General features: G+C 27.2%; 54 protein-coding genes (2 of these 54 cut by a window edge). 39 read left to right on the top strand and 15 right to left on the bottom strand.

The annotated features are described in order from the left end of the window. Window positions 1-332 carry the 5' end (the start) of a Crp/Fnr family transcriptional regulator gene (locus IR151_RS12380; RefSeq protein ID WP_227434946.1) on the bottom strand. It extends 385 nt beyond the left edge of the window, so the window shows 332 of its 717 coding nt (coding positions 1-332); its start codon is at window positions 330-332; its stop codon lies off the left edge, out of view. Window positions 333-495: 163 nt separating this feature from the next. On the opposite strand from IR151_RS12380, the gene IR151_RS12375 reads away from it, so the two are divergent. From IR151_RS12375 to IR151_RS12355, 5 genes are all read left to right on the top strand, one after another. Then, a complete protein-coding gene (locus tag IR151_RS12375; RefSeq protein WP_227434824.1) occupies window positions 496-1,224 on the top strand; it encodes a 4Fe-4S binding protein in 729 nt (242 codons plus the stop codon). A gap of 63 nt (window positions 1,225-1,287) precedes the next feature. Beyond that, entirely contained in the window at window positions 1,288-2,880 is a 1,593-nt protein-coding gene (gene hcp / locus IR151_RS12370; RefSeq protein WP_227434823.1) for a hydroxylamine reductase, read from the top strand. A gap of 373 nt (window positions 2,881-3,253) precedes the next feature. Beyond that, window positions 3,254-4,165 carry a patatin-like phospholipase family protein gene (locus tag IR151_RS12365; RefSeq protein WP_227434822.1) on the top strand — a complete coding sequence of 304 codons (912 nt, stop codon included), beginning with the start codon at window positions 3,254-3,256 and terminating at the stop codon, window positions 4,163-4,165. Window positions 4,166-4,356: 191 nt separating this feature from the next. Next, window positions 4,357-5,310 carry a peptide-methionine (S)-S-oxide reductase MsrA gene (gene msrA / locus IR151_RS12360; protein WP_227434821.1) on the top strand — a complete coding sequence of 318 codons (954 nt, stop codon included), beginning with the start codon at window positions 4,357-4,359 and terminating at the stop codon, window positions 5,308-5,310. Between the two features lie 160 nt (window positions 5,311-5,470). Further along, window positions 5,471-6,601 (top strand): XRE family transcriptional regulator, encoded by a 1,131-nt coding sequence (locus tag IR151_RS12355; RefSeq protein ID WP_227434820.1) that lies wholly within the window; start codon window positions 5,471-5,473, stop codon window positions 6,599-6,601. Between the two features lie 166 nt (window positions 6,602-6,767). Here the strand turns inward: IR151_RS12355 and IR151_RS12350 are convergent, their stop codons facing one another. Then, a complete protein-coding gene (locus IR151_RS12350) occupies window positions 6,768-7,721 on the bottom strand; it encodes an L-lactate dehydrogenase (RefSeq protein ID WP_227434819.1) in 954 nt (317 codons plus the stop codon). Between the two features lie 109 nt (window positions 7,722-7,830). After that, window positions 7,831-8,799 (bottom strand): L-lactate dehydrogenase, encoded by a 969-nt coding sequence (locus IR151_RS12345; RefSeq protein ID WP_227434818.1) that lies wholly within the window; start codon window positions 8,797-8,799, stop codon window positions 7,831-7,833. A 359-nt stretch (window positions 8,800-9,158) separates the two neighbouring features. On the opposite strand from IR151_RS12345, the gene IR151_RS12340 reads away from it, so the two are divergent. The 6 genes from IR151_RS12340 (at window position 9,159) to IR151_RS12315 (ending at window position 15,010) form a co-directional block, all read left to right on the top strand. Continuing rightward, window positions 9,159-10,358: a DHHA1 domain-containing protein gene (locus IR151_RS12340; RefSeq protein WP_227434817.1), complete on the top strand. Its 1,200-nt coding sequence runs from the start codon at window positions 9,159-9,161 to the stop codon at window positions 10,356-10,358. Window positions 10,359-10,413: 55 nt separating this feature from the next. Further along, window positions 10,414-10,911: a GNAT family N-acetyltransferase gene (locus tag IR151_RS12335; protein ID WP_227434816.1), complete on the top strand. Its 498-nt coding sequence runs from the start codon at window positions 10,414-10,416 to the stop codon at window positions 10,909-10,911. 141 nt (window positions 10,912-11,052) lie between these two features. Next, window positions 11,053-11,367, top strand: a complete 315-nt coding sequence (locus tag IR151_RS12330) for a hypothetical protein (protein WP_227434815.1) — start codon at window positions 11,053-11,055, stop codon at window positions 11,365-11,367. Between the two features lie 163 nt (window positions 11,368-11,530). Then, the gene (locus IR151_RS12325) at window positions 11,531-12,496 is read left to right on the top strand and encodes a VanZ family protein (protein WP_227434814.1); all 966 of its coding nucleotides are present in this window, start codon (window positions 11,531-11,533) and stop codon (window positions 12,494-12,496) included. A gap of 111 nt (window positions 12,497-12,607) precedes the next feature. Beyond that, window positions 12,608-13,396 (top strand): putative ABC transporter permease, encoded by a 789-nt coding sequence (locus IR151_RS12320; protein ID WP_227434813.1) that lies wholly within the window; start codon window positions 12,608-12,610, stop codon window positions 13,394-13,396. 294 nt (window positions 13,397-13,690) lie between these two features. Beyond that, on the top strand, window positions 13,691-15,010 hold the full coding sequence (locus IR151_RS12315; RefSeq protein ID WP_227434812.1) for an aminotransferase class III-fold pyridoxal phosphate-dependent enzyme: 1,320 nt from the start codon (window positions 13,691-13,693) through the stop codon (window positions 15,008-15,010). Between the two features lie 72 nt (window positions 15,011-15,082). Here IR151_RS12315 and IR151_RS12310 read toward each other — a convergent pair whose 3' ends face one another. The 6 genes from IR151_RS12310 to IR151_RS12285 form a co-directional block, all read right to left on the bottom strand. After that, window positions 15,083-15,517, bottom strand: coding sequence for a hypothetical protein (locus IR151_RS12310; protein ID WP_227434811.1), 435 nt, complete (start codon window positions 15,515-15,517; stop codon window positions 15,083-15,085). A gap of 89 nt (window positions 15,518-15,606) precedes the next feature. Continuing rightward, entirely contained in the window at window positions 15,607-16,983 is a 1,377-nt protein-coding gene (gene hydG, locus IR151_RS12305) for a [FeFe] hydrogenase H-cluster radical SAM maturase HydG (protein ID WP_227434810.1), read from the bottom strand. After that, the gene (gene hydE, locus IR151_RS12300) at window positions 16,984-18,069 is read right to left on the bottom strand and encodes a [FeFe] hydrogenase H-cluster radical SAM maturase HydE (protein ID WP_227434809.1); all 1,086 of its coding nucleotides are present in this window, start codon (window positions 18,067-18,069) and stop codon (window positions 16,984-16,986) included. A 35-nt stretch (window positions 18,070-18,104) separates the two neighbouring features. Continuing rightward, the gene (gene hydF / locus IR151_RS12295) at window positions 18,105-19,313 is read right to left on the bottom strand and encodes a [FeFe] hydrogenase H-cluster maturation GTPase HydF (RefSeq protein WP_227434808.1); all 1,209 of its coding nucleotides are present in this window, start codon (window positions 19,311-19,313) and stop codon (window positions 18,105-18,107) included. Between the two features lie 14 nt (window positions 19,314-19,327). Next, complete coding sequence (locus tag IR151_RS12290) at window positions 19,328-19,579, bottom strand: TM1266 family iron-only hydrogenase system putative regulator (RefSeq protein WP_227434807.1); 252 nt, start codon at window positions 19,577-19,579, stop codon at window positions 19,328-19,330. A 379-nt stretch (window positions 19,580-19,958) separates the two neighbouring features. Further along, complete coding sequence (locus IR151_RS12285) at window positions 19,959-20,999, bottom strand: M42 family metallopeptidase (protein ID WP_227434806.1); 1,041 nt, start codon at window positions 20,997-20,999, stop codon at window positions 19,959-19,961. Between the two features lie 483 nt (window positions 21,000-21,482). On the opposite strand from IR151_RS12285, the gene IR151_RS12280 reads away from it, so the two are divergent. From IR151_RS12280 to IR151_RS12230, 11 genes are all read left to right on the top strand, one after another. Next, window positions 21,483-22,643 (top strand): DUF819 domain-containing protein, encoded by a 1,161-nt coding sequence (locus tag IR151_RS12280; protein WP_227434805.1) that lies wholly within the window; start codon window positions 21,483-21,485, stop codon window positions 22,641-22,643. A gap of 342 nt (window positions 22,644-22,985) precedes the next feature. Continuing rightward, the gene (locus tag IR151_RS12275; RefSeq protein WP_227434804.1) at window positions 22,986-23,147 is read left to right on the top strand and encodes a hypothetical protein; all 162 of its coding nucleotides are present in this window, start codon (window positions 22,986-22,988) and stop codon (window positions 23,145-23,147) included. Window positions 23,148-23,337: 190 nt separating this feature from the next. Continuing rightward, window positions 23,338-23,967 carry an endonuclease/exonuclease/phosphatase family protein gene (locus tag IR151_RS12270; protein ID WP_227434803.1) on the top strand — a complete coding sequence of 210 codons (630 nt, stop codon included), beginning with the start codon at window positions 23,338-23,340 and terminating at the stop codon, window positions 23,965-23,967. Window positions 23,968-24,218: 251 nt separating this feature from the next. Continuing rightward, a complete protein-coding gene (locus tag IR151_RS12265; protein ID WP_227434802.1) occupies window positions 24,219-25,478 on the top strand; it encodes a VanW family protein in 1,260 nt (419 codons plus the stop codon). A 183-nt stretch (window positions 25,479-25,661) separates the two neighbouring features. Continuing rightward, the gene (locus tag IR151_RS12260) at window positions 25,662-26,639 is read left to right on the top strand and encodes a protein kinase domain-containing protein (RefSeq protein ID WP_227434801.1); all 978 of its coding nucleotides are present in this window, start codon (window positions 25,662-25,664) and stop codon (window positions 26,637-26,639) included. Between the two features lie 250 nt (window positions 26,640-26,889). Continuing rightward, window positions 26,890-27,957: an RNA ligase RtcB family protein gene (locus IR151_RS12255; RefSeq protein ID WP_227434800.1), complete on the top strand. Its 1,068-nt coding sequence runs from the start codon at window positions 26,890-26,892 to the stop codon at window positions 27,955-27,957. 507 nt (window positions 27,958-28,464) lie between these two features. Next, a complete protein-coding gene (locus IR151_RS12250) occupies window positions 28,465-30,381 on the top strand; it encodes an endonuclease MutS2 (RefSeq protein ID WP_227434799.1) in 1,917 nt (638 codons plus the stop codon). A gap of 151 nt (window positions 30,382-30,532) precedes the next feature. Beyond that, complete coding sequence (locus tag IR151_RS12245; RefSeq protein WP_227434798.1) at window positions 30,533-31,282, top strand: ABC transporter ATP-binding protein; 750 nt, start codon at window positions 30,533-30,535, stop codon at window positions 31,280-31,282. A gap of 25 nt (window positions 31,283-31,307) precedes the next feature. Then, window positions 31,308-33,287 (top strand): ABC transporter permease, encoded by a 1,980-nt coding sequence (locus IR151_RS12240; protein WP_227434797.1) that lies wholly within the window; start codon window positions 31,308-31,310, stop codon window positions 33,285-33,287. Between the two features lie 748 nt (window positions 33,288-34,035). Then, window positions 34,036-34,986, top strand: a complete 951-nt coding sequence (locus tag IR151_RS20480) for an ATP-binding protein (RefSeq protein WP_227434796.1) — start codon at window positions 34,036-34,038, stop codon at window positions 34,984-34,986. A 4-nt stretch (window positions 34,987-34,990) separates the two neighbouring features. Beyond that, the gene (locus IR151_RS12230; protein WP_413927361.1) at window positions 34,991-35,569 is read left to right on the top strand and encodes a LuxR C-terminal-related transcriptional regulator; all 579 of its coding nucleotides are present in this window, start codon (window positions 34,991-34,993) and stop codon (window positions 35,567-35,569) included. 138 nt (window positions 35,570-35,707) lie between these two features. On the opposite strand, the gene IR151_RS12225 is transcribed toward IR151_RS12230, so the two are convergent. Continuing rightward, complete coding sequence (locus tag IR151_RS12225) at window positions 35,708-36,331, bottom strand: manganese efflux pump (RefSeq protein WP_227434795.1); 624 nt, start codon at window positions 36,329-36,331, stop codon at window positions 35,708-35,710. A gap of 183 nt (window positions 36,332-36,514) precedes the next feature. Between IR151_RS12225 and IR151_RS12220 the strand changes: the two genes are divergently transcribed. From IR151_RS12220 to IR151_RS12170, 11 genes are all read left to right on the top strand, one after another. Next, on the top strand, window positions 36,515-37,162 hold the full coding sequence (locus IR151_RS12220) for a helix-turn-helix domain-containing protein (protein WP_227434794.1): 648 nt from the start codon (window positions 36,515-36,517) through the stop codon (window positions 37,160-37,162). Window positions 37,163-37,365: 203 nt separating this feature from the next. Then, a complete protein-coding gene (locus IR151_RS12215; protein ID WP_227434793.1) occupies window positions 37,366-38,424 on the top strand; it encodes a potassium channel family protein in 1,059 nt (352 codons plus the stop codon). A gap of 103 nt (window positions 38,425-38,527) precedes the next feature. After that, on the top strand, window positions 38,528-39,712 hold the full coding sequence (locus IR151_RS12210; protein ID WP_227434792.1) for a D-alanyl-D-alanine carboxypeptidase family protein: 1,185 nt from the start codon (window positions 38,528-38,530) through the stop codon (window positions 39,710-39,712). 206 nt (window positions 39,713-39,918) lie between these two features. Beyond that, window positions 39,919-40,632: a 30S ribosomal protein S2 gene (gene rpsB, locus IR151_RS12205; protein ID WP_003424537.1), complete on the top strand. Its 714-nt coding sequence runs from the start codon at window positions 39,919-39,921 to the stop codon at window positions 40,630-40,632. A gap of 78 nt (window positions 40,633-40,710) precedes the next feature. Then, window positions 40,711-41,622, top strand: a complete 912-nt coding sequence (tsf, locus tag IR151_RS12200) for a translation elongation factor Ts (protein ID WP_021384993.1) — start codon at window positions 40,711-40,713, stop codon at window positions 41,620-41,622. An 83-nt stretch (window positions 41,623-41,705) separates the two neighbouring features. Next, a complete protein-coding gene (gene pyrH / locus IR151_RS12195) occupies window positions 41,706-42,410 on the top strand; it encodes a UMP kinase (RefSeq protein ID WP_003430597.1) in 705 nt (234 codons plus the stop codon). A gap of 25 nt (window positions 42,411-42,435) precedes the next feature. Further along, on the top strand, window positions 42,436-42,993 hold the full coding sequence (frr, locus tag IR151_RS12190) for a ribosome recycling factor (protein ID WP_227434791.1): 558 nt from the start codon (window positions 42,436-42,438) through the stop codon (window positions 42,991-42,993). Window positions 42,994-42,995: 2 nt separating this feature from the next. Beyond that, complete coding sequence (locus tag IR151_RS12185) at window positions 42,996-43,199, top strand: hypothetical protein (RefSeq protein ID WP_227434790.1); 204 nt, start codon at window positions 42,996-42,998, stop codon at window positions 43,197-43,199. Between the two features lie 28 nt (window positions 43,200-43,227). Beyond that, a complete protein-coding gene (locus tag IR151_RS12180) occupies window positions 43,228-43,962 on the top strand; it encodes an isoprenyl transferase (RefSeq protein WP_227434789.1) in 735 nt (244 codons plus the stop codon). 12 nt (window positions 43,963-43,974) lie between these two features. Continuing rightward, window positions 43,975-44,754, top strand: coding sequence for a phosphatidate cytidylyltransferase (locus tag IR151_RS12175; protein ID WP_227434788.1), 780 nt, complete (start codon window positions 43,975-43,977; stop codon window positions 44,752-44,754). Between the two features lie 617 nt (window positions 44,755-45,371). Beyond that, a complete protein-coding gene (locus IR151_RS12170; RefSeq protein ID WP_227434787.1) occupies window positions 45,372-48,416 on the top strand; it encodes a diguanylate cyclase domain-containing protein in 3,045 nt (1,014 codons plus the stop codon). A 690-nt stretch (window positions 48,417-49,106) separates the two neighbouring features. On the opposite strand, the gene IR151_RS12165 is transcribed toward IR151_RS12170, so the two are convergent. Beyond that, a complete protein-coding gene (locus tag IR151_RS12165; protein WP_227434786.1) occupies window positions 49,107-49,538 on the bottom strand; it encodes a hypothetical protein in 432 nt (143 codons plus the stop codon). A 39-nt stretch (window positions 49,539-49,577) separates the two neighbouring features. Then, window positions 49,578-49,727 (bottom strand): hypothetical protein, encoded by a 150-nt coding sequence (locus tag IR151_RS12160; RefSeq protein ID WP_227434785.1) that lies wholly within the window; start codon window positions 49,725-49,727, stop codon window positions 49,578-49,580. Between the two features lie 399 nt (window positions 49,728-50,126). On the opposite strand from IR151_RS12160, the gene IR151_RS12155 reads away from it, so the two are divergent. The 4 genes from IR151_RS12155 (at window position 50,127) to ispG (ending at window position 54,002) form a co-directional block, all read left to right on the top strand. Next, window positions 50,127-50,330 (top strand): helix-turn-helix domain-containing protein, encoded by a 204-nt coding sequence (locus IR151_RS12155; protein WP_227434784.1) that lies wholly within the window; start codon window positions 50,127-50,129, stop codon window positions 50,328-50,330. Window positions 50,331-50,589: 259 nt separating this feature from the next. Next, window positions 50,590-51,744, top strand: a complete 1,155-nt coding sequence (locus tag IR151_RS12150) for a 1-deoxy-D-xylulose-5-phosphate reductoisomerase (RefSeq protein ID WP_227434783.1) — start codon at window positions 50,590-50,592, stop codon at window positions 51,742-51,744. A gap of 12 nt (window positions 51,745-51,756) precedes the next feature. Beyond that, window positions 51,757-52,761 carry an RIP metalloprotease RseP gene (gene rseP / locus IR151_RS12145; protein ID WP_227434782.1) on the top strand — a complete coding sequence of 335 codons (1,005 nt, stop codon included), beginning with the start codon at window positions 51,757-51,759 and terminating at the stop codon, window positions 52,759-52,761. Window positions 52,762-52,946: 185 nt separating this feature from the next. Then, entirely contained in the window at window positions 52,947-54,002 is a 1,056-nt protein-coding gene (gene ispG, locus IR151_RS12140) for a flavodoxin-dependent (E)-4-hydroxy-3-methylbut-2-enyl-diphosphate synthase (protein ID WP_227434781.1), read from the top strand. 476 nt (window positions 54,003-54,478) lie between these two features. On the opposite strand, the gene IR151_RS12135 is transcribed toward ispG, so the two are convergent. Next, the gene (locus IR151_RS12135; protein ID WP_227434780.1) at window positions 54,479-55,603 is read right to left on the bottom strand and encodes a DUF3810 domain-containing protein; all 1,125 of its coding nucleotides are present in this window, start codon (window positions 55,601-55,603) and stop codon (window positions 54,479-54,481) included. 195 nt (window positions 55,604-55,798) lie between these two features. On the opposite strand from IR151_RS12135, the gene IR151_RS12130 reads away from it, so the two are divergent. Then, on the top strand, window positions 55,799-56,023 hold the full coding sequence (locus IR151_RS12130; protein ID WP_227434779.1) for a hypothetical protein: 225 nt from the start codon (window positions 55,799-55,801) through the stop codon (window positions 56,021-56,023). Between the two features lie 52 nt (window positions 56,024-56,075). Continuing rightward, window positions 56,076-56,600, top strand: coding sequence for a GNAT family N-acetyltransferase (locus tag IR151_RS12125; RefSeq protein WP_227434778.1), 525 nt, complete (start codon window positions 56,076-56,078; stop codon window positions 56,598-56,600). A gap of 115 nt (window positions 56,601-56,715) precedes the next feature. Here IR151_RS12125 and IR151_RS12120 read toward each other — a convergent pair whose 3' ends face one another. Further along, the gene (locus IR151_RS12120) at window positions 56,716-56,862 is read right to left on the bottom strand and encodes a hypothetical protein (protein WP_227434777.1); all 147 of its coding nucleotides are present in this window, start codon (window positions 56,860-56,862) and stop codon (window positions 56,716-56,718) included. Between the two features lie 138 nt (window positions 56,863-57,000). Beyond that, window positions 57,001-57,671, bottom strand: partial view of an AEC family transporter gene (locus IR151_RS12115; protein WP_227434776.1) — the 3' portion only. 256 nt of this gene lie beyond the right edge of the window; 671 of the gene's 927 nt are visible here — the last part of the coding sequence; its start codon lies off the right edge, out of view — the gene reads right to left on this strand; it ends in the stop codon at window positions 57,001-57,003.

The following is a 57,671-nucleotide window of genomic DNA, read 5'->3' as shown; positions in this document are numbered from 1 at the left end:
ACTACTGTTACAGTACTTTTATGTAGTCTAGTGCAAGCAAATACCTCTCCAAATAAATCACCAGGTAAAAGTTCAGCCACAATATTTCTATTACCTTCAATATCTTCTTTTATTATGTGTGCACTTCCCTTAAGCATAATTCCAATAGAAGTCACTTCATTTCCTACAGAAAATATTATGTCATCTTTTGGATAAGTCTTATCAGTAACACCCAAACATTCTAACATTGCTTCAAGTTCATCATCTTTAATCCCTTCAAACAGAGAAATCCTTCTTAATAGATTTATATGTTTTTCTAAAAATTTTTTCAAATAATCACTTCCTTGTTGCATATGCAACCGATAATTTCTTTTCATTGTACTATACTAAATTTATAAAAGCAAGGAGATATAAAAATCCTGATACAAAAATCTAAAATAAAAAAGACCTATGTCTTAAAAATAAATATCTAGTAAAGTAGTATTTTAAACAAAAAAATTTTATGAGGTGATATAAATGATTAGAAAAATAATTAAAATTAATGAAGAAAAATGTAATGGTTGTGGATTATGTGTTGAAGCTTGTCATGAAGAAGCTATAGGTATGGTAAATGGAAAAGCAAAACTTTTAAGAGACGATTATTGCGATGGTTTAGGAGATTGTTTACCAACTTGTCCAACGAATGCAATTTCATTTGAAAATAGAGAGGCTGCAGAATATGATGAAGAAGCAGTAAAAGCAAATATGGAAGCAAAGAGAGCACAAAAAGAAAATTTAGCATGTGGATGTCCAGGTTCTCAGTCTAAGTCTATAAAAAGACAAGATTTAGATACTATATCTACAAATAACAATATAGTAATGGAGGCACAAGAGTCTCAGCTTAATCAGTGGCCAGTGCAAATAAAACTAGTACCTGCTAATGCATCATATTTAAAGAATGCAAGTCTTTTAATAGCAGCAGACTGTACAGCATATGCATATGGAAATTTCCATAATAAATTTATGAAAAATAAGGTTACATTAATTGGTTGCCCTAAACTTGATGAAGTTGATTATGCTGAAAAACTTACAGAAATTTTAAGATTAAATGATATTAAAAATATAGTGGTAACACGTATGGAGGTACCTTGTTGTGGTGGTATCGTAAATGCAGTTAAAACAGCCCTACAAAATAGTGGAAAGATGATACCATGGCAAGTAATTACTATATCTGTAGATGGGAAAATAGTAGATGGAGAAATCTAATTAAGTAAATCGTAAACAATTTAATAAATTTTAATAAATAAAATTAAATGGGAGGAATAAAAGATGGAGAATATGTTTTGTTTTCAATGTGAACAGACAGTTGGTGGTAAAGGATGTACTATAAATGGAGCTTGTGGTAAAAAAGGGGGAACAGCTAATTTACAAGATGAACTTACAGGAGTATTAATTGGACTTTCAAGAGCAACTGTTGGAAATAAAAATAGACCAACAAGAGAAACAGATAAAGTTATGATAGAAGGATTGTTTACTACTGTAACAAATGTAAGTTTTGATGATGAAGCTATAAAAAGACAAATTGAAAAAACTGAACTAGCAAAAAGTGAACTTGTACCTAGATGTTCAGATTGCTCAACAACTTGTAGTAGAAATGATAACTATGATATGAAGAATTTATGGAATGATAATGAAGATATACGTTCATTAAAATCATTAATTTTATTTGGATTAAGAGGGATGGCTGCTTATGCTTATCATGCAATGGTACTTGGATATACAGATAAAGAAGTGAATGACTTTTTCTACGAAGGGTTAATAGCAGTTGGAGAAGATTTATCTAGTGATGAACTTTTAGGATTTGTAATGAAAACTGGGGAAATAAACTTAAAATGTATGGAATTACTTGATAGAGCAAATACCGAAACTTATGGAACACCAGAGCCAACTCAAGTACCTATGAAAATTGAAAAAGGTCCATTTATTGTAGTTACAGGGCATGACCTTTATGATTTACACAAATTGCTAGAGCAAACAAAAGATAAGGGAATAAACATATACACTCATGGAGAATTATTACCAGCACATGCATATCCAAAATTAAAAGAATATAAGCACTTAAAAGGAAATTTTGGTACAGCATGGCAAAATCAACAAAAAGAATTTGACAATATACCTGCTTCAATACTATTTACGACAAACTGTTTAATGCCTGTTAAGGATAGTTATAGAGATAGAGTATTCACTACAGAAGTGGTTGCTTATCCTGGTATGGTTCATATTGGAGAAGATAAAGATTTTTCTAGTGTAATAGAAAAAGCACTTGAACTTGGAGGATATAAAGAAGATATGCATATGACTGGAATAAATGGAGGTGATATGCTAACTACTGGTTTTGCAAGAGGAACAGTTTCATCTGTACAAGATACAGTAGTAGAAGCTGTAAAAAATGGTGCCATAAGACACTTTTTATTAGTTGGTGGTTGTGATGGTGCAAAACCTGGAAGAAATTATTATACTGAATTTGTAAAACAAGCTCCTGAAGACACTGTTATATTGACTCTTGCATGTGGAAAATATAGATTTAATGATTTAAATCTTGGAGAAATAGGTGGTTTACCACGTTTAATGGATATGGGACAATGTAATGATACTTACAGTGCAATTCAAGTGGCTATTTCATTGGCAAATGCTTTTGAATGTGATGTAAATGAATTACCTCTTAGCATAGTTCTATCATGGTATGAACAAAAAGCTGTTTGTGTACTTCTTACATTGCTTTACTTAGGTATAAAAAATATCTATATAGGACCTTCTTTACCAGCGTTCTTGTCTGAAAATGTATTGAATATATTGGTTGAGAAATTTGCTTTAACTCCTATATCTACTCCAGAAGAAGATATGAAAAAAATATTAGGATAAAGAGAATACACTTAGCTGATAAGGTATAAATTTTATAATCGAAGTATTATTAAGATTAATTATAATTAACATAAATAAGGGGTGGCTTTGTATAAGGTCAACCCTTATTTATATTTTTATGGTCTATTACTAAAGTATATATTATTTTAATCAATTATTTATAATAAATCATACTTTTAAACTTATAATACTTAAAATATGTGTATAGTACAAACAAATAAAAAGTATAGTTTTAATAGTGCAGGATACTGAATTTAATTATAGAAAGAGGAACTTTGTAATATAGAATTTGCATAATATATATATATTATAGTGTAATTATTTTAACTAAAATTTAAAATATATAAGGCATTTTATATGGGGGTATGTATATATGAAAAATTCGAATTTTAATATATTAACATTCGATGGTGGTGGATTAAAGGGAGCATTAAGTATATCCATACTTGAGAGAATAGTAGAGGAGTATCCAAGTTTGTTAAATAACATAAATATGTTTGGAGGAACATCTACAGGCAGTTTGATTGCATTAGGGCTTGCATATGGTGTAAGCCCTAAAGAGATAAAGACTCTCTATTCAATTGAAAATTCAAAGTATATTTTCAACAAAAGTTATGCAGAAATGCTCAGACCAAAGTATGAAAATAAAAATTTAAAGGAAATTTTACTAAGTATATTTCCAGAAGACTTAGAATTGAAAGATTTAAGTAAATTAGTCATGGTACCAAGCTTTTATATAGGTAATGAAGAACATTCATGGAAGCCTGTATTTTATAATAATATGCCAAATTCTCTTAATAAAACTAGTAAAGTTGTGGATGTAGCAATGGCAAGTAGTGCTGCACCAGTATTCTTTCCAACCTATAATTGTCATGTTGATGGTGGTATAATAGCAACTGACCCAAGTTTAGCATGTATAGTTTATTCAATTGACAGTGGACTTAAGCTAAATTATAAAAATACCAGACTTTTTTCTATAGGGACTGGATATGTATATAATAGTATAAAGACAGATACAACTGAATGGGGAGCTATTGACTGGATAATCAATAAGGAGCCAGACTTACCAATTATATCTGTTACACTAGAAGGGAACTCTCAAATGAGTCAATTATTTTCTCAAAAACTTCTTGGAGATAATTACTATAGGTTAAATCCTAAAATGGAGAGAGAGGTAGCTATGGATGATTGTGATTCACTAGAATATTTAATATCTCTAGGTGAAAACTGTGATATAAAAGATGCATTTGAATGGATAAATAAAAAAGGTTTTTATAAAAATTAGGTATAGTTTTTCATTATATTTATAAGTAAAAAATTTTTATAGTTTATAATTTTGATAAAACATTTTGCAATTTTAAATACCTTAATATCATATAGTATTTTCTAAATAAAGTAAAAAATAATAAAATACAAGATTATTAAGTTACTTCTTAGGGAATAAATAAAATATAATTTTTTTAAGGAGTGATGAAAATGATAAAACTTGCTACTTTTGCAGGTGGGTGTTTTTGGTGTATGGTAAAACCTTTTGATAAATATGATGGGGTTATAAAAGTAGTTTCTGGATACACAGCTGGTCATGTTGAAAATCCTACATATCAAGAAGTATGTTCAGGAACAACTGGCCATGTTGAAGCTATTCAAATAACTTATGATGATAACATAATAAGTTATGATGAACTTTTAAATATATTTTGGAAACAAATTAATCCTACGGATGATGGTGGACAATTTGGTGATAGAGGAACTCAATATAAAACTGCTATATTTTATCATGATGAAGAGCAAAAAAATACAGCTTTGAAGTCAAAAGAAAACTTAGAAAATAGTAAAATATTTGATAGTAAAATAGTTACTGAAATAATTCCAGCAACTAAATTTTACGAAGCAGAAGAAAATCATCAAGATTATTATAAAAAAAGACCATTAAATTATAATATGTATTATAAAGGTTCAGGAAGATATAATTTTGTAAAAAGTTATTGGGATGGAAATAATGTAGATAGGGAAGCGTTAAAAAAGACTTTAACTCCTATTCAATTTGAAGTTACTCAAAATGACATGACAGAAGTACCTTTTGAAAATGAATATTATGATAATAATGAAGAAGGTATCTATGTGGATATAGTAAGTGGAGAGGTTTTATTTTCTTCAAAGGATAAATTTGATGCAGGATGTGGATGGCCTAGCTTTGCAAAGCCAGTTATAGATAAGTCTATAATTGAAAGAAGTGATTTTTCACAAGGCATGTATAGGGTTGAAGTAAGAAGTGCTAAAGGAAATTCTCATCTAGGTCATGTTTTTGATGATGGGCCAAAGGAACTTGGAGGTTTAAGGTATTGTATAAATTCTGCTTCTCTTAAGTTTATACCTAAAAAAGACATGGAAGAATTAGGATATGGAGAATATTTAGAGCTTTTTAAATAATTAAAACTAGTTATATCATATATTCAGATTAGAGATGGAAATATAAATTTATGTTTTCATCTTTTGTTTTTTTGCCAATAATATGATAAATTATTAATTGTAATGTTATAATTTATATTTGTATGACTAAAGAATTTAATTTTTGAAAGAGAGAAAACAAATGAATTTAAAAGACTTTAATGGAAAAAGATTAAAATCAGCTAGAGTTTTTAGAGCTAAAACTCTAGAGCAGTTATCTAAAGAAACTAAAATAAATAAAAAAGATTTACAAGCTTTTGAAGAAAATAAGTATGTTCCAAATATTGAAAATGCATTAAAATTATCAAATATATTAAACTTCCCAAAAGAGTATTTTTATAAAAACGAAAGTATAAATGTTATTGTGGAAGATAGTCATTTTAATCCTCAATCTAAACTTCCTAGAGTGGAGGAAATTTCTTATAGAGAAAAAATAATAATCATTCATAAAATATACTCGTTTATGGAAAGTTATATAAAATTTCCAAAAGAAAACTTACCAAATAGAAAACTAATTAAGGATGTTAATATAAATGATATAGAAAGTCTTGCTAATAAGACTAGAGAACTTTGGAATTTAAACAACAATCCAATAGTAAATATGGTAAGTTTATTAGAGGCTAATGGGATTATAATATCAGGAATGAATGTAGATAGAAAAGGAGCAACCGTATTTACTCAAAAACAGAGAATAGGTAAAGAAACTAAATATCTAATATCTCTTGGGAATGATAAAAAATCAGCATCAATTAGAAACTATGATTTAGCCTATGAGCTTGGATATATAATATCAAGTCAATTGGGAATACCAAATAAGCAATTCTTAGCAGATGAATATGCCTGTGCATTTTTGCTTCCAAGAGAGACTTTTTTAGAAGACTTGGTTTATCCAGAAGACCTAGATTATTATGTAGAACTAAAGCAAAAATGGATTGTACCTATATCTGTTATGATTTTTAGAGCATACAATTTAGGTGAGATAAGCTATAAAAAGTATAATTATCTTATGAGCGAAATGGATAAACGAGGATGGTTAATAGAAGAACCATTAGATAAAATGAAGGGTGTAAGTCCAGTATATTTAAAAAAAGCAGTTGAATTACTGATAGAAAACAAAATAATGAACACAGACAATATAGTATCAAATTTAGGAGATATAGGAATAAGTCTTTATCCAGAAGACCTAGAATTATTGATGGGATTGAAAAATGGACTCCTATCTCAAAATACAAAGAAAAAAAGTAAAGTTATAAAATTTGATGGGAAAAGATAAATTAATATTTTAATATTGAAAGATAAAAGCAGGTATTTATGATTTAAATTTAAGGTTTATTAAGATAATTTTTTATCATAAGAAATTTACCTGCTTTCAATATTAAATTTGAGATACACTTAAAATATGCTATTAACTTAAATATGTATTCTAATATGGTATTAATCTAAATATCCTTAGCAATTTTAATGTATTCTTTTAAAATAGTACATGATTTATTGAATTTTTTTTGTTCATCATCAGTTAAATTAATTTCTACTATAGACTCAACTCCATTTATGCCAATTATGGCAGGAACACCAGCAAACACATCTTTTTGCCCATACTGACCATCTAATAAAGTAGAAACAGGAAGGATTTTTCTTTCATTATGAAAAATTGTCTTTACTATTTCTGTTAAAGCAGTACCAATACCAAATTCAGTAGAACCTTTGCCATAAAGTACATCCCAACCAGCTCTAGCTGTTTTTTCAGTTAATTCATCTAAGTTTAATTTTCCATAAGTGTTAGGATTTTCTTTCATAATATCAAATAATGGTTTACCACCAATTGAAACATGAGACCAAGGAACCATCTGAGAATCTCCATGTTCACCCATAGAATAAGCTTGTATTGATTGTTGAGGAAGATTTGTTTCCTCAGATAAAAGCCTTCTAAGTCTCGAAGAATCGAGTGCAGTGCCTGTACCCAAAACTTTATTTTTAGAAAATCCAGAAACTTTCCAAATATAATCAGAAATTATATCAACTGGATTTGAAATTACAATAAATATACCATCAAATCCAGAATCAACAATAGGTTTTACAATTGTTTTTACAATGTTGACTGTAGACTCAAGAGTATCCAATCTAGTCTGATTTTTTTCAGGTAATGGACCTGCACTTATTACTACAATATCAGAATCTTTACAATCATCAAGTGTTCCACTTTTTATTTTTGTAGCATGTTTAAGATAAGAAACTGCATCTGATAAATCTAAAGCTTGAGCCTTTGCTTTATTTTCATCTATATCAATCATCAGTAGTTCATCACAAACACCTTGAGTTATTAAACTAAATCCACAATGTGAACCGACATGACCAGTTCCTATTATTGATACTTTTCTTGGTTTTATTGACAAATTTAACATCTCCTTACAATTTGTTTTATGTATACATATGAGAATACTCTATAATAATTATAGAGTATCTAAATAAGTTAATTAAAGAATAAATCGTATATATTTAAAACTAAATAGTCTTTGAAAGTGCAATATGGTCTCTTAAAACAGAACAAGATTTACTAAATCCTTCTTGCTCATCATTAGTTAAATTGATTTCAACAATTCCCTCAATCCCACTTTTTCCTATAATACAAGGAACACCTGCAAATACATTTTCTTCATTGTATTGACCTTCTAATAATGTAGAGACTGGTAAAATCTTTTTCTCATTATGTAGTATAGCCTTTACAATTTCTACTAAAGCAGTTCCTATTCCAAACTCTGTGCAATCTTTGCCATTTATTATGCCTATACCTGTTTTCTTGTTTTTTTCAACTATTGATGGTAAGTCTAATTTGCCATAAGTATCTGGATTATCCTTCATCATATCTAAAATTGGTTTGCCACCAATTGAAACATGAGACCAAGGAACTATTTGAGAATCTCCATGTTCACCCATTGAGTAAGCCTGTATTGATTGTTGAGCGATTCCAGTTTCTTCAGATAAGAGTCTTCTAAGTCTTGTTGAGTCTAAAGCTGTTCCAGTTCCAATAACTCTGTTTTTAGGGAAACCAGACTTTTCCCAGATATAATTTGTAACTACATCAACTGGATTAGAAATAACGATAAATATACCATCAAATCCAGAATCAATTATAGGTTTTACTATAGATTTTATCATCCCAATAGTTGGTTTTAGTAAGTCTAACCTAGTTGTGTTTTGTCTGCGTAAAGGACCTTCTGAAGAATCTGCAACACTTATCACTACGATATCAGAATCCTTACAATCATTAAAAGTTCCTTTTTCTATATGTACTTTATGTGGAAGATAGGAAACCGCATCAGCTAAATCTAAAGCTTGAGCCTTTGCTTTAGCTTCATCAATATCAATCATAAAGAGTTCATCACAAACTCCTTGAGTTATCAAACTAAATCCACAGTGTGAACCAACATGACCTGAACCTACAATAGATATTTTTCTTGGTTTTATTGGCATTTTAAATCACTCCCCCTACAAAATAAAACGATATATTTATAATACAATGCTATATGTTATTAAGTATGTTTTTTATAGATTGCAATATTCTATCATTTCAGAAAATTTATTTAATATGATTTTATACTAAAGTTTTTAAAAAAGCAATGTTAATATACTTTATATTATTGAATATTTAAAATAATATATAATTATAAATTTGTTAACATTAATATCTATATGTTAAAATATAGTAGAAGATTACTATTAAAAAATAGGTTAAGCTCTATCTGGTGTAATTACTTTAAACTTAACCTAAAATATGTGTATATTTAAACAATAAGGCAGTTTAGAATAAAGGAAATGGAGATAAAATCATAATGGAAAAGTTATACTATACAAATCAGTATATAAGAGATTTTACAGCAGAAATAATTGAGATAAGAGAAATAGAAAATAAGTTTCATGTTTTGTTGGATAAAACAGCGTTTTTCCCTGGTGGAGGAGGACAATTTGGAGATTTAGGAAAAATAGATAATTATGAAGTAATAAGTGTATATGAAGAAGATAAAAAAGTATATCATATATTAGATAAAAAACCAATAAAGATACATAAGGTAAAGTGTAGTATTGATTGGGATAGAAGAGAAGATGGTATGCATCAACATTTTGGGCAACATGTACTCTCAGGGTGTTTTTTTAAGACTTTTAATGCAAATACAACGGGTTTTCATTTAGGTAATGAGTACAGCACAGTGGATATAGAGGGTAATTTAGATGAAGAAAAAATTAGAGAGATAGAGTTGCTTGCCAATGAAATTATTCATCAGAATATACAAGTAGAAACATTACTTCCAACTAAAAGAGAATTAAAAAAAATTTGGTTAAGACGTGCTTTACCAAACACAAATGAAGAAATAAGGGTAGTAAAAATAGGTGACTTAGATACAAATGCGTGTTGTGGAGTACATCCAACATCAACAGGTGAGCTTAGAATGATAAAAATAAAGAAATGGGAGAAGCATAAGTCTAGTACAAGAATAGAGTTTTTGGCTGGTAAAAGAGCTGTAGATGAAGTATTAAAAAGGGATATATGTTTAACTAAAATCTGTAGATATTTAAGTTGTAGTGAAGAAGATGCTATAAATGGAATTGTAAATTTAAATGAGAAAGTGGAAGATTCTCTAAGTAAAAAGAGAAAACTTGAAGAAATAGTAGCTAAGTATCAAGTTAAAGAAATGGTTGAAAATGCAAATAAGATTGGAAATATTTCAGTTGTTAAAAAAATTTATGATGAAGAAGATTTAAAATATGTAAATAAAATTGCAAATAAAATTACAGAAGATGAAAATAAAATTGCATTATTAGCTGTTAGATTTGAAGAAAAAATAAACTTAATTTTTGCATGTTCTAAAAATTTGAAGGCTGTTAATATGGGAAGTTTATTGAAGGATGCAATAAGTCTTATAGATGGTAAAGGTGGAGGAAGTCAGGTTTTAGCTCAAGGTGGGGGAAAAAATAATGGTAACTTAGAATCTACCTTCGATTATGCATTTATGAAACTAGAAAAAATTTTATAATGTATTATTACAAAGAGATTAATGTAATACGTAAAATAGATATGGGGGAATAAGTATGGAACAAAAGGACTATATAGAATTATATGAAAATGAAGAACTGATAGAGATAAGAGAAGCCCGTTTAGATGATTTGGATATAATAGCGAGATTTAATTATAATTTAGCTAAAGAAACAGAAGGAAAAGAACTTGACATGGATGTTTTAACTAAAGGTGTAAGGGCGCTATTATTAGATGAAAGAAAAGGAAAATACTATGTATATACAGTATTTGATAAGGTTGTTGCACAGATTATGTATACATATGAGTGGAGTGATTGGAGAAATGGAAACTTTCTTTGGATTCAGAGTGTATATGTAGAGAAAGAGTATAGAAGAAAGAACATCTTTAATTATTTATTTAATCATATAAAAAATATGTGTGATAGAGATGAAAATATTGTTGGCATGAGATTATATGTAGAAAAAGAAAACATAAATGCAAAAGCAACATATGAGTCTTTAAATATGTATGAATGTGATTATAATATGTATGAATATGAAGTAATAAACTAGTAATGTAAATATAAGAAGTAATAAACCAATAAGATAAACTTATACTATTATTATATTAAGATTATACGTTTATCTTGGGTATATTGAGAATTGTATGAAATAAAGCAGATATTATAATTAAATTTTTTAGGGGGTATAAGTATGGGCGTTTTAAAAGTCATGTTTTATGTATTTTTGTTTTTAGATTTAGTATCAATATTCTGTTTCTTTTTTAATAAAGGCAAGATAGCATCTAATACAATTGTATTTAATGCAATAGGTGTATATACATTTGTACTTTGTTTCATGCATTTTAGTTCTTATCCAAGTAATAATATTCTTGGTAAATTTATTGCATCTCTCTTTTTTATACTTGGAGTTGCAGGAGTCATGCTTAAAGAAAAAAATTTTTTATATGCTAGATTACTTTTAACTTTGGTTATTGTTTGTTCTACACTTAAATTGTTTGTTATTTAATAAAATGTATCTATAATGAAATTTATGAAGGTCTATATTTTAAAGTATAGATCTTTTTTAATATGTTTTAATTTAACACTTAAGGAAAATTTAAGAAAATTTTAAAGGCATCTTAAATACTTGTTGGTATTATTAAAATATTAAAAGAGAGAAGGTGTTATTATTGAAAAAAGACATGTGTAGAACTTCAGAAAAATTATTATTATCAATTATATACATAATATTTTTTGTATATGTTCTAATAACTATAAGGATAATTTTATTTAAAGATATACCAATTTATGCCATTTTCAAGGGTGGATTTAGGTCTGTCAACTTAATTCCATTCTATACAGTATGGGAATTTATGACAGATAGTAACATTAGTCTTATAAGAGCTATTGCAAATATCATAGGTAATATTGGTATATTTATTCCAATGGGAATTTTTCTTCCTGTAGTATTAAAAAAATTAGATAAAAAAACTATAATTATAATAATTTCTCTTATTAGTTTAGGATTTGAATTAATACAATACATTTTGGCTATTGGAAGCAGTGACATAGATGATGTGATTCTAAATTCATTAGGTGGGATACTTGGTATTATTATTTATACAAAGGTGACCAAATTATTTCCTAATAACATTAAAAAATTCCAAGCCATAATAAGTACAAGCATAGTTTTGGGAGTAATAGGATTAGGTGTCATTGTTACAAATTACCAAAGCTTGTTAACTTTTAAACTCAAGCCAGATAAACAAGTTTCAAGAATATTAGTTGAAGAAAATAAGGAAATAATTAAAGATATAGATAAAAATGAGGGAGATATAATTGGCTCATTTGAAAGCTTTAAAAATGGTGTATTAACTATTAAGGCAGCTTGTAATAATAATATAAAGAGTCCAGATAATTTAATGGATAAGAATGGTAATATAAAAGTTTATCTAAGTAAAAATACAAAACTAATATCCTTTGTAATCACTGAAGGAGAGAATAAAGATATAATTAGATATGAAGAATTTGATGCTAAAAATTTGCCTCTGTTAAAGAAATCTGATACATTTGAGATTTGGATTGATAAGTATAATCGACCAAAAGATGAACATGGAATTACAGCTGCTAGATTATTAATCGGATTAGATGAATAGAATATCCAACAAAAAAGAATAACAACAGTAAAAAACGAAAAAACTATTTCTATAATTATTTTTACATTATGCACAAAAATATATCAACTATTGAAGGAGTAGAGATAAATTATGGAGATAATAAAATATATTTTGTATTTTTTTATATATTCATTTCTAGGATGGGTAGTAGAAAGTGCAGGATGTTCTATAGCAAGCAAAAGGATAATCAATAGAGGTTTTTTAAATGGCCCAATATGTCCTGTTTATGGTTTTGGAGCAGTACTTGTGATATCAATATTAGGCAGGTTTGACAATATAATTATTTTATTTTTGATAGGAATGATTTTGACTACAATACTAGAATATTTTACAGGATTTATTTTAGAAACATTATTCCATGCTAAATGGTGGGATTATTCTGACCAAAAATTTAATGTAAAGGGAAGAGTCTGTTTAAAAAATGCAATATATTTTGGAATAATGTCTGTTGTAATAATAAAATTTATACATCCCTATATAGAATATATTGTGAGTACTATTCCGTATAATATATTAATTTCAATAGTGGTAATTACGACTTTATGGACAATTGTGGATTTAATTGTTACTATCATATCACTTAAAAAATTAGACATGAAGCTCAATTTATTAGATGAAATAATTACAGACCTAAATGGTATAAACATGAAATTAGATAAGTTTGATAGAAGAGAGATACAAGCTTTATTTAAAACAATAAATAGTGAAGAGTTAGAAGCCAGAGAAAAATTAAACAGAATAAACAGTAAATTAGACCGTATAGAATCTAATATTATCTTACAAAAAAGAATTATCAAGGCTTTCCCAGATATAAAACATAAAAAACAACAAGAACAATTACAATATTTTAAAGAAATCATTAATGATAATAAAAGATGATAAGATGATTTAATTAAAAATAAACGGAAAAATAGTATTTATAAGATAATTTGCAAAGAACTCTATTATAATAGAATAGAGTTCTTTATTTTTTGGAGAAATAGAGTTGATTTGCTGAAAATAAAATATATTATCTCTGAATAACAAATATTTTGAAAATTATAAAAACATATATTGACAATTTGTGTCAAAAATACTAACATTAGTATATAAAGAATTTTATATAAAAATATCTTTATAAATTGCAATAATTCTAAAAATATAAATTTACTTAAAGAGGGGAATGATTTGCCAATGAGCGAGATAACTAGTCAAATGATAAGTACAGAAGAAAAAAAATATGTTGCTAAAACTCAAAAAATACCTTATTATCCAGTAGCATTTAAATCAGGTGAAGGTGCAATGCTATATGATTATGAAGGTAATGAGTATGTAGACTTTTTAGCAAGTGCAGGCTCTGCAAATGTAGGTCATGGAAATAAGGAAATCTCACAAGCAGTTAAAGAACAAATGGATGATATCACACAATATACACTTGCATATTTCCATAGTGATCCTCCTGTAAAGTTAGCTGAAAAGCTTGTGGAAATAGCCCCTGGAGATAATGATAAGAAAGTATTATACAGCGCAACAGGCTCTGCTTGTATAGATGCTGCTATAAAATTAGCAAGAGGATATACTGGAAGAACAAAAATAATATCTATGTGTGAATCATATCATGGAAGTACTTATGGAGCTATATCTATATCTGCATTAAGTACAAATATGAGAAGAAAAATGGGTCCATTATTACCAGAAGTTTATCACTTCCATTATCCAGATAAAAATAGAACTGCCAAAGAATGTTTAGATGAAATGGAATATGCTTTTGCACACTACTTACCAGTAGAAGAAGTAGCTGCAATATTTATAGAACCAATTGCAGGAGATGCAGGAATAATAGTGCCTCCAGTAGAATGGATTAAAGGATTAAGTAAAATATGTAAAGAAAATGGAATACTACTTATAAGTGATGAAATACAGCAAGGTATGGGAAGAACAGGTAAATGGTTTGGTATAGAAAATTTTGGTGTTGAAGCAGACCTTATAGTTCTTGGAAAATCTGTTGGTGGAGGATTACCTTTAGGAGCAGTTGTTGGAAGAACAGAAATAATGCAAAGTCTTGATGCACCAGCACATCTATTTACTTTAGCTGGAAATACAACAGTATGTGTAGCTGCTTTAAAATCTATAGAAATAATTGAAAGAGAAAATCTACTTCAAAAGAGTATAGAAATGGGAGATTATATTAAAGCAGGATTTGAAAAACTAAAAGAAAAATACGATATAATTGGAGAAATAAGAGGCTTAGGTTTATCTATAGGAGTTGATATAGTTAAAGGAAAAGGTTCTACTGAAAAACATCCAGATGCTACAGCTAAGATATGCTACAGATGTATACAAACTGGTTTGATAATGATATTCTTAGGACAATCCACTTTAAGAGTACAACCACCTTTAGTAATAACTAAGGAGCAAGTAGATAAAGCAATGAGTATTATAGATTCTGCAATAGATGATTATTTAAATGGTAGAATTGGTGACGAAGTTTATGAAGTAACTCAAGGTTGGTAAAATAGATATTAAATAAAAAAGAGTTATCTCAATTTTAGAAAATAATTTCTGAAATGAGATAACTCTTTTAAGTTACCCACAAGTAAGAAGATTAGTCGATTCATTAAAGGTTATGTTTTGGGTATTACTTTTGTGAGTATTAGAAACAGTATTACGAGAGTAGTTGCTCTTACTCGAACTATCTGTCAATTTTGTTATAATCAAAATTGCTAAAAGAATAAAAATTACTGTGTATAAAGCAATAACATATGGTTTTCTTTTATATTTGTATTTGTTATTAAAAAAAGAATGTCCATAATTATCTTTATTGACCTTATGTTTATTTATATTTGTATTCTTTTTTTTGTTATTCTTCTTTTTATCATCCTTTTTTCTATTTTTAGGGTAAGGAATGACTTTGTGTGTATCATCAAGTTTGACATTTTTATTTTTTTGAATATTGTTTTCTAGGTTAGCTTTTTTTTCTCCAAATTGAATAGTTTTATTGGTATTGTTGTTATCTTTCAATGTTAATCTCCCTCCCTTAAACTTTCCCTTTAGATAATATTACTACTAACCTATAGAATATACAATAATAATATACAACGAATAAAATTTTATAAGTATAAATCTCTTTCCCCACGTTCTAAGGCAGTCATATTGTTAGATACGATGTTTCTTATGTCTTCTCTTTCTATCTTAGATATTTCTTCAGTAATAAGTTTTTTACCCATAGATTTAAGTTCTTCGTCACCATAATCAATTAAAAATTCATTCAATGTAGTAAGTGCATTTGGTGTGCAGACATTGTGAATTTGACGACTCTTAGCCAAACTCATAAATCTATCTCCAGTTCTACCTTTTCGATAACAGGCTGTACAGTAACTAGGGATATATCCATCAGTGATTAATTCCTTAAGGACTTCTACAGGGCTTCTGTGGTCTCCAACCTCAAATTGCTCTGTATTGTCACCATCTTCATATGCTTTATATCCACCAACACCTGTTAGAGAACCTGCACTAACTTGTGATACACCATATTTTAGTAATTCGTTTCTCATTTCAGCAGTTTCCCTAGTAGACATTATAATTCCAGTAAAAGGAACTGCCAATCTAGTTATAGCTACAATTTTTTTGAACATATCATCAGAAACTAAATGAGGGAAATTTTCTAAACTCATACCCTCAGCCTTTTTTAATCTAGGGAAAGATATAGTATGGAATCCTACACCAAATTTTTCTTCTAGGTGTTCATTATGCATCATAAGTCCTAAAACTTCAAATTTAGGGTCAGCGAGACCAAACAAAACTCCTGCACCAACATCATCAACTCCAGCTTCCATGGCTCTATCAAAAGCTGTTAAATGGTAGTAGTAGTCATTTTTTATAGACTGACCATGCATCTTTATAAATGTTGGTTTATGGTAAGTTTCTTGAAATAGTATATAAGTTCCTATTCCCTTTTCTTTTAGTAGTTTATATTCTTCTACACTAGTAGCTGCTATGTTAACGTTTACCCTTCTTATGTTTCCATTTTCATTATATGTTGAATAAATTGCATCTAAGCAGTCTAGTATATAATTTATATCACAATTTTTAGGGTCTTCACCAGCTTCTAAAGCAAGTCTTTTATGACCCATTTTTTCAAGTATTTTAACTTCTTCTCTTATTTCGTCCATAGTAAGTTTTTTTCTTTTAAATTTATTACATGTATTGAAACCACAGTAAACACATTCATTTACACAGTAGTTTGATACATAAAGAGGGGCAAATAAAACCACTCTATTACCATATATTTCATTTTTTATTTGCCCAGCTATACTAAATAATCTATCAAGTTGTTTTTTATCTTCTACTTCAAGAAGTGTAGCTATATCTTTATAACTAAGTTTTTCTCTTCTATCAGCCTTATCAAGTACTTTTTCAATATCATCAGAAGTTGAATTTTTTGCATCCTCTAACAAAGAATTAATAAGTTCATGTTTTATGAACATTTACAAACGCCTCCATTCAATATTATCACCACGAGAGTAGTCAACTTTAAGTCCTAGTGACTTGATATTTTCCTCTAAACTCTGGTGATATTCACAAGCTTCTTGACCAGTAAAGGCTTTGTTATCATAAAGAGAATATTGTTTTCTAAATTCTTGAGGAGAAAGGTTTGGCATAATTACATTACAACCAGCTAAAAGACCTGCATTTCTACCACTAGGGTTTATAGATGCAAGAGCTGTTGTAGCAGGTAATAAGACTTTTGGAAGTAGAAGTCTTGTAATTGAAAGCATAAGTAGTGTTTTTTCTAAATCACCATGTTTATAATCTTTAAAGATTGTATCATGATGTGGGATAAAAGGTCCTATACCAACCATATGAGGATTTAACTCTTTTAGGTATAATAAGTCACGAACAAGGTCCTCATTGCTTTGGAATGGTGACTCAACCATAAATCCAGCACCTACTTGATAACCAATTTCCTTGAGGTTTTTAAGGCATTCTTTTCTAGTTCTAAGTTCAATGTTTGGCGGATGTAATTTTTTGTAATGGCTGTCTGTAGCAGTTTCATGTCTTAAAAGATATCTATCTGCACCACTTAAAAAGTATTTTTTATAGGAGTCATAGCTTTTTTCTCCTAATGATAATGTTATAGCACAATCCTCATATTTATTTTTGATACTTGAAACAATCTCACATATCTTATCATCAGTAAAATATGTGTCTTCACCACCTTGTAAAACAAAAGTTCTGTATCCTATCTTATAACCTATATCACAACATTCAAGTATTTCATCCGTTGAAAGTCGATATCTTGTAATATTTTTATTAGAAGATTGTATACCACAGTAGTAACAATTGTTTTTGCAGTAGTTTGTAAGTTCTATAAGCCCTCTTAAGTAGACCCTATTTCCATAGTGTTTATTTCTCATATCGCTAGCTTGCTTGTAAAGATAGTTTCTCAAATTTTGTTCAAAGTTATATTCTTCATTGTCGATATTCTCTATTAAGTATAGTAGTTCATCAAAGCTTAGTGAATTAATGCTGTAAAGTTTATCTATAAAGTATTTAATCTTATTTTTAGTCATATCTAAGTATGTATTTATTAAATATATTTAAATTTTTAGTAATTGAAAAGTTCAAGGGATCTTTCCAAAATACCTTTTGTATATGCTATTAAAATACCATAGTTTACGATAGGTACATTGAAAGATTTTGCCTTTTCTATTCTAGATAACATTCCAGCTCTATTCATCATACAAGCTCCACAGTGAACTACAAGTGCATATTTAGTTATATCTTCAGTGAAAGATACTCCAGAACTAAATTCAAAAGTAATATTTTTACCAGTTTTCTTTCTAATCATATTAGGGATTTTAACTGTTCCAATATCATCAGTTTGTCTGTGATGAGTGCAACCTTCAGCCATCAAGACCTTGTCACCATCTTTTAAATTTTCTAAAGCATAGGCACCATCAATTAATTCTTTAAGGTCTCCTTTTTGTCTAGCGAACAATATAGAAAAAGATGTAAGAGGAATATCTTTTGGAGTATCTTTATCCACTTGTGGAAATACTTGAGAGTCAGTAATAACAAGCTTAGGTTTTTTACCTAAATTAGATAGAGTTTCTTTTAAGCTATCTTCTTTTGTAACTATAGAAATTGCTCCAATATCCAAAATATCTCTTATAACTTGCTGTTGAGGAAGTATAAGCCTACCTTTTGGAGCTGCCTTATCTATTGGAACAACTAAGACAACTAAATCATTTGGCTCAATTAAATCTGATACCAATTTAAACTCATTACTATCTTTAGGCAAAACCTTTATTATTTCACTTTTTAAATCTTCAATTCCAATTTTATCTGTTGATGAGACAGAAACAACTGGACATTTAACTTTATTTTTAGTTAAGTTTAAAATTTCAGATTGATTTTTAATTGTATCAATCTTGTTAAGTACTAAAATATGAGGTATATTTTTATCATTAAACTTTTCAATTAGTGATAAATCTTCTTTTGACACACCAATTTGGCAATCCACTACTAGTAAAGCTATGTCTGTCTTTTCTAAAATATCTAATGATTTGCTTATTCTAAGCTCACCAAGTTCACCAACATCGTCAAGACCAGCAGTATCTATAAGAACACAAGGTCCTATAGGAAGGATTTCCATTGGTCTAAATACTGGGTCTGTAGTAGTTCCAGCAATATCTGATACTATTGCAGCACTTTGATTTGTTATAGCGTTTATTACGCTAGATTTACCTGCATTTCTTTTACCAAAGAGACCTATATGTACTCTTATTGATTGTGGAGTAGAATTTAGACTCATTTGTACTCACCACCTTAAATTTCTTTTTTTGATATACTAGTTTTTACAGATACATGAGGTATATTTCCCAATTTACCAGTCAAACTATTGATAATATCCATTTCGCCAACAACTGCTATACATACAATTGAGACACCTTCTTCTTCACAAGGAATTCCCATTCTACCTTTAATAATACCTTTAAAAGTTGATACAACTTCATTAAATTTAAGCTGACATTCTTTTGGTTCTTCCAAAATAGCACTTATAACCGCAACCTTTTTCATAAATATCCTCCTAACTCAGAAAATATGTTCTTAAACAAATCCAAAATCAAAAAACTTTTCTTTTTAAAGAAAAGTTTCTACAAAAGAAAAGTTATTAATTACACAATTATAATGTGCTATATTAAACTATTTCCTTACAGATTAGATAACTCTTTTCTGGTAGGGTTAGCTTGTAAAATTTATTTTAACAACAATTAGCTAAAGAAAATTTTTATACAATTTGTATGAATCATATAAAAATTAACTAAAGAAAATTGAAGTTACTTATATAATAGTAGTAAATCGAGATTAAGTCTATAGAAAAACCAATTTTTGTATAAAAATAAAAATAAAAATTGGTTATTTACAAAGAAATGACTTTAATAAAATATATAGTTAATTATTTTTTTAGCATGTAGTTTATAAGAAGTTTTAGAGTATTTTCAATTGCTTCTATATGAGTTCTTTCGTAGTGGTGGCTATTATTTGTTCCAGGGCCAACGCAAGCTATTTGAACATCTTCTCCCCAACGAATAGCCTCTGAAGCGTCTGAACCATAAAAAGTAAATACATCGACAGCATAATCTAAATTATTATCTTCTGCAACATCTACAAGTTTATTTCTTAAACTAAAATCATATAGAGATAAGTTATCTTTTGCAACTATAGTTACACCATGTTCACTAGATGTTTGACTTGGTCCAGTAGGTGCTATATCTATTGCTACAAATTCTCTAGTTTTTTCAGGTAAAGCTTTAGAGACACCATGTCCAATTTCCTCATAATTACTTATATAAAAGTTAGTAGTATGCTTAGGTATTAAGTTGTTTTCCTTAAAGTATCTAGCTATTTCAAGAACCATAGCTACAGCTGCTTTGTTATCTATATATCTAGATTTTATAAAACCAGATTCTGTAGTTTCAAAACGATGGTCTAGACATACAAAATCTCCAACACTTATTCCCAAATCCAAAATATCCTGTTTATTAAATACTTTTTCATCAAGTCTAATAATCATTGTTTCTTCATTTCTTTCAGATGCAGCTTTTGTCTGTCCATATATATGAGTAGAAGCGTATTTAAACACAACACTTCCTCTAATTTTTTTACCTTTTCTAGTTATAACAGTGCAATTTTCACCTTCTATAGCGGCCCAACAACCACCACCGACTTTATGGTATTTAAGAGTACCATCTGGTGATATTTCTTTTACCATAGCACCAAGTGTATCCATGTGTGCAGATATTGTTATTTGATTTGAATCATCTTCACCAGGAAGAGTAGCTATAAGAGCTCCTTTTTTTGTAAGAGTAGTATTAAGACCTAAAGTTTCAAAATCCTTTTTGCTTTCTAAAACTGCATTTTCAGTATATCCAGCTGGACTTGGTATATCAAGATACTTCTTCATCAAATTTATAGTATTAGTTAAATTTAAATTCATATTATTTCCTCCTAAAAAATGTATATTCATACAAATTATAACATAAATACGAATGTTCTGAAAACTGTATTTGAAAGAAAAATTTCTAAATCTATTAAAAAAAATAATATATAAGGTAAAATTAATTTATATTATATAGGTTTAAGTTGAAAATAGTTTTATTGTATAAATAATAAAAATAAATAAAAAACAAATAAACAAATAAAAACAAATAAATAAAATATTTAGTTTAATTCTCTTTACAAATAAAGATTTTAGTAATAAAATAATTTTTGAAAAAGATTTTAAATTCAGACTATTCGGTTTTAAAGTAATTAATCTGTAAACCTTTATTAATATGTGTAAATAGTTGGTTATATATGTATTTAATTAGCTAAATATACATAAAAAAGTTTATTTTAATTATTTGGATTATTCGGAAAAAAATTTATTAGGAATTATAAAAAATTTGGATTACTTAGAAAAAGAGAGGGTGTGTATAATGTGATTGAAAATGGATTCGTATTTTGTAGTTTTTTAGTTGTATTTGTAGGTGGCATTTTTTACATGGTTGATAAATTAAAATGGAAGATATTCGATGTTATTAATCCAATGCTTTTAATTTATTTAGGGGCTGCTATACTTGCATCATTTGGTTTATTTGCACAAAATGAAGAAGTTGGTATCTATCAGAATATAATAACCGTAAATTTTCTACCATTAATGTTAGTATTCTTATTAATTCAATGTGATTTAAGAAAAATATTAAAAATGGGCCCTAAAATGTTATTATCATTTTTCTGTGCTACATTGACATTTATGCTTGGATTTGTTATAGCCTTTATAATTTTTAAAGGTTCAATGGGTGCAGATTCATGGAAAGTTCTTGGTGCAGCATCTGGGTCATGGATAGGTGGTTCATCAAATATGATTGCAGCAGCTAATGCTTTAGGTGTTGCAGAAGAAGGGCTTAGTTATGCAATACTTATGGGTTCTATAGGATATACAGTATGGATGTCTGTTTGTCTAATGTCTGTAAAATTTGGACCTAAATTTAACAAATGGACAAAATGTGATACAAGTTTTATAGATGAGGTTACAGCAAAGCTTGAGAAAGAAAATAAAGATAATACAGCACCTACGTTTGTGGAACTTATGACTTTATTATCTGTTGGATTTGGAGTTGCAGCATTTGCACAGATTGTATCTAAGATACTTCCAACTTCAGGCATACTTAATGAGACTATGTGGGTAGTGCTTGTTGCCTCTACAGTATCAATATTGTTAGGTATGACTAAGATATCAAAACTTAAAGGAAGTACATTAGTAGGAAATGTGTTTATGTACTTGCTTCTTGCAGCAACAGGAAGTAAAGCAAATTTCTTTGGACTATCAGAGGCTCCTGTTTACATAATGTTTGGATTAGTAGTAGTTCTTGTACATGCCATTTCATTTATAGGACTTGCAAAACTATTTAAATTAGACTTATTTACTTGTGAGGTAGGAAGTATAGCTAATATAGGTGGTGTAACTACAGCACCAATGATTGCTGGGGTTCATAATCCAGTATTAATTCCAGTAGGTGTACTTATGGGGCTTTTAGGAAATGTTATAGGAACTTATTGTGCTCTTATAGTTACTCAAATATTACATATGTTAGCTTAATGAAACTATAGTATAAAGCTAAATAATTCATATCAAAAAAGTTATTTCAATTTAAGCATAAGCTTTTATCGAAATAACTTTTTTTATTTGGCAAAATAAGTCGTTTTAAAAAGTTGTTTTGACATATTTAGTGAATAATATTGTAAAAATTACCAATAACGATATATATTTAATTTTTATATTGAATCGAACGTTTGTATGATGTATAATAAATATATAGAACGAATGTTTGTAGAACGAATGTTTTTTGAAATTATTTTAATAATTTATGAATATATATCACAATGCATAAATATATTTAAATATAAAGATAAAAAGAATTTAAAGGAGTGTTGATAACTTATGATAATTCCATCAAGAAAAATACAGGATATAACATTAACAAATTTAAAAAATGGTGAAGTGACTTTAATTGAATTAGATGAAATATATAAAAAGATGGGATTTTTATTTGTTGTAAGTGAAGGCAAATTGAAAAAAATAAAAAAGGAGAATCATCATTAAAAATGCATAAAATAAATACTATAAAATTTTGTAAAACCTAACTTATGTAGAATATAAATACTTAAGTTAGGTTTTTTTGTGATAAAATCTGTGATTACTTGAGTTTTAGAAAGCAGTACAGTGTTTTATAAACTAAAAAATAAATGAGTTTAAATCTCAAGGGCATAATACTGCATAAGAGGTGATATTAATGAAAATAGTAACCTACAATATTCATAAAGGTATGGATTCAAATAATAAATTGACATTATCTAAAATGGGAATATATTTAAAGAACTTAAATTGTGATGTAGTTTGTTTGCAGGAAGTACTATACCCTCAATTTTTAGCTTTAAAGGCTGTTTTAAATATGGATGGTGTATTTGCCACAAATGTAAAAAAGGTAAATATGTTATATGGAATTTGTACATTTACAAAATTAAAAATATTAAACAATAATCATTTTTTTTTAACTAGTAAAAAAGAACAGCGAGGAGCACTTTGTATAACTGTAGATGATTATGGAAGAATTATAAATATTATAAATGTTCACTTAGGTTTAGATAGAGAAGAGAGAGCAAAGCAACTGGATGAAATAATAGACTATAGAAATAGATTAGTAGGAGCTGTTGTTTTATGTGGTGATTTCAATGAAAAAAATATCTCTTTAGATATGTTTAGTGATATGGCTGTTTGTCTAAATAAATCTCAGTTTGCAACCTTTGAAAAGTCAAATTCTAGGATAGATTATATTTTTGTTGATAGAAAAACTGAACTAAAAGGATATATAGTAGAGAAGATTTATTTATCAGACCATTATCCAGTAATAGGATATATTTGATTTTTAATGTAACTTAATCAATATTCGTAAATAAAGAGTAAATTTTTTATTAAGGTATAATTAAAAAAATATAATTAAAAAGTGTCAAAAAGAAATCTAATTATAAGACATAAATTTACAATAAAGTTACATTTGCTTAAATGCCTTGTTTAAAAAAAGCTATTCAAATATAATCTAAAGTAGTTTTGAAAGGGAAACTTTAATAAGCAAAATTAAGATAAATTAAGTTAGTGTTAAAATGAGGTGAATTTATGAGCAGAAGTACAACAAGGGTTTCAAAATTAGGAAAAGAAAAAAAACGAAATTTTATAATAGTGTTAGCAGTTTTAGCTGTAGCGATTGGTGTGTCTACTTATTTTTTTAACAACAAATTTCTATATAATGGGAAAATAGCTAAAAATGTATATATAGAAGATATAAATGTATCCGATATGAGCAAAGAAGAAGCATTAAAAGCTGTAACAGATAAGTATACTCCAGAAGACCTGAATCTTACTTATGATGGAAAAGATTATAAAATATCTCCAAATGATATTGATTTAAAATATAACACAGAAGAAGTTGTAAAAAATGCTTATGAGAGTACAAAAAAAGGTTCTTACTTTCAAAACTTAAAGAAGTATATTGATATAAGAATAAATAAGCTATCCCTGAAAATAGAATCTGGATATGATGAGGCAAAACTTAGTGCTCAAGTATCTTCAGTAGCAGATAGCATCAACGTTAAAATGAAAAATGCTTCAGTTAGTGTTGGAAGTGGTGGATTAAATTACACAGAGTCTGTTATAGGTAGAGAATTTGACTTGGCATCAAATAAAGAATCTATATACAACATGATAAAAAATAAAGAGCATAAGCCTTTAGAACTAAAAGTAAACCTTCAAAAACCAGATATAACGACAGAACAAGTAAAATCTGTGAATTCTGTTATAGGTCAATATTCAACAACATATTCTCAATCTGTATCAGGTAGAGCATATAATGTGGCATTGTCAGCAAGAAAAACTAGTGATGTTTTACTAATGCCAGGTGAAGAATTTTCATATAATAAGCTTACAGGGCCTAGCAATAAAGCTAATGGTTACAAAGATGCACCAGTTATAGTTTATGGAAAATTAGAGCAATCAGCAGGTGGAGGTGTTTGTCAAACATCTTCAACAGTTTATAATGCAGCTCTTCTTTCAGGTATGGAAATAACACAAGTTACAAACCACTCATCTGCATCTACTTATGTACCAAGAGGTAGAGATGCTACGGTAAGTGATGGAGGATTAAATTTAAAATTTAAAAATCCATATAACCATCCTGTATATATTAAAAATTATGCAGGTGGAGGAAGTGTATCATCTATAGTATATGGCAATTCTGGTGATAAACCAAATATATCTATAGAAGTAAAAAACACTGGAAAAGATAAATATTCTACATATAGGGTGTATAAAGACTCAAATGGAAAAGTCATAAAAAGAGAACATATATCAAATAGTTCTTATAAAGAATTGAAAAAATAGATTATTTTTTAGCTTAATATTGAATTGATACAAAAAACAAGAGAGTTGATAACTCTCTTGTTTTTTGTATAAGAGTAGACTTATTAATTGTCGTTTTGATATTAGAATCATTAATATATAGAAAATATTCCTATATATTGGTATAATTATAAATAGATTTAGTTATATAAAATGTATGAGGAGGTGACAGGGTTGAATTTTATAGGCAATAGGTATGAGGTAGTAAATTCTGATGACGTTTTAGAAATTAACAAAATCTATAAAGCTAGGGATGTTTTTTACAGAAAAAATGTGTTAATAAAAGTTATAAAACACAATAACTATATTTGTGAAGATTTTGTATCAAATTTAATTGATGAAAGTACTGCTTTAGATGAAATAAACTCTCCTTATATACTAAAAATAATTGATGTTGGGATTCATTGCACAGAAGAAACAACATTATATTATATTGTAAGTGAAGACTTTGATGGTATTGGCCTAGATGAATTAATTCTAGGTAATTATCTTCATCTAGAAGCAATTATAAATATAATGATACAAGTTTTAAAAGCTTTAGAAATGATACATAGAAATTACTCATATCATGGCAGTTTAAAGTCAAGTAGTATAATGGTGAATACAGAATATAATATTAAAATTTGTGATTTTGGAATTACAAAAGCAAATAATGGGGTTAATACAAGAAGCTATGGAAATAGAAGATATTTATGTCCACATCAACTATGTATAAACTATACTGATAGAGAGAGTGATTTTTTCGCAACAGGTCTTATTTTATTTGAGTCTATATTTAAGAAATTACCTTTTGGAGAAGCAAATTCAGAAGAAAAAATGTTACAATTGATTGATAAAGGGCTAGATTGGAATAGTATAAGAGCAATTAATGGAAACATAGAACTTATAAATGTTATAAAAAGACTGCTTGGTAGAAATAATAAATATACTAGAGCTAATGATATTATTGTTGACCTTAGTAAGGTAATGTATGAAAAAGCATATATAGAGGTTGAAGATAAATTAGAAGAAGAACCAAAAAAAATTGTTCAGGTTAGAAAAGAAGATAAAAGTAAAGTGAGAAGAAAATTACATAAAAAAATTGTTGTTGCTGGCTTAGCTATAGTTATGATTTCAATGATTATTATAGGTTCTATAATATAAAAATTATATATTGTACATTTTAAAATAAATGTCTATAAATAATATACATATAGATTAAAATTTTAGTATTGTTTTAATTATGAGAGGAAGTGGTTATTATGTTAGCAAAAAATAATGAGGTGTTAAACGTTTAAGAGTATTTTAACAAATAGCCACCTGCTTTTGTAGTTTAAAATAAAAAAGCTGTGGCTAAAAGTCACAGCTTTTTGCTACTTTTTAAAGGCAGGAGTATATTAAAAAGGAGCAAAGTATGAGTGAAATAAAAATAATAGCAAGTAACAAGTGTTGGATTGAAGATATAGCAAAGAAACAACTTGAAGATATTTTAAAATTGAATGGAGTTTTAAGAATAGTAGGATTGCCTGATTTACATGCAGGTAAAATACCTGTGGGCCTAGCAGTTGAAACCAAAGATATTATCTATCCACATATAATTGGAAATGATATAGGTTGTGGCATGACTTTATTTAAAACTGGAATCTCCAAAAAGAAATTTAAAAAAGATAGATGGATTAAACGTCTTTATGAAATTAAAGATTTATCTGATATAAAAATAATAAATCCATATGAAGAGGAATGCCCAATATCAAATTTGGGGACTATTGGAAGTGGAAATCATTTTATAGAATTTCAATGTGTAAATAAAATTCACAATAAAGAAAAATTTGAACTATTAAGATTTTCATCTGATGACATAATGATGTTAGTTCATTGTGGGTCAAGAAATTACGGAGAAACCATACTTAAAAAATTTTATAATAAAAATGGTATTGAAGTTGGAAGTGAAAAAGAAAGAGATTATATGATAAATCATGATAAAGCTTTAATCTGGTCAGAGCGTAATCGTGAAATTGTTAGTAAAAAAATCATGCAATCAATAGGTATATCTAGAGATATTGAAAAAATATTGTCTATAAATCATAATTTTATAGAAAAAAGGGAAGATAAATTCATACATAGAAAAGGTGCTGTTTCAAGTGAAAGAGGAGCTGTAATTATACCTGGTTCAAGAGGAAGTCTATCATATATAGTTATGCCTACTGAAAATACAGAACTGTCTTTATATTCTCTATCACATGGAGCTGGTAGAAAATGGTCTCGTTCAATTTGTAAATCTCGTCTTAAAAATAAGTATAATAAAGATACTATAAAACAAACAAAATTTAAAAGTCATATTCTATGTAATGATATAAACTTGTTATTTCAAGAGGCTTCAGAAGCATATAAAAATATAGAACAAATTATTGAAAGTTTGATAGAATATAAGCTTATTCAAGTAGTGGCAACTATGAAACCACTAATTACTTATAAAGGGTAATTTTAAAAATTATATTAAATTATAAATAACTGATTTTATTAAAGCATATTAAGAATGCTTTGATACTATCAGTTATTTTTTTGTTTTTTGTTAGGGTTAATAATTTAAAGAGCTTAACTTCATAATATGTAATTTTTATAAAATTACATTCTGTAAGAAATGTTGGGTATAAATGAAAGAATAAACATTATTTTTATTTTAATAGTGAGTATTATAGGTGTTTTATTATGTTAAAAGATAAATAAATTTATTTATATTGACACTAGGATATAATTTATGAAATAATGTTAAAGTGACTAAAATAGTTAAGTAAAAATAGAAAAGGAGCAGTGTTTTATGAAAAAGAATACTAACATTAGTGAGTCCGGGGTTAGACTTCTTAATAAATAAGGAGTTTAATGAACAATAATTCCTTATTTATTAAGTCGATTACAAATAATTATTATAAAAATAAGTGAAATAGTTATTTAAAATTCATGACTTATAAATAAAGGAGAAAGTAAAATAATGAATAGTAATACAATTGAAAGACTACAACTAAATGAGGTTAAAGAATTAATAAAAATACATTGTGTAAGTTCACTTGGAAGAAATTTAATAGACAAATTAACTCCTAGTGGTAATATTGAAGTAGTAAGAAGGAAATTAAAAGAAAATAAAGAAGCTAGAAAAATAATTGAAAATAGTAATCATATACCACTTGAAGGGTTGTTTAATGCAGGTTCTACAATAGATAAAATTGAAAAAGGAATGATAATAGAACCTATTGAACTTGTAAATATAGAGGATTTTTTAAGAGGTTGTAGGAAGATGAAAGCTTTTATGTTAGACAAAGAATTTTATTCGCCTACATTAAGTTCTTATGCTTTAAATATAACAGAATGCAAAAACATAGAGGAAGAGATAAACTACTGCATAAAATCAAATAAAGTTGATTCTAATGCCAGTAAAGAATTAAAAAAGGTAAGAAGAAATATAGAAGTTACAGAAGGAAAAATAAAAGATAGATTAAATAAGTTTATAACATCAAGTATAAACAAAAAGTATATACAAGAGTTTATAATAAGTAAAAGAAATGATAGATATGTAATACCAATTAAATCTTCTTATAAAAATGAAGTTGATGGTACTATATTAGATACTTCATCAAAAGGAAATACTGTATTCGTTGAACCAATAAGTGTGTCAAATTTAAGTACAGAATTGACTATGTTAAAAGCTGACGAGACTATTGAAGAATATAAGATATTATCTTATTTAACAGAGCTTATATTTGATAAAATAACTCAGATAAAGTTAAATATAGAAATACTTTCTGAATATGATATGGTATTTGCAAAAGCTAAATATAGTCAAAAAATAAATGGTATTACTCCAAGAATAAACAACAATGGATATATAAAAATAATCAAAGGTAAGCACCCACTTTTAACAGGAGATGTGGTACCTTTAGATTTTGAAATAGGTAAAAGTTATAGAAGTCTTGTAATAACAGGACCTAATGCAGGTGGAAAAACTGTAACTCTTAAGACTGTTGGTCTATTAACTTTGATGGTTCAATGTGGTTTTGATATTTCTGCTAAAGAAGACAGCGAACTAAGTGTATTTGAAAAAGTGTTTGTAGATATAGGAGATAATCAAAGTATTGAAAATGCTCTAAGTACTTTTTCATCACACATAAAAAATATTGCAGAAATTATGGACTCATCAAATAATTCTACACTTGTTCTATTTGATGAGATAGGTAGTGGAACTGAACCCAATGAAGGAGCAGGACTAGCAATATCATTGCTAGAAGAGTTTTATAGTATGGGATGTATAACAATAGCATCAACTCATTATGGCGAAATAAAAAAGTTTGCTAATTTGCATCCAGAATTTGAAAATGCAGGTATGATGTTTGATAAAGAAACTTTAGAACCATTATATAAATTAACAATAGGAAAATCTGAAGATAGTAATGCTCTTTTTATTTCTAAAAAGATGGGAATAAAAAATAAGGTATTAAGTAGAGCTAAAGAATATATAACTGATAGAAACTACAATTTAGATTTAGTTAAGAGAAGTAAATTAAAATCCCATACTGAAAATAAAGATAATGTTGAATTTATTTCCAATTATACAGAGTATAATACAGGTGATAAAGTAAAATTATTGGATGAAAATGACTTTGGAGTTGTGTATAAACCTAGAGACAAATTTAATAATGTAGAAATATTATTTAAAGACAATTTTGTTTTAGTAAATATAAAAAGATTAGAACTTAGTATAAAAGCAGAAGAGTTATATCCAGAAGGATATGATTTAAATTCATTGTTTACTAGTTTTAAAGATAGAAAATTAGAAAAAGACATTCAGAGAGGTTCAAAAAAAGCTCTTAAACAGATTCAAAGAGAAATTAGAGAAAATAGAAAACAAATGTAAAAAACATAAATGACTATTTAAAATGTAAATAATTATTTTACAAAACATGAGTAATAAATGCGATTATTTTTGCGTATTTTACTCATGTTTTTTTGTGTGTAAAAATTTATACTTTAAACATAGATGAAATAATATTAAAGGAGGTATAAATATGGATGTTCTATTATCTGTAAAAGATGTAACAAAGACTTACAGTAAAAATAAAAAACCAAGTTTGAATCATGTTTCATTCGAGGTAAATTCTGGTGAATTTGTTGGAATTATGGGAGCATCAGGTTCTGGAAAAACAACTTTACTAAATGTATTATCTACAATAGATAGTGTAAATAGTGGTGAGATAGTAATTAATGGTGTAAATTTAAAAGAATTAAATAATAACTCTACTGCGGATTTTATAAAGGATAATATTGGATTTATATTTCAAGAATACTTTTTGATTGATAGTTTGAATGTTTTTGAAAATATAGCTGTACCACTTACTTTAAAACATATGCAAGCAAGTGAAATCGAAGATTCTATCAAGTTATTGACAAAACGTTTTGGAATAGATTCAACTTTGTATAAGTATCCAAATGAGTTATCTGGTGGTCAATGTCAAAGGGTTGCTGCAGCAAGAGCTATTATAAAAAAACCATCTATAATACTTGCAGATGAGCCAACTGGAGCACTTGACTCAGTATCAGCAAATGAGTTACTAAAAACACTAAGTGATGTAAATCGAGAATTAAAAACTACTATATTGATGGTAACACATGATGCTTATGTAGCTAGTTTTTGTAGTAGAATTTTGATTTTTAGGGATGGTCAAATTATAGATGAACTTCAAAAAAATGAAAAAAATCATAAAGATTTCTTTGAAGCTATAGTTAGCAAGACCAGTAAACTAGAAGAAATATATTAGTATACATTAAAAGGAGATAGTAAAAATGAATATATATAACATTGCTAAAAAGAATCTCAAGAAAAACTTTTCGTTTTATTCATTATATTTGTTTTCTGTAGCTTTTATACTCATGATATTTTTTAGTTTTGTATCTTTTTCTGTGAATGATATTATAATGAATAAAATTTCATCAGATGGAAGAGTAGAAACTATGACAAAAACTATTTCAATTTTTATAATTTCATTTGTATTATTCTATATGCTTTACTCAAATAGATTTTTTATAAGACGTAGAATGAGAGAGCTTGGCATATACACCTTGATGGGATATAGAAAATCAAGTATATTAAAATTAGTTATGATTGAAAATATATTTATTTGCATGATTGCTTTTATTATAGGTGTTTTAGCTGGTTCATTATTACATAAGTTTATTATACATGTAATTGTGCATTCATTAAATTTAAATGTAGATAGTTCAAAGATACCTTTTTTCAATGTAAATGCTGTTATTTCTAGTATATTATTTTTAATTGTTATATTACTTGTACTATATTTTTCAAATTGGAAATTGATTCGAAGAAATTCTCTTCTTAATTTAGTCAAAATAGAACGAAACGAAGAAAAACAGATTATAATAAGACCTTTGATAGCTTTTATAGGTATTTTTATGCTTGTATTAGGATATGTACTAGCTTTTGATATGACTAGAGGAAAGGATTCTGTTTGGTATAGTATTGGTTTTTCTCCAATTGCTATATTGACCTTACTTTGCGTAGTTGTTGGAACTGTTTTTTTTATAAATTCATTTTTACCTTATATTATTAGAATATTAAAAACTAAAAAAAATCATTTTTATAGAGAAATACAGATTATTACAATTCCTAAGTTTATTTACTCCATACGTTCTAATGCAAAAACATTAATTTTATTAACTTTGTTGTCAGCAGGAACATTATGTATATTTGCGTCAACTGTTTTATCAATTTATTATCCTGTAGTAGCAGTTTCTCGTATAGTACCTTCTGCTATTGAGTTTAAGTTAGAAGAAAAAAGTAATGTTGATAAAATTATTAATGCTGTAAGAGATTATGAATTAATAGAAAACCTTAAATACAGAGAAACAAATATTATAAAAGTAAATTCTTCATCAAAAAATTTACCAATTGAGTATTCTATTGGCAAAGACAAAGGAAGAATCTCTGGATTTGACTGTATATCAGAGTCTGATTATATAGAATTAATTAAACAACAAGGGAAAAAATTTGATTTAAAACCTCTGAATTATAATGAAAGTGTATTAGTAAAATATAGACCAAGTGAAGAAAATGTGGATAAAGGGAAAATCCTTAACTTAGATTTATATTCAGATAAAAAGGTAGATGTGGTTATAAAGGATACTACATTAGATAATCCAATTAGTTTTTCAAATAGTATTGGAACATTAATAGTGTCGGATAAACTATATAATGAAATATCTAGATACAATAATCTATCAAGAAATTCTATTATAAGTATTGATGGAAAAGATATGAGAGACAATAAAGAAATTTATGAAAAACTTAAAAATTTATTAAAGAATAATCCATATTTTATAAGTGCTTATCAAAGAAAATTTGAAATTGTGCATGAGAGTAGTTCAACTTTTTTATTGATTAGCTTTCTTTCTGTTATATTTTTTATTGCTACAGGAAGTATGCTGTATTTTCACAGTATTTCTAATGCCATTTATGATAGAAATAGTTTTAATATATTGAGTAAAATAGGATATAGTCAAAAAAATATAAAGAAAATAATTAAGAATCAGATTTTAGTGTTTTTTTCGATACCATATGTATTAGGAATGGCACATAGTATATTTGGACTAATTGCTTACAAATCTGCTTTAATAGATAACATATTAGGAAATAATACACCTATAATAATTCCAATAGTATTTGCAAGTGTCATATTTACACTAGTATATATAGGATATTACATTTTAACAAAGTATTCATGTTATAAAATAGTGCTTAAAAAATAGCATTAAAAATTTTATAAAATATTTGGAAAATAGAAGATAAGCATCTTGTATATAAATTAATTTACAAGTTATGTAATGTTATCATATAATTAATTATCAGAAAGGAGTTAATATGTTCAAAGTCAGTTATAATAAAAGAAAGATTTTCATATTAATAAATCAATTATTGATAATATTATTTCTAATTTATGAATTTTTTAATAATAAAAATATTAAAAGTATTTCCATTTTCACTCTCTTACTTGTATCTATTATAGTTGTTAATATAATGTACATTGAATTAATTAACTTGAAACAAAATAGAGTGCTCGTACAATTTACAAACTTGCTTGTTTTGCTTTCTTGGTATTTTTTATTTTTATTTGATAATAGTAAAATATCTTCTGAATTAATTTTTTTCCTAAGTCCGATTATTGTTTTTGAAAGTGTAAGATTTTTATTTGTATTTTTCTTTCAAGATTACAAATACAACTACCAGAAAGGCTTAGAATTTATATTGAAACTTATGTGTGCTTTGACAGTCGTTTCAAAATTTATTGATAATCATCTGTTTGCACTACTTTATTTATTACAAATAATTATAAGTTTGATAAGCTTTATATTCTTAATAGTCTTATATAAAAAAACTGTGATACTTGTTTTAAAGTGTGAGAAAAGAAATTTTATATATTCAGCTATTTTATTATTTATATTCCTTGTATATGCTATAGTTTTTTCTAAAAAACAGGAATATGTTGAGAATCTAGGAATGTATTTAATTATATCATTAGCCATATTTAGTATCCATAATATTGCTATAAAAGATAAAGGTTATATAAAACAAAATACTATGCTAAATGGTAAGAAAAGATTGATTTTTATTTCTTTAATAAGTGTATTTTTCGTTGGAATTGGAAAACTATTAGACCTTAATATAATTACATATTTTATAATAATACATTGTATATTTTGGTTTACTCTACTTTACTTTATTTTAATTTACACAAACATTGATGATATCATATGTAATAAAAATTCAGTAAAAAAATTTAGTGTGCAAGAAAGTAACTTAATAAATAATCTAATGCAGATATATAAAGAGGAAGAGCTTAAAAAGGATTTTTCTAATTATCTACATGATGAAGTATTACAAGATTTACTGTCAATTAAAAATATGATGAAAAAATCTGAAAATCCAGATGTAAAATATATAATCGTAAGTACATTAGAAAAATTAAATCTATCTATTCGCAATCAAATGCAGGATTATCATCCAATATTGTTAAAAACACTTACATTAAAAGAAAATATAGAAAATATGTTTGTTATGGTTAGAGGTAATTATTTATCTAAAAATATAGAAATTTGTTTTACATGTGAAGAGAATATATTTTTGGCTGAACCATATAATTTTATTATATACCGTATATTAAAAGAGCTAGTAACAAATGCTTTTAAACATTCAAATTGCTCTAAAATCGAAATTTCACTAATTCAAAAAAATAAAGATATAATTCTTTCAGTATTAGATAACGGAGTGGGAGTGGAAAGTGAATATGATTTAATAAGATATCAAAATAATGGGCTATCTTCTATTCAAGAACAATTACACAGATTAAATGGTGTTTTTAATATTGATAAGACAGCTTCTGGGTTTAGTATTGTTGTAAAAATTCCTATGGAAGGAGAGAATTATTATAAATATTTTATTAATAGATGACCATGTGTTATTTGCAAAAAGCTTAGAAATTGCATTAGAAGATTATACTGAAATAGAAAAATTTATTTATATTAAAGATATTTCCCAGGTAATTTCAATAATTAAAAATGAAAAACCAGATATAATTCTTATTGATATTAATTTAGGAAAAATTGACAATGATGGGTTGTCTCTAGCAAAAGACATTATAAGAATAATACCTAAAGTAAAAATAGTCATGTTAACGGGTTATGATTTGCCTGTATATAAGTATGAAGCTCAAAAAATGGGTGCAAAAGGCTTTATAAATAAAAATATTGAGCCAGATAAATTTATTGAAATATTAAATCAGATTCAAAATGGATATAATTATTTTCCAGATGAAATAAAATATATTGAAGAGCTAACACATAGAGAAAAATTAATATTGCAATTTCTATATAATGGAGTTAAGAGAAAAGATATAGCAACTCAATTATACTTAAGTGAGCGAACAGTATCTAATCATATCCAAAACATTTTTGATAAACTAAATGTATCTTCTTCATTAGAAGCTGTCACAAAGGGAGTTCAGCTTGGATATATTAAACTCAATATGCAATAAGAGAAGTTTGTAGTTTAGTAAATGTATTTGATTGTAAATTTTCATCTAATATAATAATTAAATTTAAGTAGAAATTTTTATAATTTAAAATATATATAAAAAGGCTATCTAAAATAAAATTTTAAGATAGCCTTTTTGTTAACATATTTTCATAAATCCAATAATTAGTAAAATCAAACCGCTTAACCAAGATAAATTTAGATTTATATTTTTAACAAATACATTTCCTAGTAAACAACCAAATGATACTGCTAATATATTTGAAATTAGAGAAAATAAGATAACTTGTATATAATTTACACCTACAAGACCACTTCCAAATCCAATAGCTAATCCATCTAAGCTTAAAGCAAGTGCAAGTGTAAATGCTTCAGCAGATTTAAGAATTTTAGATTTATTTGTATCTAAAGTGTCAGGTTCAACACTAACATTAAAATTTAACTTAAGGTCTAGCATATTAAAATTATAATCTTTTGAATGTATGGATTTTTTTTTGAAATAAGATTTAAAGAAACTCTCAACTAATCGAGAACTTCCTAATAAAAATAAAATTAAAAAGCATATCAACATTGTTATATTTTGAGGTAAAAAGTCTCTAGCTATTGTACCTGCAAAAAGTGATATTGCCAAAATTGCTGAAGAAACCACACTAATAATCATATTTGAATATAAAGGAACTTTAACTTTATTTACGCCATATCCAAAACTTGTTACAAAGGCATCTATACAAAGAGAAGTTACTAATAAAATTGATTCAATCACAGTAGATTAACATCCTTTCTCTTAAATTTTATACTTATATAGTTATAGTATTGTAAAAAGAGATAAATTGTTACAGATAAACCAATAGAATGTTGATAGAATTTCAACATTTTGTAACACCTAAAAAACAAAAAATTCATATTATATAATATAAAACCAAACATAATAAAGCAGGTGAAAATAATGGAGCAACATATTGAGGTTGAGAGTTTTGGTAATCTATTGAAGGCATTATTAAAAGAAAAATCAATATCAATGGGAGCGTTGAGTAAAAAAAGCGGAATTGATAAATCTACTATATCTCGCATAGCAAATAATAAACAAAAACCGAATATAAATCACCTAGAAAAGATTGCAATACACTTAAATGTAAATTTAGAAGAGTTATTAAAAGCATCAGGATATGAGTTTAAAAACAGTAATAATAAACAAATTTTTAATATAGATAGCGATTTTAGTAACTTTGATGATGTACTTGGATTTGCAAATTTAATTAATGATAAAAATTTCAACGGAAATATTGAGAAAGAGTTAAGTAAATGTGAATTATATGTTCAAACAGATGAAGGGAAAAAATTACTTTTTGATAGCTTTAGTAAAAAAATAGATTCTATAGAAAAACAAGGACAATTTACAGATAGACTGAGGGACATGTATGCTGAATTTTGTACAGGAAAATTAGGAATAAAAAAATATTTATTGACTGGAAGTATGCTGCTTTACTTTGTTATATCAACGGATGTTATTCCAGACTTTGTATTTCCAATAGGATTTATGGATGACTTAGTAGCATTAAATATGATTACAAAACTACTTAGAAAAGATAAGTAGTTTTGTAATTGTACTACTCTATGGGGATGACAAACAAAGATACTGAGTATAGATAAATTTTAATGTTTATCTAAGGAGAAATAACTTGAAAATTTTAAAATAAACAATTTAATATATATTTTGTATGTATTTAAGTATATAAAATAAAATAATATCCAAACTAATACAAAATAGTGATAATTTTTTTGTACTGGAGGATATTTATGAATTGCAAATGGATATCTAAAATAGATGAAAGAAAAAAATGTCATAGAGAAGCAGATTCTTCTGGATATTGTATTTTTCACAAAGAGAATAAGTCTAGTGAAGATATAAAACTGATGATGGACAATATATATAAGGAAGAAATAAATGAATTTAATGGATTTATATTTGAGAATGAATTTAATGCAGAAGAAATATTAACTTATGACTATAAATTATTAAATTTTTCTGAAACGATATTTAAAAAAGAAGCAAATTTTAGAAAATATCTTTTTAAAAAAAATGTTATTTTTAACTATACAGATTTCAGGGGTCAAGTATCTTTTAATGCTTGTGTATTTTTAGAAAATTGTGATTTTAATAAAACAAAGTTCAATAAGGTATATATAAATGATAAGATATTTGAAAAAGTAAAATTTAAAGGGCCTGATTTAGTAGTTAATAAAGTAGAAAATTTTCCAAGAATGGATGGAATAATTTTTAGTATGTGTACAAAATTTATACTTAAAAATGTGGAGTATGGAAAAAGTGAATGCAAGCATGGAAAAATAAATTATAGAATAGCTAGAAATCAAGCTACAAAAATTGGAGATTATGAGATGATAGGTCCTTACTATTATAAGGAAAGAATTTATAGTAGCAAAATGATAAAACGTTCTGACTATCCAACTCTCAGCAGTTATTTAGTTGAAAAGTTTTTTGACCAAATAGCGCACTATACTACAGGTTATGGAGAAAAACCATGGAATATATTATTTGTGATTATAGCTATAATAAGTAGTTTTGCCTTATTATATCTATTCGTAGGTATAGAAAGTTCAAACAGTACACTTATAACTTTAAATATAAATAACTTAGGTAATTATTCAGCAAGTGAGATTTTTAAAACATATATAGATTTATGGTATTTTAGTATGGCTACATTTAGTACAGTAGGATACGGAGATATGGTTGCTACAAGTTTGATTGGTAAAGCTTTAGCAGGTATAGAAGTATTTTTAGGAGTTACAATAGGAGCAATTTGGGCATCTGTGATTATTAAGAGAATGATAAGATAATATCTGTGTAAATATGGATAGGTATTAATTACTAGATATAAATTGGACTAAAGAGGGAAAATTTAAATATAAATATACTTAATAATCCAAGAAGGTGAAAAAATTGAAAAACGGAATAAAAAAAATTTTAACATTAACTCTAATTCTAGCATTTATAATACCAAATTATTCATATGCTGATGAAAAATCCGTAGACAAATACTCAAAAACATCTATACTTATAGACCAAGAAACAGGTAGAGTCTTGTATGGTAAAGAGCCTGATATGAAGGTACCTTTAGCAAGTTTAAGTAAGATGATGACTTTTTTACTTGCAATAGAGGCTATTGAAAATAAAGAAGTAAAAGAAACTGACACAATAAAGATAGACAAGTCTATTGCTTCAGTGAAAGGTTCAAGCTATAAACTAAAAGTTGGTGAAGAAGTACCACTTATAGAACTTATGAGAGGTCTTATGATTGTATCAGGAAATGATGCAGCAATTGCTATAGCAAAACATATTTGCAAATCTAAAGAGGCATTTGTAGATAGGATGAACAAAAAAGCAAAAGAAATAGGAATGACTAATACTCATTTTTTAAATCCAAATGGTCTTCCAATATATGATTTAAGTAATCCCAAAAAACCAGCAAAAGAAAATATATCTACTGCAAGAGATATATCTATTCTTGGAAAATACATGTTTGACCATTATGAAAAGCAAGTAACAGCTATAACTGATATGGAAACCTATACGAACTCAGATAGAAGCTTTGAAAAAAGCAATACAAATGCATTATTGAGAATTATACCTGAAGTTGATGGTATAAAAACAGGGTACACTGGGAATGCTGGCTATTGTTTATCATTTTCTATGATTGTTAATAAGAATGATAAAAATGAGAAAAAACGTAGAGTAATAGGCGTTGTATTAGGTGCTAATCATAAAGATAAAAGAATATCCTCTTCTTTGGCTATGTTAAAATATGGAAAAGAGAATTTTAATATGAAAAAAGTAATTGATAAAGATAGCTTTATTGGTAAGAAATATATAAAAGGAATGAAAGAACTAGAGGTTACTTTAAAAGCCAAAAATGAACTTTATACAATATTAAAAAATGATGAAAATATAAAATCTGAAGTAAAAATTAAAAATATGGAGTATCCTGTTAAAAAAGGTGATACTATGGGTACTATAAAATATTACACTAGTTCAGGTGATTTACTTGGAAGTGTAGATATAGTCAGTGATAATAGTGTTGATAATGTACCACTAAAAACAAAATTAAAAATGAAATTTGCAAATTAAATTCAAAAAAATGGTATAAAATATACAAAAAAATATAAAAATAGAAAATATGGAAAAAATATTGTTATTTTTTCACCTCTATGATATACTACTAGAGGTGAAAAAATAAAATAAATCACACACAGCATTGGGATCCTTAAAAGGTGCCTATTACATGGTTTTTTAGGGAGAAGATCAAGCTGGAGGTATAAAACCAGGAGGTAAATATGTCAGTAATATCAATGAAACAATTATTAGAAGCAGGTGTTCACTTCGGTCACCAAACAAGAAGATGGAACCCTAAAATGGCTAAGTATATATTCACAGAAAGAAATGGAATATATATAATCGACTTACAAAAAACAGTTAAAAAAGTTGAAGAAGCTTACAAGTTCACTAAAGAAGTAGCTGAAACAGGAAAGCCAATTTTATTCGTAGGAACTAAGAAACAAGCTCAAGATGCGATAAAAGATGAAGCTGAAAGATGTGGAATGTACTTTGTTAATGAAAGATGGTTAGGTGGAATGTTAACAAACCACAAAACTATAAAAACTAGAATAAATAAATTAAGAGAATTAGAAAAAATGGAAGAAGAAGGCGTATTTAACGTTCTTCCTAAAAAAGAAGTTATAAAATTAAGAGCTGAAAAAGAAAAACTAGAAAAGTACTTAGGTGGAATAAAAGACATGCCTGAATTACCAGGTGCAATGTTCGTAGTTGACCCAAGAAAAGAAAACATAGCTATTCAAGAAGCTCACAGATTAGGTATACCAGTAGTTGGTATAGTTGATACAAACTGTGACCCAGAACAATTAGACTTTGCTATACCAGGAAATGATGATGCAATAAGAGCCGTAAAATTAATAACTGGTGCTATGGCAACAGCTGTAATTGAAGGTAGACAAGGTGCTGAAGAAGAAGTAGCTGAAGACCAAGAATAATAATTTGACAATTAAATGGTAAGGGTCGCCCTTACCATTTATAATATGGAATAGAATAAGTAGGAGGAAACTTAAAAAATGGCTAATATAACTGCTCAAATGGTAAAAGAGTTAAGAGAAAGTACAGGCGCAGGAATGATGGACTGTAAGAAAGCTTTACAAGAAGCTGAAGGAAATATGGAAAAAGCAGTAGATTTATTAAGAGAAAAAGGATTATCAAAAGCTGCTAAAAAAGCTGGTAGAGTTGCTGCTGAAGGTCTAGTTGCAATAGAAATGAACGATGATAATACAGTTGCTTCTATGGTAGAAGTTAACTCAGAAACAGATTTCGTTGCTAAAAATGAAGACTTCAAAGTGTTCGTTAAAGATGCTGCTTGTATGGCATTAGCTACTGATAAAGAAGATATCGCTTCTTTATTAGGTGAAACTCATAGAGAAGGAATAACTTTACAAGAAGTTTTAAATAATAGAGTTGCAAAAATAGGTGAAAAATTAGACTTTAGAAGATTTGCTAAAGTTGTAACTAATGGACAAGTTGCTGGATATATCCATGGTGGTGGAAAAATAGGTGTTCTTGTTGAAATGGAAACAGAAGCTAGAGATGCTAAAGTTTTAGAATTAGGTAAAGATGTAGCTATGCAAGTTGCTGCTATGAATCCTAAATACGTTTCAAGAGATGAAGTAGATGCTGAATACATAGCACATGAAACAGAAGTATTAACTCAACAAGCATTAAATGAAGGAAAGCCAGCTAATATAGTTGAAAAAATGGTTAAAGGAAGATTAGAAAAAGAATTAAAAGAGGTTTGTTTATTAGAGCAAACTTTCGTTAAAAATCCAGATATAACTGTTAAACAATTAGTTGCTGATGTTGCTAAAGCAGTAGGTTCTGATATAAAAGTTGTTAAAGTTGTGAGATTCGAAGTTGGTGAAGGTATACAAAAGAGAGAAGAAAACTTTGCAGAAGAAGTTGCTAAGCAACTTAAGTAATAACCAAAGAGAGAACACGCAGGTGTTCTCTTTTTTAAAAAATAGAAAAAATGGATATGAAGGATTGAAATAGGAGGTTTCTGATGGATAAACCAATGTACAAAAGGGTATTGTTAAAATTAAGTGGAGAAGCATTAGCGGGAGAAAGAGGTTTTGGTATAAATAATGATGTAGTTAATGATATTGCTATTGCTATTAAAAAAATACAAGAAATAGGTGTTGAGGTGGCTGTAGTTGTAGGTGGAGGAAACTTCTGGAGAGGTAGAACTAGCGAAGGAATGGATAGAACTACTGCTGACTATATAGGTATGTTAGCTACAGTTATGAATGCAATGGCATTACAAGATGCACTAGAAAATATAGACGTTGCTACAAGAGTTCAAACTGCTATAGATATGAGACAAATTGCAGAACCATATATAAGAAGAAGAGCAGTTAGACATTTAGAAAAGGAAAGAGTTGTTATATTTGGTGCAGGAACTGGAAACCCTTACTTTACAACAGATACAACTGCTGCTTTACGTGCTGCTGAAATGGAAGCAGAAGTTATTTTGTTAGCTAAAAATGTTGATGCAGTATATGACAAGGATCCAAAAGTACATGCAGATGCTAAGAAATTTACAGAATTAAGCTATATGGAAGTTATACAAAAAGAATTAAAAGTTATGGATTCTACAGCTACATCTTTATGTATGGATAATAAGATTCCAATAAAGGTATTTGAGCTTACAACGGAGAATATAATAAGAGCAGTAAAAGGTGAAAATATAGGAACTACTGTAAAATAATGAAGAATGAAGGAGGAGTAAAATTATGAAACTAGAAATACATAAGCAGTTAGAAGAGAAAATGAATGGGACAATTGATGCTTTAAAGTTCGAATTTGGAACTATAAGAGCAGGAAGAGCCAATGCACAAATGTTAGACAAAATAAGAGTTGATTATTATGGAACTCCAACTCCAATAAATCAAATTGGTGCTATATCTGTACCAGAGCCAAGAATACTAATGATATCTCCTTGGGATAAATCTGCTATGCATGAAATAGAAAAAGCTATAGCTAACTCAGATTTAGGATTGAATCCATCTAATGATGGTGAAGTTATAAGACTTTCTGTACCAGCTTTAACAGAGGAAAGAAGAAAAGAATTAGCTAAAAAGGCCAGTAAAGCTTCAGAAGAATTTAAAGTTAGAATAAGAAATGAAAGAAGAGACGCCAATGAAAAAATTAAGAAAATGGAAAAAGGCGGAGAAATAACAGAAGATGAATTAAAGAAAGCACAAGATGAAGTTCAAAAAATGACTGATAAATTTATAAAAGAAATAGATACATTATTGGCTAAAAAAGAAAAGGATATAATGGAGGTATAATATTGAAAAAATATTATAACCTTTTAGGTCTTCATATAGATGAGGTAAAACAATATTTTGATGAACAAAATGTAGCTTATACCATAAAATCTATTGAAGGTAAAAAGGATAAAGATAAACTTGTAGTTCCTAGAGTTATAAAAATATCTGAGATAGGTGATAGTGTAGAACTAATAATCACATACTTTTCTGACTCCTTAATTTAAGGAGTCAGAACAATATTGGAGGCAAAATATGAATAACAACATCATGTATGACATAGACTTAAATAACATACCTACTCATATTGCTATTATAATGGATGGGAATGGAAGATGGGCAAAATCCAGATTTCTTCCAAGAACTGCAGGACATAAGGCTGGAGTAGAAACTATAAGAGATATAGTTAAAGAATGTTCAAATTTAGGTGTTAAGCACTTGACACTATATGCATTTTCAACAGAAAATTGGAAAAGACCAAAACTTGAAGTTGATACACTTATGAACTTATTATCTACATACTTAAGAAATGAAATAGCTGAACTGCATCAAAATAATGTAAAAGTAACAGCTATAGGAGAGATAAGTGCTTTACCAAAAACTTGTATAAGAGAATTAAATTCAGCTAAGGAAATGACAAAAGACAATACAGGAGTTAACTTAAATTTAGCATTGAACTATGGAAGTAGGGCAGATATAAAAAATGCTCTTATAGATATAGTAAAAAATTGTGAAAGTGGTAAAATAGATATAAACAATATTGATGAAGATATTATAAAAAACTATTTAAGCACAAAGTCTATACCAGATCCAGACTTGGTCATAAGAACAAGTGGTGAACAAAGATTGAGTAACTTTTTACTTTGGGAAGTTGCTTATTCTGAGTTTTACTTTACTGATATACATTGGCCTGATTTCAACAAAGAAGAATTACAAAAGGCTATATATTTATATCAAAAAAGAGATAGAAGATTTGGAGGACTTAAGTAAGGAGATTATTTTATGCTTACAAGAATTATTGCTTCACTAGCTCTGGTTCCATTATTTCTATTTGTTGTATATGGAGGGATTCCTCTTTATATAGCTGAGATGGCAATAGTTTATATTGCATTACATGAATTTTATAAAGCATTTAAAATAAAAGATATACATCCAATATTTATTATAGGGTATATATTTTCTATTTATTTAGCTGTAAAAAATATTTTTAACTTACCATTGGAATATACTTATGCAGTGCTTTTCATTTTATTTTTAGCAAGTATAATTTATATGTTGATGGGCAAAAGCAATGTTATAGATGTTTCGATTACATTTTTAGGAGTTTTTTATATAGGAGTATTTTTAGATTTTATAGTTATAACTATAAATAGCTTTGAAAGAGGGAATATCTATGTATGGCTTATATTTGTAATATCTTTTATGACAGATATATTTGCATATTTTAGTGGCTATTTACTTGGCAAACATAAGTTAATCCCTAAAGTGAGTCCTAAAAAGACTGTAGAAGGAGCTATTGGAGGAATAATAGGAAGTACACTTTGTTGTATTTTATTTGGGTATTTATTTGGTATTGATTTGCTTCAATTGGCTATAATAGGAAGCATAGGAAGTATAATAGCTCAATTAGGAGATTTATTTGCATCCTCAATAAAGAGATATGTAGGGATAAAGGATTATGGAAAGATAATACCTGGTCATGGGGGTATATTAGATAGATTCGATAGTGTTATATTAGTAGCGCCTTTTGTATATAATACTATTAAATTTTTTATTAGATAAAGATTGGTTGGTTTTAAAAAGGCAGTCTATAATTGCTAGTAATGAAAATAGCTATGTAACTTTTAAAAAGCAGAAGAATTCTGTGAGTATTTAGTTACATGGCTATTTTCATTTTTTTATAATTTAGAAAATATTGTAAAAAATCTTTTTTTATTTAATAATTTCGACATTTTTAAATATAGTATCTTTTTATAAGCTACATATCTGAATATAACTAATTTATTCTCAATTATAAATTTTATTTTTATGTATAATTAATAAGTCATAAGTATATTATTGATTTTATTTGATAAGTATGGGTATAATTTAAGTAATATATCAAAAAAAAGGAAAATATTTCCAAAATATGATAAAATAAATTCAAATAGTTAAATTCTCAATAAATAATATATTTTAATTGTTTATTGAAATATATTAGGTACTCCATCTTCAACATCATCAAGTTGATGATGTAAATTTAAAGTATACCAGTATAAAAATAGCTTTTGAATTAGGTAAGAATTTATTATATATATATAAATTTTCATAACTAGAAAATATGATTGGAATTAAAAAAATAATAGAAAAAAGTTTATTTCAAGAAGTTAAAGCAATTTAGGGGGGATGGATTAATAGGCATGTTAACTAATAATATTATAGACAAATTAACGAATTTAAATGGAAATTACAATTTGAGAATGATGCTTTCAAGTCTAGAAACACAGAAAAAGCCATATGGTATTATGTTTATTGGAATTGATGATTTCGAACAAATTAATAACTTATATTCTTATTCATTTGGAGATAGGGTTTTAAAAAAGTTTTCTAAATCTATTTTACCTTTTTTACCTGAAGATATAAGTTTATATAGATTAGATGGAAATGGTTTTGGAATTTTGTATCCAAATGGAGATTGTTATGAATTAACAAAACTCTTTAATAGGTTTCAAGATATCGCACAATGTATAAAACAGATTAATGGACATGCTATTTCATTTACTATATCAGGAAGTATTTGTTTTTATCCAAAAGATGGTATAGATTGTGATACACTATACCAAAATGCACGTGTTACATTTGAAAAAGCAAAAAAGCAAGGGAAAAAAACACTAATTGTCTATTCAAAAGATGAGTTGACTTTTTCGCAGTATTCTATACAGTTGATAGAGTATCTAAGAGAAAGTGTATTAAATAATTTTAAAGGATTTTATTTAAATTATCAACCACTTATTTTTAACAATAGTAAGAAACTATATGGATGCGAAGTATTGCTTCGTTGGAGAAATCCTAATTTTGAAATGAAACTTGGTCCAACTGAATTTATACCTTTTTTAGAATCTTCTGGGCTTATGGATACAGTTAGTCAATGGGTAATTAAAACAGCTTTAAAGCAATTAAAAGTATGGACAAAATATATGCCAAATTTCAATATGAATATAAATGTGTCATATCAGCAGCTTGAAGACCCTAGCTTCAAGTTTTTTATTTTAGACACTATAAAGCAAGAGGGTATATCTCCATCTCTGATTACATTGGAATTAACAGAAAATAATAACATAAAACAAATAGAAGAAATAAGGAGTTCTTTTGATTTTTTTCGAAGTCAAGGTATTAAGATTACATTCGACAGCTTTGGAGCAAAACATTCATCTTTAGAAATTTTTCGTGAACTAAGAGCTGATTCTTTAAAAATTAATCATACTCTTTTAAACCGTATTACATATGATGTAATAGACCAAAAAATCGTCTCTCAAATTATTAATCTATGTCATAGTATGAATATGTCCGTTTATGTGGAAGGAATTGAAAATAAAGAAACTTTAAAAATAATTGAACAGATGAGACCAGAAATATTGCAAGGATTTTATTATAATGAGCCTATAAACGCAGAGAAGTTTTATGAGCATTACTTTGAAAAGAATATTGAGAGCATTAATTATCAGGAAGATGTTATATCAAAAGAACTTTCTATAGAAAAAGAAAAAAGTATGGTATATTCTGCCTTTACTCCAACACATTCAATGAATATAAAAGAATTGGTTGATAATGCTTATGCAGGCATATTTCAAGTAGGAATGAACCCTGAATTTACTTTTCTTACATGTAATGAAGGCTATAGAAGGATGTTAGGTTATACCATTAAAGAGATGGAAGAAAAATTTAAAAATCAAGCATTAGGATTTGTGCATCCAGATGATATGGAATATGTGAATTATGAAATTAGAAGGCAACTTGGAATTAGCGATATAGTTACAATTGAATTTAGGGTAGTAAAATCTGATGGAACTCCTATATGGATACTTGGAACAGGCAATGTAGTAAAAGGTAAACAGGGTTCTAAAAGTTTAATTGTAGTCATAATAGAAAATGATAGGCTTAAGAAAAGGTCTTTAGAGATGGAAGAATCCTATTGGAAATACAGAAGAGTTTTAGATAATATTCCTGCTTGTGTAAAATGTATCCATTTTGATGAAAATTTTACTTTAGATTATATTTCTCCTAGCTTTATATCATTGATAGGTTATACAGAAAAAGAAATTAAAAGTAAGTTTGATGGAAAGTATATCAATTTAATTATAGAAGAAGATAGAAGAGTTGTACTTGGAGATATGATAAGCCAAGTTAATTCTGGAGATATAGTTACACTTCATTATCATGTTAGATGTAAAGATAATCGTTTGATTTCTTTAGAAACGATTTCTAGATTATGTGAAAATGATAAAGATGGCAAGAAGTACTTTTATTCAAGTATTGTGGATGTAACAGAGGCAACAGATGTAACTTCTGAAAAAAGTGATAAAAAATCTAATAGACTTGTTAATCGCTATCAAACAGCCTTAAAACAATGGGGAGATATATTATTTGAATATAGTTTTAAGGATGGTACAATAACATTTTCTGATAACTATTATAGTATATTTGAGATAGAACCAAGAGGAACAATTTCTGAACAATTATCAAATATTTATGAAGAAGACCATCAGATTTTACTTGACGCTTTAGAAAATGCACGTATTGGTAATAAGCCAGAAGCAATAGAGATACGTATACGTTCTAAAGATAACGTACATTTATGGTGTTCTATAGTATTTAATGAACCTGATAAGATTGGAGATGCTACTATATCGATACTAGGTAAAATAAGAAATATTGATGAAGAAAAGAGAGAGTATAATAAGTTAATTGAGCAATCTCAAAATGATTTAATGACAGGATTACTAAATAAAAGTACTACTGAGGAAAAGATAAGACACATGTTGCTATCAGTTGATGAAAATAAGAAATATGCATTATTTATGATTGATGTAGATAATTTTAAGGATGTTAATGATACTATGGGGCATGTATTTGGAGATAAAATCTTAATTGAGTTAGCGGAATGTCTAAAAAGTAATTTTAGGAAAACAGATATTGTTGGCCGTGTTGGAGGTGATGAATTTATAGCATTTATGGAGTATAATGGAGATAAAGAAAGCCTACAAAAAAAAGGTCATGATATATTAAAAAGATTAGATACCACGTTTACATATGATAAATTATGTTTTGAAGTAAGTGTAAGTATAGGTATTTCTAGATACCCAGAAGATGGGAAACAGTTTTACGAGTTGTATCATCGTGCAGATAGTGCATTGTATAGAGCAAAAGAAGAAGGTAAAAATACATATTGTATGTTTTCCATCTAAAAATAAAATCAATCAAACACATGTTACTACAAAGCTTTTGTAATCACCTTTACTAAGTGATTAGTTATTTGTAAGTTATATAGATACATTATAATAGAGGTAACTGAAAGTGCTTTTAATGAAATATCAGAGCCAGTTAATTCAATTTTAGAAAAGCTTACTTAAAGAAACCTTTAATTGAGAAAAAGTCTACAAGTATCATTTAGTACATTATTAAAATGTCACATCGTATAGATATGTATGTTGTATGTTAAGGAATTGAAACTAAGAAAGACTTAGATTTTTTAAAGACTATTAAATGTGATGTGGGACAAGAATTTTATTTTTCGAGACCAATAGAAGAAAAAGAATTTTTTAATAAATATGTGACTGAAAAATAATATAAATATTGTAAAAGTGTAATAAGAACATAACATGCTAGAAGAATTAAAAATTTGTAATTAAAATTAGCAATAGATAAAAAGTATTAGTAATGTAACTAATGCTTTTTCTTATTGGCTTTATTTAGATTAATAATCATAAGAATAAAATGTTCATATAATAATTGAGTTGATTTCAATTTGATTTTATTAATAATGTAATAATGTTATTTGTGTAATGTCCAGTATTCATAACCAAAGATACTCTTTCTTTTACAAAGTTGAACTGAGTTGTTTTTATTTGTCGAATCATACATGTTATTAGTAACTTTCATTTTTTTATTTTATTATTTACATTTATTTTAAGATAGTAATCGTTCCCAGAGCGAGAAGGATTTATTTCTTTATCAACAACTGTTACAAATTCAAACTCAGGTTTATCTAATGTTGCTATATAATTTAATGCTGGTGTTGTAGAAAAACTAAGAATAAATGTAGATAAGGTAATCAGTAATACTTTAAGTTTTGTTTCATGTCTTTTTTTGATAATTAATACTAAGGCATAAAAAATTAACAACACTATCATGTAAATAGCAGAAAAACTAAATCTTTCATTATTTGGTGTATTTAGGGTGTTTGTTGATAAAAGTAGAGTTAACATAGATAATGAACATGCTGTTAAAGGAAATGGTATATAATACTTTCTTGATTCTTTTGCTTTAGGTATTTCTAGTAGCATTTTAGGATATAGCCATAAATACATCATCCAACTGAATAGTAATATAAATATATAGATGGAAAATTAAATTTTCATAGGAGTAAGGAGAGCAATGATAGCAAGTATTGTTAGTAAATAACGAATAATACAAGTAACCTTTTTTTCTTTTTCTATGACAGCTAAAGTCCATCTATTTTTTATAAATTCATTTTCTCTTTTTTCACTCTGTTTCATTTAATAACCCTCTATTAATAGTATAGTTTTTTAATCCATTACTTTGTTTTATTTTAACATATTTATATAAAAAAGTAACATTGAAGTTTTTTATTTTTTGGAATGTTATGTTAACTTGGGATAATGATTATACAAATTTATAATCAGAAGAAATTACTTCTATCATTACTTAAAGTTAATAAATATAATTTTCTGTAAAGCTTTTTAATTAGATACAGATTATTTTAAAACATATTTTTGATAGGTGCTATTTATTGTTATATTAAAATGAATTTATTTATCAATATTGAAAGAACATGGTTTTAGCCAATTTTGAATAAATGATTATTTATCGAAAAAGATGAAAATTTTTCAAAATAGATAAAATATGATAAAATAGATTTTAGAAGAGGTGATAAAATGATTTCATACACTCCATTGTGGAAATTGCTAATTGATAGAAAAATAAGAAAGATGGAATTTGTAAATATATCAGGTATAAGTATTTCTGTTTTAGGTAGATTAGGAAATGATAAGTCTGTTTCTATGGATACAATGGAAAAGATATGTTTAGCACTAGACTGTAAAATAGAAGATGTTGTAGAAATAAAAAAGGATGTTTAATGATGCTAAAATATTTTAATAATATTGTAAAAAACATATAAAGAATAGGTAAGGTTTAATTTAATAGATAGAGTTTTATTGGATTAAAAATAAAAGTAACTATATGTGAATAAATTAAAATTAAAGAGTAATGCTATAATGTAAACTAAATATATTTTTCCAGTAATTATATGAAGTTTTTGTGAATAGTAAAAATAATTGTTTTAGTAGTGTTATAATGTCTTGGTAGGGTATATTTATTATTAGAAAGGATTATTATATGAAAAAAATATCAATTTTAGGTTCTACAGGCTCTATAGGTAAGCAAACCTTAGATGTAGTTAGAGAAAATAGAGACAAGTTTGAGGTAGTTGCAATATCAGCTAATAGCAGTATTGAATTACTACTTGAACAAATTGTAGAATTTAGACCTAAATATGTAACCGTTTTTGAGGAAAGCAAAGCATTAAAATTAAAAGAAATATTGCCACAAAATATAGAGATAGAAGTTTTAACAGGAATGGAAGGTTTAAAAATAATTTCATCACTAGATGAAATTGATGTACTTTTAACTGCTGTTGTGGGAATGATAGGATTGGTCCCAACACTTTGTGCTATAAAGAAGGGAATAGATATAGCATTAGCGAATAAAGAGACATTAGTAACTGCTGGAGAGCTTGTAATGGCAGAGGCAAAAAAATATAATGTAAATATTCTTCCCGTTGATAGTGAACATAGTGCTATATTTCAGTGTTTAAATGGAGAGAATAATAAAAATATAGAAAAAATAATACTTACAGCTTCTGGTGGTCCATTTAGAGGAAAGAAAAAAGAAGAACTTTTAAATATAACTAAAAATGAAGCTTTAAAGCATCCAAACTGGAGTATGGGAAGAAAAATAAGTATTGACTCTTCAACTCTTATGAATAAAGGACTAGAAGTAATAGAAGCTAAATGGCTATTTGGAGTAAAACAAGAAAATATAGATGTAGTAGTTCATCCACAAAGCATAATTCACTCAATGGTACAATATACAGATAGTTCTATAATTGCACAATTAGGATGTCCAGATATGAGGTTGCCTATACAATATGCTCTTACATATCCAGATAGAATGGAAAGTAATTTTGAAAGAATGAATTTTTCAAAATTTAGTACTTTAACCTTTGAAGAACCAGACTTAGAGACTTTTCCATGTTTAAAATTAGCTTATGAATGTCTAAAGATGGGTGGAACTTATTCTTCTGTTTTAAATTCTGCAAATGAAGTTTTGGTAAGTGAATTTTTAGAGGATAAAATTGGTTTCTATGACATACCATATTACATAGAGAAAACTTTAGAGGTTCATAAAAGCATAAGCAAACCAACGTTAGAACAAATTTTAGAAACAGATAGATGGAGTAGAGCTTATGTTGAAAATCTGATAAAAAAATAGGAAGGTGAATTTATGACTATAATAGCTGCATTAATACTATTTAGTATAATTGTATTAATACATGAATTAGGACATTTTATATTTGCAAAAAGAAGTGGGATTAAGGTAAATGAGTTTTCTATAGGTATGGGACCTAAGATATATAGTGTAAAAAAAGATACAGAGTATTCCATAAGAGCTCTTCCAATTGGTGGATATGTAAGTATGGAGGGTGAAGACGAAGAACAAATAAGTCCAAATTCTTTTGGAAATAAATCTATACTACAAAGATTTAGTACTATTGTAGCAGGACCAATATTTAATATAATACTGGCAGCAGTACTTTTAGTACCAGTGTTTTTGTATATAGGTTCTCCAACTACTACACTTGGAAAAATAATGCAAGATACTCCTGCACAAGCAGTAGGACTTCAAGTAGGAGATAAGATAAATAAAATAAATGGTAATTCTGTTAAGACTTGGGATGAAGTTGCAAATATTATAAATACTTCTTCTGGTGGAGAATTGAAGCTTAGTATAACTAGGGATGGAAATGATAAAGTTGTAAATGTAATTCCTAAAGATAACAATGGAAAGTATGAAATAGGAATTCAGCCACAAAGAGAAAAAGATTTCTTTGGTTCAATAGTAAATGCATGTAAAACTACTGTGGATATGACAAAACAGATGTTAACATTCTTAGGTCAAATGGTTACAGGACGTGTACCAGGAGGAATTGGTAATGCTGTTGCAGGACCAGTAGGTGTTATTGGTATGGTATCAGATGCAGCCCAAACAGGTCTTATAAATGTAGTCTATTTGGCAGCTGTCATAAGTTTAAATCTAGGTATAGTAAACTTATTACCAATACCAGCCCTTGATGGTTGGAGAATACTTATGTTATTATTAGAAGCTGTTAGAGGCGGTAAAAAACTTGACCCAAATAAAGAAGGTATGATAAATGTAGTTGGATTTGGAGCCTTAATGTTATTTATGCTTTTTATAACATATAAAGATATATTAAGGTTATTTCAATAATTTAACTTTATATAAAGTTTAAAAAAGCTATGTAGTTTTAAGTGAGAATAAATTAATTTTAAAAGGTTAAATTTATTCTTAGTTGTTTAACTATATAGCTTTTTAATTTATAATATATATGTAGTTTGTAGTATTTTTTAAGATATTGAATAATTTTAATATAAAATAATATATAGAGGTGAAATATGAGTTACAATAGAAGAAACACAAGAGAAGTTAGCGTTGGGAGTGTAAAAATAGGAGGAGAAAATCCTATAAGCATACAATCTATGACAAATACTGATACAAGAGATGCAGAGGCTACAATAGCTCAAATAAAAAGATTAGAAGAAGCTGGTTGTGATATAGTTAGAGTTGCTGTTCCTGATATGGAAGCAGCTAAAAATATAGGAAAGATAAAGTCTAATGTAAATATACCTGTTATTGCTGATATACATTTTGATTATAAGTTAGCACTTGAAGCTATAGAACAGGGTGTAGATGGTGTTAGAATAAATCCTGGTAATATTGGAAACATAGAAAGAGTTAGAATGGTTGTTGAGAAATGCAAGGAAAAAAATCTAAAAATTAGAATTGGTGTTAATGGGGGTTCTTTAGAAAAAGAACTTTTAAATAAATATGGTTCTGCAACTGCTGAAGCATTAGTTGAAAGTGCTATGGGACATATTAAGATTCTTGAAGATTTAGGTTTTTATAATATAGTTATTTCTCTAAAATCATCTGATATTTATAAAACTGTTGATGCATATGAATTAATATCAAAGAAAGTTGATTATCCTCTTCATATTGGAATTACTGAATCTGGAAGTGTTCATAAAGGAACAATAAAGTCTTCTATAGGTGTGGGAGCACTTCTTCTTAAAGGGATTGGAGATACTGTCAGAATATCTTTGACAGGTGACCCTGTTGAAGAGGTTGTTGTTGGTAAACAGATTTTAAGAAGTTTGGGTCTTTTAAATGACAAGATTAAAGTTATATCATGTCCTACATGTGGAAGATGTAATATAGATTTAATTAGTGTTGTAAATGAAGTTGAGGATAAAATTGGTAGTATGGAAAAAGATATTACTGTTGCAATTATGGGGTGTGCTGTAAACGGACCTGGAGAGGCTAGAGAAGCGGATATAGGCATTGCTGGTGGTAAGGGTGAAGGTCTTTTATTTAAAAAGGGTGAAATTGTAAGAATGATTAATGGTGATAAATTGGTTGATGAGTTACTGGAGGAAATTGATAGGTTATAGTAACAATCAATAAATATAAAATAGCTAGATATTCAATACATTTGGAAGAAATTTTATTCATGGTATTTAATTATCTAGCTATTTTTAATTAAGTAAATTTGAAAAGATATAAGAAATCTATATTCTAATTCAATCATATAAGTGAGTATCAAAATCTATTCTGTATTTATTATAATAAAATTATATTTGCTAAAATGAAAATTACAATAGTAGTACTGCAATATAATTACTATTATTGTAGTATTTAGTTACTAAAACTATTGATGTATTATGTTAATATAAATAGTAATACATTTTAGAACCTATTTAAGAATATATACTATAATTCTTCCTTGTATCATAAGTATACATGTAGTAAATACTTAGAAATAGTTTGTTTTTTAATAATGAACTTATAAAAAATAAACTATTAAATAGTAGAAAAATAGATAAAAATAGCAATTTTTTATCTATTTTTCCATTCTCTATAAATACTCTTAATTATATGGATATAATTCATAATAAGTTAGCAATAAATCAACCATTTTACCATAACTTTGGGTTCCTTCAGCAATTCCATTAGCTTTTAAATAAGAATTATTAAACCCATTGGAAATTTTATCGATTTTACCTTCATATCTTTGCCAAAATTCACTCTCATTTTTTAAATCCCTACGAACAGACTCTGAAATACCAGCAGAAATATCAGCATATGCCTTATAGTCAACTTTGCTTAAAGCAGAAGCAGTATAATTTAAGGCCAAAATATAGCCAGAATAATTAAAATCAATATCAGGATGTTTTATTGAAGTAAGATAACCTATAAAGTTAGCTTCATCTTCACTAGCAAATCCTCTCTGATGTGCCATTTCATGACCAACTGTACAAGGAATATATAAGTCAGGGATTGCAATATTAATATTTGCCTCACCTGTAAAGGGAAAGTATATACCAGTTATTCCTGTATAACACATAAGATGTGATGAAATAACATACTTTGGCTTAGAGTAACTACCACTAGCACTAGGTAAAATATATGAAATTTTATCATATCCTAATTGAGCTCTATTTATGACACCTTTATAATCTGTATTAGATTTTACGACACCATTTTTATCTTGTAGTGTAAGTTTTCTAGTTTCATTTGCTTTAGCTACCAAAAATTTATATAACTCAGAAAGTTCTTTAGTACTATGTTGCTTTGATTGGACAGAACTGTTGTTTTTTAAATTGTATTGGTTGATAAGGGTGTTCTCGAGTGGAACTCTATTGTAGTTTATACCCCAAAGTACTACAAAAAGAAAATAAACTATTGATAAAATGGATAATATATTTAAAATAGAATTCTTTAAAAATGTCTTTAAATTTCTATTCTTTTTAAAAATTGTAAATACAATAGAACATAAAAATAAAAAAATAGATATAACTATTATGTACATTGTAATTTCGTAGATAGAAAATGGAAATATTCCTGAAACTTTACTTAATAGCTGTATAACTTTTTTATCTATGGCTTGAGAATAATATTTTTCAACAATATGTGGAATTTTACTTGCTATGAAATTTAAAAACAAAGCAATAGGAAAAAGGATTAAAGAAAAATATTTTATTTTTTTACTCATATTTCACCTCGCAGACTTTAATTTATATAAATATATTATATATCAATTAAAGTTAGATTGTAAAATAGGTATAGTTATTTATATTTATGACTTTATACTAAATAAATGATAAGTTATAATATTCATATGAATAAACAATTTATGTATAACTAATAATAATTAAAAATAACAATTGTATAAGGAGTAAAAAATATTATGATAATAAGGCTTACTAAAGATAATTTTAATTTTAGATTTAAACAATATGAAGGGATGTTTTTTCATGCTGAAGTAAACGAAGGAGAAGAATCAATTAAATACAAAATAACTAAAGATAAAGATGGCACTGAACTAAAAGAGTTTGGAAGTACACATATAAAGGATAATATGATATATATACCTCAAATAGAAGCATACATAGATTTAAACAGTATAAAATAAAGATTGTAGGTATTAATTTAAAAAGAGGGTTATGTTTAGGGGGGAATACAGTATGAGTAAAGCATTAGACATAGTAATAAGACCAGTAAGAAGGGAAGACGCACAATCGATTAATGAAATGAGAAGAGCATATAATGTTATGAGAAATACACTAGCATTAATGAGTGATAGGCTGGATAGAACTATAGCTATGCTAGATTCTCTAGGTGAAAATGATTATATGTTTGTGGCTGAAATTAATAATGATGGAGAAAAAAATGTAATAGGTTTTGCTGGTTTACATGTGAATCCATCTCCAAGATTAAGACATAGTGCAGAACTAGGAATAACTGTTGATGAAAAGTATCATGGTATAGGAGTAGGTCAAAAGCTTATGGAACAACTTTTAGACATAGCAGACAATTGGATTAAGTTGATGAGAGTAGGGTTAGAAGTAATTGTAGACAATGAAAAGGGATTAAACTTATACAAAAAACTGGGATTTGAAATAGAAGGAACTAAAAAATATGCTGTAATTAGAGATGGAAAATTTGAAGATGTTTATATCATGGGAAGATATAATAAAGATTTAATTTAACTCATTCCAATAAAAATAGAGAAGTAGAATAGATTATCTATTAATAAAGAATTTTCATTAAAGATAATTTAATATTACTTCTCTATTATATTTTAAAAACTTTATTATCGAAAATTTATAAAAACATTCTATATACAAATAGAATTATTAGCAATATCAAAGCTACCTTAAAAGCTAGACTAGCAACAGTTTTTATAATTTTTACAGAAACGCCTATAGCAACTATAGCAAATACTATTTTAAAGAGTAAATCTATATCCATATTTAAGCCTCCTATTCTATCATACATATAGATATTATTGACAAATATCTAGGAAAAAATTCCATCAATACACTATAATAAATTGTTTATATTTGTAATTTATTGAGTCTATTATTATATAATACATAAAAGAATAAATCAAGATAGTAAAAAAATACTTATAAAAGGTATTGATATAACTGAAAATAATGTCGTAAAAAATACACATTGTGAGGCTAGTGTTACATTAGAATCATATTGATTAGCAAATATAGCAGTATTTGCAGCAGCAGGCATAGAAGAAATTACTACTGGTATAGCTAAAATCATTTTATCATTAACCCACCCTTTTAGAATAAAGTATATAATCACAGGAAGTACTAATAATCTTACAATAGTAACTAGATATAATCTTTTATTTACAAAACAATCTATTGCTGAAGAATTAGCAAGCAAACTACCAATAATAATCATAGATATTGGTGTAGTCATATCTCCTAACATCTTAAGTGGATCATTTATAAACTGAGGTAATCTAAGACCTGTTATAAATAAAAATAAACCAATAACTACTGCTATTGTAGCAGGGCTTATAAGTGATTTCATTGAAAATCCTCTAGTGGTACTACCTTTAGATAACAAGTAAATTCCCAAAGTAAAAGAAAACAAGTTAAATGGTAGATTAAAAATAGCGGTGTAGAATATAGCTTCATGGCCTAGAACTGCTTCAATTACAGGATAACCCATGAAAGCTACATTTGAAAAAACAACTATATACTGATATATCCCCAGGTCTTTTGTATCTTCACATTTTAAAATGTATTTTAACA

Origin of the sequence: Clostridioides sp. ES-S-0006-03 (assembly GCF_020662275.1) — a bacterium.
GTDB lineage: Bacteria > Bacillota > Clostridia > Peptostreptococcales > Peptostreptococcaceae > Clostridioides.
The sequence above is the reverse complement of the archived record's forward strand: the minus strand, read 5'-3'. Positions and strand labels throughout refer to the sequence as shown.

Excerpts from the sequence above, each read along its gene's own strand:
- IR151_RS12335 (WP_227434816.1), top strand. The coding sequence starts at position 10,414 with ATGGAACAAAAGGACTATATAGAATTATATGAAAATGAAGAACTGATA.
- rpsB (WP_003424537.1), top strand. The coding sequence starts at position 39,919 with ATGTCAGTAATATCAATGAAACAATTATTAGAAGCAGGTGTTCACTTC.
- IR151_RS12165 (WP_227434786.1), bottom strand. The coding sequence starts at position 49,538 with ATGTATTTATGGCTATATCCTAAAATGCTACTAGAAATACCTAAAGCA.
- hydG (WP_227434810.1), bottom strand. The coding sequence starts at position 16,983 with ATGTTCATAAAACATGAACTTATTAATTCTTTGTTAGAGGATGCAAAA.
- rseP (WP_227434782.1), top strand. The coding sequence starts at position 51,757 with ATGACTATAATAGCTGCATTAATACTATTTAGTATAATTGTATTAATA.
- IR151_RS12245 (WP_227434798.1), top strand. The coding sequence starts at position 30,533 with ATGGATGTTCTATTATCTGTAAAAGATGTAACAAAGACTTACAGTAAA.
- IR151_RS12240 (WP_227434797.1), top strand. The coding sequence starts at position 31,308 with ATGAATATATATAACATTGCTAAAAAGAATCTCAAGAAAAACTTTTCG.
- ispG (WP_227434781.1), top strand. The coding sequence starts at position 52,947 with ATGAGTTACAATAGAAGAAACACAAGAGAAGTTAGCGTTGGGAGTGTA.
- IR151_RS12375 (WP_227434824.1), top strand. The coding sequence starts at position 496 with ATGATTAGAAAAATAATTAAAATTAATGAAGAAAAATGTAATGGTTGT.
- pyrH (WP_003430597.1), top strand. The coding sequence starts at position 41,706 with ATGGATAAACCAATGTACAAAAGGGTATTGTTAAAATTAAGTGGAGAA.
- IR151_RS12220 (WP_227434794.1), top strand. The coding sequence starts at position 36,515 with ATGGAGCAACATATTGAGGTTGAGAGTTTTGGTAATCTATTGAAGGCA.
- IR151_RS20480 (WP_227434796.1), top strand. The coding sequence starts at position 34,036 with ATGTATTTAATTATATCATTAGCCATATTTAGTATCCATAATATTGCT.
- IR151_RS12120 (WP_227434777.1), bottom strand. The coding sequence starts at position 56,862 with ATGGATATAGATTTACTCTTTAAAATAGTATTTGCTATAGTTGCTATA.
- hydE (WP_227434809.1), bottom strand. The coding sequence starts at position 18,069 with ATGACTAAAAATAAGATTAAATACTTTATAGATAAACTTTACAGCATT.
- IR151_RS12130 (WP_227434779.1), top strand. The coding sequence starts at position 55,799 with ATGATAATAAGGCTTACTAAAGATAATTTTAATTTTAGATTTAAACAA.
- IR151_RS12340 (WP_227434817.1), top strand. The coding sequence starts at position 9,159 with ATGGAAAAGTTATACTATACAAATCAGTATATAAGAGATTTTACAGCA.
- IR151_RS12250 (WP_227434799.1), top strand. The coding sequence starts at position 28,465 with ATGAATAGTAATACAATTGAAAGACTACAACTAAATGAGGTTAAAGAA.
- IR151_RS12170 (WP_227434787.1), top strand. The coding sequence starts at position 45,372 with ATGTTAACTAATAATATTATAGACAAATTAACGAATTTAAATGGAAAT.
- IR151_RS12265 (WP_227434802.1), top strand. The coding sequence starts at position 24,219 with ATGAGCAGAAGTACAACAAGGGTTTCAAAATTAGGAAAAGAAAAAAAA.
- hcp (WP_227434823.1), top strand. The coding sequence starts at position 1,288 with ATGGAGAATATGTTTTGTTTTCAATGTGAACAGACAGTTGGTGGTAAA.
- IR151_RS12135 (WP_227434780.1), bottom strand. The coding sequence starts at position 55,603 with ATGAGTAAAAAAATAAAATATTTTTCTTTAATCCTTTTTCCTATTGCT.
- IR151_RS12125 (WP_227434778.1), top strand. The coding sequence starts at position 56,076 with ATGAGTAAAGCATTAGACATAGTAATAAGACCAGTAAGAAGGGAAGAC.
- IR151_RS12175 (WP_227434788.1), top strand. The coding sequence starts at position 43,975 with ATGCTTACAAGAATTATTGCTTCACTAGCTCTGGTTCCATTATTTCTA.
- IR151_RS12355 (WP_227434820.1), top strand. The coding sequence starts at position 5,471 with ATGAATTTAAAAGACTTTAATGGAAAAAGATTAAAATCAGCTAGAGTT.
- IR151_RS12270 (WP_227434803.1), top strand. The coding sequence starts at position 23,338 with ATGAAAATAGTAACCTACAATATTCATAAAGGTATGGATTCAAATAAT.
- IR151_RS12330 (WP_227434815.1), top strand. The coding sequence starts at position 11,053 with ATGGGCGTTTTAAAAGTCATGTTTTATGTATTTTTGTTTTTAGATTTA.
- hydF (WP_227434808.1), bottom strand. The coding sequence starts at position 19,313 with ATGAGTCTAAATTCTACTCCACAATCAATAAGAGTACATATAGGTCTC.
- IR151_RS12180 (WP_227434789.1), top strand. The coding sequence starts at position 43,228 with ATGAATAACAACATCATGTATGACATAGACTTAAATAACATACCTACT.
- IR151_RS12215 (WP_227434793.1), top strand. The coding sequence starts at position 37,366 with ATGAATTGCAAATGGATATCTAAAATAGATGAAAGAAAAAAATGTCAT.
- IR151_RS12345 (WP_227434818.1), bottom strand. The coding sequence starts at position 8,799 with ATGCCAATAAAACCAAGAAAAATATCTATTGTAGGTTCAGGTCATGTT.
- frr (WP_227434791.1), top strand. The coding sequence starts at position 42,436 with ATGAAACTAGAAATACATAAGCAGTTAGAAGAGAAAATGAATGGGACA.
- IR151_RS12320 (WP_227434813.1), top strand. The coding sequence starts at position 12,608 with ATGGAGATAATAAAATATATTTTGTATTTTTTTATATATTCATTTCTA.
- IR151_RS12365 (WP_227434822.1), top strand. The coding sequence starts at position 3,254 with ATGAAAAATTCGAATTTTAATATATTAACATTCGATGGTGGTGGATTA.
- IR151_RS12155 (WP_227434784.1), top strand. The coding sequence starts at position 50,127 with ATGATTTCATACACTCCATTGTGGAAATTGCTAATTGATAGAAAAATA.
- IR151_RS12160 (WP_227434785.1), bottom strand. The coding sequence starts at position 49,727 with ATGAAACAGAGTGAAAAAAGAGAAAATGAATTTATAAAAAATAGATGG.
- msrA (WP_227434821.1), top strand. The coding sequence starts at position 4,357 with ATGATAAAACTTGCTACTTTTGCAGGTGGGTGTTTTTGGTGTATGGTA.
- IR151_RS12290 (WP_227434807.1), bottom strand. The coding sequence starts at position 19,579 with ATGAAAAAGGTTGCGGTTATAAGTGCTATTTTGGAAGAACCAAAAGAA.
- IR151_RS12285 (WP_227434806.1), bottom strand. The coding sequence starts at position 20,999 with ATGAATTTAAATTTAACTAATACTATAAATTTGATGAAGAAGTATCTT.
- IR151_RS12150 (WP_227434783.1), top strand. The coding sequence starts at position 50,590 with ATGAAAAAAATATCAATTTTAGGTTCTACAGGCTCTATAGGTAAGCAA.
- tsf (WP_021384993.1), top strand. The coding sequence starts at position 40,711 with ATGGCTAATATAACTGCTCAAATGGTAAAAGAGTTAAGAGAAAGTACA.
- IR151_RS12255 (WP_227434800.1), top strand. The coding sequence starts at position 26,890 with ATGAGTGAAATAAAAATAATAGCAAGTAACAAGTGTTGGATTGAAGAT.
- IR151_RS12315 (WP_227434812.1), top strand. The coding sequence starts at position 13,691 with ATGAGCGAGATAACTAGTCAAATGATAAGTACAGAAGAAAAAAAATAT.
- IR151_RS12275 (WP_227434804.1), top strand. The coding sequence starts at position 22,986 with ATGATAATTCCATCAAGAAAAATACAGGATATAACATTAACAAATTTA.